This window comes from Pontibacter sp. BAB1700 (assembly GCF_000277005.1).
GTDB classification, from domain to species: Bacteria; Bacteroidota; Bacteroidia; order Cytophagales; family Hymenobacteraceae; genus Pontibacter; species Pontibacter lucknowensis.
This window is the reverse complement of the sequence record NZ_AKIS01000036.1, coordinates 1-57,671: the sequence shown is the minus strand read 5'-3', so window position 1 is coordinate 57,671 and position 57,671 is coordinate 1. Positions and strand designations below refer to the sequence as shown.

43 protein-coding genes and 4 pseudogenes (1 of these 47 running past the window's edge) are annotated in these 57,671 nt (G+C 51.2%); 8 read left to right on the top strand and 39 right to left on the bottom strand.

Translation table 11 applies throughout. The annotated features are described in order from the left end of the window. From O71_RS05065 to O71_RS05015, 13 genes and pseudogenes are all read right to left on the bottom strand, one after another. Positions 1–483 carry the beginning of a sugar MFS transporter gene (locus tag O71_RS05065; RefSeq protein WP_007653936.1) on the bottom strand. The gene continues 816 nt to the left of window position 1, outside the view, so the window shows 483 of its 1,299 coding nt (coding positions 1–483); it begins with the start codon at positions 481–483; its stop codon lies beyond the left edge, outside the window. 125 nt (positions 484–608) lie between these two features. Further along, the gene (locus O71_RS05060; RefSeq protein ID WP_237717714.1) at positions 609–2,912 is read right to left on the bottom strand and encodes a glycoside hydrolase family 20 protein; all 2,304 of its coding nucleotides are present in this window, start codon (positions 2,910–2,912) and stop codon (positions 609–611) included. A gap of 418 nt (positions 2,913–3,330) precedes the next feature. Further along, entirely contained in the window at positions 3,331–4,776 is a 1,446-nt protein-coding gene (locus O71_RS05055; protein WP_369750884.1) for a PIG-L family deacetylase, read from the bottom strand. Next, the gene (locus O71_RS27070; protein WP_369750883.1) at positions 4,725–5,249 is read right to left on the bottom strand and encodes a 6-phosphogluconolactonase; all 525 of its coding nucleotides are present in this window, start codon (positions 5,247–5,249) and stop codon (positions 4,725–4,727) included. Before O71_RS27070 ends, O71_RS05055 begins: the two co-directional genes overlap by 52 nt. A gap of 41 nt (positions 5,250–5,290) precedes the next feature. Further along, positions 5,291–6,544 (bottom strand): ROK family transcriptional regulator, encoded by a 1,254-nt coding sequence (locus tag O71_RS05050; RefSeq protein WP_007653932.1) that lies wholly within the window; start codon positions 6,542–6,544, stop codon positions 5,291–5,293. A 320-nt stretch (positions 6,545–6,864) separates the two neighbouring features. Further along, positions 6,865–7,539 (bottom strand): SH3 domain-containing C40 family peptidase, encoded by a 675-nt coding sequence (locus O71_RS21435; protein ID WP_051017705.1) that lies wholly within the window; start codon positions 7,537–7,539, stop codon positions 6,865–6,867. Then, positions 7,518–7,901: an SH3 domain-containing protein gene (locus O71_RS24540; RefSeq protein WP_051017704.1), complete on the bottom strand. Its 384-nt coding sequence runs from the start codon at positions 7,899–7,901 to the stop codon at positions 7,518–7,520. The genes O71_RS21435 and O71_RS24540 overlap by 22 nt, the downstream gene beginning before the upstream one ends. Before the next feature lie 253 nt (positions 7,902–8,154). After that, on the bottom strand, positions 8,155–9,414 hold the full coding sequence (locus tag O71_RS05040) for a DUF819 domain-containing protein (protein ID WP_007653930.1): 1,260 nt from the start codon (positions 9,412–9,414) through the stop codon (positions 8,155–8,157). A 96-nt stretch (positions 9,415–9,510) separates the two neighbouring features. Beyond that, positions 9,511–10,578, bottom strand: a complete 1,068-nt coding sequence (locus O71_RS05035; protein WP_007653928.1) for an aminotransferase class I/II-fold pyridoxal phosphate-dependent enzyme — start codon at positions 10,576–10,578, stop codon at positions 9,511–9,513. Next, a pseudogene (locus O71_RS05030) lies at positions 10,578–11,596 on the bottom strand (dipeptide epimerase). The gene O71_RS05035 and the pseudogene O71_RS05030 overlap by 1 nt, the downstream one beginning before the upstream one ends. Before the next feature lie 264 nt (positions 11,597–11,860). Continuing rightward, positions 11,861–13,210 (bottom strand): D-alanyl-D-alanine carboxypeptidase/D-alanyl-D-alanine-endopeptidase, encoded by a 1,350-nt coding sequence (locus O71_RS05025; protein ID WP_040573681.1) that lies wholly within the window; start codon positions 13,208–13,210, stop codon positions 11,861–11,863. A gap of 14 nt (positions 13,211–13,224) precedes the next feature. Next, positions 13,225–13,758 (bottom strand): hypothetical protein, encoded by a 534-nt coding sequence (locus O71_RS05020; RefSeq protein ID WP_155800534.1) that lies wholly within the window; start codon positions 13,756–13,758, stop codon positions 13,225–13,227. A gap of 81 nt (positions 13,759–13,839) precedes the next feature. Then, positions 13,840–14,754 (bottom strand): N-acetylmuramoyl-L-alanine amidase, encoded by a 915-nt coding sequence (locus O71_RS05015; RefSeq protein WP_007653923.1) that lies wholly within the window; start codon positions 14,752–14,754, stop codon positions 13,840–13,842. 950 nt (positions 14,755–15,704) lie between these two features. Between O71_RS05015 and O71_RS05010 the strand changes: the two are divergent. The 4 genes and pseudogenes from O71_RS05010 to O71_RS05000 form a co-directional block, all read left to right on the top strand. Beyond that, positions 15,705–18,140, top strand: a pseudogene (locus O71_RS05010) (glycoside hydrolase family 3 N-terminal domain-containing protein); the annotation flags it as partial. A gap of 107 nt (positions 18,141–18,247) precedes the next feature. Next, complete coding sequence (locus O71_RS27065) at positions 18,248–18,559, top strand: serine hydrolase (protein ID WP_369750882.1); 312 nt, start codon at positions 18,248–18,250, stop codon at positions 18,557–18,559. 90 nt (positions 18,560–18,649) lie between these two features. After that, the gene (locus tag O71_RS05005; protein ID WP_007653921.1) at positions 18,650–19,825 is read left to right on the top strand and encodes an acyltransferase family protein; all 1,176 of its coding nucleotides are present in this window, start codon (positions 18,650–18,652) and stop codon (positions 19,823–19,825) included. Between the two features lie 440 nt (positions 19,826–20,265). Continuing rightward, positions 20,266–21,009 carry a DeoR/GlpR family DNA-binding transcription regulator gene (locus O71_RS05000; protein ID WP_007653912.1) on the top strand — a complete coding sequence of 248 codons (744 nt, stop codon included), beginning with the start codon at positions 20,266–20,268 and terminating at the stop codon, positions 21,007–21,009. A 74-nt stretch (positions 21,010–21,083) separates the two neighbouring features. Here the strand turns inward: O71_RS05000 and O71_RS04995 are convergent, their stop codons facing one another. The 18 genes and pseudogenes from O71_RS04995 to O71_RS04925 form a co-directional block, all read right to left on the bottom strand. Beyond that, the gene (locus O71_RS04995) at positions 21,084–23,891 is read right to left on the bottom strand and encodes an FAD-binding and (Fe-S)-binding domain-containing protein (protein ID WP_237717713.1); all 2,808 of its coding nucleotides are present in this window, start codon (positions 23,889–23,891) and stop codon (positions 21,084–21,086) included. A gap of 156 nt (positions 23,892–24,047) precedes the next feature. Continuing rightward, positions 24,048–25,574: a sodium:solute symporter gene (locus O71_RS04990; RefSeq protein WP_007653907.1), complete on the bottom strand. Its 1,527-nt coding sequence runs from the start codon at positions 25,572–25,574 to the stop codon at positions 24,048–24,050. Positions 25,575–25,695: 121 nt separating this feature from the next. Continuing rightward, positions 25,696–26,508: an N-acetylmuramic acid 6-phosphate etherase gene (gene murQ / locus O71_RS04985; RefSeq protein ID WP_007653905.1), complete on the bottom strand. Its 813-nt coding sequence runs from the start codon at positions 26,506–26,508 to the stop codon at positions 25,696–25,698. A 53-nt stretch (positions 26,509–26,561) separates the two neighbouring features. After that, on the bottom strand, positions 26,562–27,788 hold the full coding sequence (locus tag O71_RS25195) for a PQQ-binding-like beta-propeller repeat protein (RefSeq protein ID WP_237717716.1): 1,227 nt from the start codon (positions 27,786–27,788) through the stop codon (positions 26,562–26,564). Between the two features lie 96 nt (positions 27,789–27,884). Beyond that, positions 27,885–28,423: pseudogene (locus tag O71_RS25190) on the bottom strand (metallophosphoesterase); the annotation flags it as partial. 294 nt (positions 28,424–28,717) lie between these two features. Then, complete coding sequence (locus O71_RS04975; RefSeq protein WP_007653901.1) at positions 28,718–29,335, bottom strand: peptidoglycan recognition family protein; 618 nt, start codon at positions 29,333–29,335, stop codon at positions 28,718–28,720. A gap of 34 nt (positions 29,336–29,369) precedes the next feature. Further along, positions 29,370–29,984, bottom strand: a complete 615-nt coding sequence (locus O71_RS25185; RefSeq protein ID WP_237717712.1) for a polysaccharide deacetylase family protein — start codon at positions 29,982–29,984, stop codon at positions 29,370–29,372. A gap of 95 nt (positions 29,985–30,079) precedes the next feature. After that, positions 30,080–31,756, bottom strand: coding sequence for a glycoside hydrolase family 9 protein (locus O71_RS04970; protein ID WP_237717711.1), 1,677 nt, complete (start codon positions 31,754–31,756; stop codon positions 30,080–30,082). A gap of 186 nt (positions 31,757–31,942) precedes the next feature. Then, positions 31,943–32,836: a glycoside hydrolase family 10 protein gene (locus O71_RS26320; RefSeq protein ID WP_202800200.1), complete on the bottom strand. Its 894-nt coding sequence runs from the start codon at positions 32,834–32,836 to the stop codon at positions 31,943–31,945. Then, positions 32,773–33,483 (bottom strand): glycoside hydrolase family 10 protein, encoded by a 711-nt coding sequence (locus tag O71_RS26315; protein ID WP_202800199.1) that lies wholly within the window; start codon positions 33,481–33,483, stop codon positions 32,773–32,775. Before O71_RS26315 ends, O71_RS26320 begins: the two co-directional genes overlap by 64 nt. A gap of 206 nt (positions 33,484–33,689) precedes the next feature. Next, positions 33,690–34,493 carry a DUF4397 domain-containing protein gene (locus O71_RS04960; RefSeq protein WP_007653899.1) on the bottom strand — a complete coding sequence of 268 codons (804 nt, stop codon included), beginning with the start codon at positions 34,491–34,493 and terminating at the stop codon, positions 33,690–33,692. A 12-nt stretch (positions 34,494–34,505) separates the two neighbouring features. Continuing rightward, entirely contained in the window at positions 34,506–36,095 is a 1,590-nt protein-coding gene (locus tag O71_RS04955) for a SusD/RagB family nutrient-binding outer membrane lipoprotein (RefSeq protein ID WP_081490442.1), read from the bottom strand. 11 nt (positions 36,096–36,106) lie between these two features. Continuing rightward, a complete protein-coding gene (locus tag O71_RS25175) occupies positions 36,107–37,273 on the bottom strand; it encodes a TonB-dependent receptor domain-containing protein (protein ID WP_237717710.1) in 1,167 nt (388 codons plus the stop codon). Then, positions 37,270–39,213 (bottom strand): SusC/RagA family TonB-linked outer membrane protein, encoded by a 1,944-nt coding sequence (locus O71_RS25170; RefSeq protein WP_237717709.1) that lies wholly within the window; start codon positions 39,211–39,213, stop codon positions 37,270–37,272. The genes O71_RS25175 and O71_RS25170 overlap by 4 nt, the downstream gene beginning before the upstream one ends. 595 nt (positions 39,214–39,808) lie before the next feature. Next, a complete protein-coding gene (locus O71_RS04940) occupies positions 39,809–41,077 on the bottom strand; it encodes an exo-beta-N-acetylmuramidase NamZ domain-containing protein (protein WP_007653893.1) in 1,269 nt (422 codons plus the stop codon). A 278-nt stretch (positions 41,078–41,355) separates the two neighbouring features. Further along, positions 41,356–42,933 carry a sodium/sugar symporter gene (locus O71_RS04935; protein WP_007653891.1) on the bottom strand — a complete coding sequence of 526 codons (1,578 nt, stop codon included), beginning with the start codon at positions 42,931–42,933 and terminating at the stop codon, positions 41,356–41,358. Between the two features lie 95 nt (positions 42,934–43,028). Continuing rightward, the gene (locus tag O71_RS04930) at positions 43,029–44,063 is read right to left on the bottom strand and encodes a UDP-glucose--hexose-1-phosphate uridylyltransferase (RefSeq protein ID WP_007653889.1); all 1,035 of its coding nucleotides are present in this window, start codon (positions 44,061–44,063) and stop codon (positions 43,029–43,031) included. 136 nt (positions 44,064–44,199) lie between these two features. Beyond that, on the bottom strand, positions 44,200–45,357 hold the full coding sequence (locus O71_RS04925; RefSeq protein ID WP_007653887.1) for a galactokinase: 1,158 nt from the start codon (positions 45,355–45,357) through the stop codon (positions 44,200–44,202). 526 nt (positions 45,358–45,883) lie between these two features. Between O71_RS04925 and O71_RS27060 the strand changes: the two genes are divergently transcribed. Genes O71_RS27060 through O71_RS27050 form a run of 3 tightly spaced genes read left to right on the top strand, consistent with a single transcriptional unit; the run spans position 45,884 to position 47,465 of the window. Next, positions 45,884–46,504 carry a hypothetical protein gene (locus O71_RS27060; RefSeq protein ID WP_369750881.1) on the top strand — a complete coding sequence of 207 codons (621 nt, stop codon included), beginning with the start codon at positions 45,884–45,886 and terminating at the stop codon, positions 46,502–46,504. 53 nt (positions 46,505–46,557) lie between these two features. Beyond that, on the top strand, positions 46,558–46,971 hold the full coding sequence (locus O71_RS27055) for a hypothetical protein (RefSeq protein ID WP_369750880.1): 414 nt from the start codon (positions 46,558–46,560) through the stop codon (positions 46,969–46,971). Continuing rightward, on the top strand, positions 46,953–47,465 hold the full coding sequence (locus O71_RS27050) for a hypothetical protein (protein ID WP_369750879.1): 513 nt from the start codon (positions 46,953–46,955) through the stop codon (positions 47,463–47,465). Before O71_RS27055 ends, O71_RS27050 begins: the two co-directional genes overlap by 19 nt. Positions 47,466–47,570: 105 nt before the next feature. On the opposite strand, the gene O71_RS04915 is transcribed toward O71_RS27050, so the two are convergent. The 3 genes from O71_RS04915 to O71_RS04905 all read right to left on the bottom strand — a co-directional run bounded on the left by O71_RS04915 (position 47,571) and on the right by O71_RS04905 (position 49,800). Then, a complete protein-coding gene (locus O71_RS04915; RefSeq protein WP_007653885.1) occupies positions 47,571–48,164 on the bottom strand; it encodes an alpha/beta hydrolase in 594 nt (197 codons plus the stop codon). A gap of 33 nt (positions 48,165–48,197) precedes the next feature. Then, positions 48,198–49,133: a ring-cleaving dioxygenase gene (locus O71_RS04910; RefSeq protein WP_007653877.1), complete on the bottom strand. Its 936-nt coding sequence runs from the start codon at positions 49,131–49,133 to the stop codon at positions 48,198–48,200. Positions 49,134–49,263: 130 nt separating this feature from the next. Then, a complete protein-coding gene (locus O71_RS04905; RefSeq protein ID WP_007653876.1) occupies positions 49,264–49,800 on the bottom strand; it encodes a YceI family protein in 537 nt (178 codons plus the stop codon). A 709-nt stretch (positions 49,801–50,509) separates the two neighbouring features. Here O71_RS04905 and O71_RS04900 point away from each other — a divergent pair. Continuing rightward, positions 50,510–52,156 carry a UxaA family hydrolase gene (locus O71_RS04900; protein WP_007653875.1) on the top strand — a complete coding sequence of 549 codons (1,647 nt, stop codon included), beginning with the start codon at positions 50,510–50,512 and terminating at the stop codon, positions 52,154–52,156. Between the two features lie 144 nt (positions 52,157–52,300). Here the strand turns inward: O71_RS04900 and O71_RS04895 are convergent, their stop codons facing one another. From O71_RS04895 to O71_RS24220, 5 genes and pseudogenes are all read right to left on the bottom strand, one after another. Then, entirely contained in the window at positions 52,301–53,011 is a 711-nt protein-coding gene (locus tag O71_RS04895; protein WP_007653873.1) for a rhamnogalacturonan acetylesterase, read from the bottom strand. Positions 53,012–53,135: 124 nt separating this feature from the next. Then, positions 53,136–53,549: a VOC family protein gene (locus tag O71_RS04890; RefSeq protein WP_007653871.1), complete on the bottom strand. Its 414-nt coding sequence runs from the start codon at positions 53,547–53,549 to the stop codon at positions 53,136–53,138. A 20-nt stretch (positions 53,550–53,569) separates the two neighbouring features. After that, the gene (locus O71_RS04885; RefSeq protein WP_007653869.1) at positions 53,570–54,802 is read right to left on the bottom strand and encodes a dienelactone hydrolase family protein; all 1,233 of its coding nucleotides are present in this window, start codon (positions 54,800–54,802) and stop codon (positions 53,570–53,572) included. A gap of 47 nt (positions 54,803–54,849) precedes the next feature. Further along, on the bottom strand, positions 54,850–57,333 hold the full coding sequence (locus O71_RS04880) for a glycoside hydrolase N-terminal domain-containing protein (protein ID WP_007653868.1): 2,484 nt from the start codon (positions 57,331–57,333) through the stop codon (positions 54,850–54,852). Between the two features lie 80 nt (positions 57,334–57,413). Then, positions 57,414–57,671, bottom strand: a pseudogene (locus O71_RS24220) (GDSL family lipase); the annotation flags it as partial.

The window sequence follows — 57,671 nt, the reverse complement described above, 5'->3', positions numbered from 1 at the left end:
CATTTTGTTACAAATACCCATGATGCTAATGCGCTTGGCAGCACTTTCGGCCGGACCAAGAATCGTAATGTAAGGGTTGGAAGCCGTCTGCAGGATCGCCAGACCGCAGCCAATGATGAACAGGCCGGCCAGGAACATCAGGTAGATGCGGGTCATGGCGGCAGGTATAAACAGGGCCGCCCCAACCGCCATCACGACCAAAGCCACCGACATACCATTCTTAAAACCAAACTTCGTCAGCACTCTGGTAGACAGCGGCGCCATGACCAGGTAAGCGATGTAGAAAGCAAAAGTCACGAAGAAAGACTGGAACTTGGTAAGTTCACAGGCAATCTCCAGGTAGGGAATCAGCAGGGAGTTCAGCCAGGTAACGAAGCCGAAGATAAAGAACAGCGCACCGATGATGATGATCGAGCGCATGTACCCACCAGAAGCATTCTCCTGCCCGGTTTTGCTGTTTGTGGAAGGGGCTACTTTAGTCATGATAAAAGTTTAGATATAGGTAAGGTGCAAAACTGTTTCCGGAGATTAAGCCCGGGAATAAGGGTACAATATAAAATTTATCTCGTTTATATCAGGTGTTATAACCTTTAAATTTGAACTACAGATTACTCCACCACGATCTCGTCGAGCATCAGCCAGGTTTTCTGTCCGGCTGAAGGGTACTTGTCAGGGCTTACACCCACACTTCTGACCTTCACCTTCACAAAGCGGGCACGGGTAAGTGGCAGCGTGGCAGCTACTTCGTGAGTCGTGATGCCCTCTGCACCCAGTGGGTTTGGATCGTCGATCGTGTCTACGGTCACATATCGGATGCCATCCACTGACAGCGCATACTCTACCTGCACCGGCAGGAAGATGCGATAGCCGATGTTTTGCATAAAGTTGGTGCTTATCCTTTTGATCGGCTGCTCTTTCCCCAGGTCGATGATCGCCTCCACGTCCGTGTCCAGGAAGCCGATCCAGTGACCGTCATACTGGTCGGTCGAACCCTTCAGGCCGTCCACCAATTTTGCTTTCTTAGCGAAGTTCTGATGAGCTGGCGTAGTGAGTGTGATGTTTTTGTTAAAGCCTTTGTGCGCCTCAAACGTACGGGTACTCACCTTGCCCACCAGCTTGCCATTCACAAAAGAACCGGCTTTGATAGTTGAGGTTCTGTTGAGCGAGAACGGTCCTTTGTATACCTGTGATCGGGTGTTTGGCTCCGATCCGTCCAGGGTATAGTGGATGGTCACATCAGCCGCATCCGTATCGAAGGTCACGGTGGCCCGGTTGCTTGTCGAGTCTACCTGCAAGTGCTGGTTCACATTGAAGGCGCTGCGGGCGTAGTTGACTCCCAACGCATCGTAACGCTTGTACTGCTGGGTCATGCGGTTCTGGAAACTTTTCCAGTCTTTCAGTTTCGCAGGTGTCCATAGCACTTCGCTGAGGGCAGCAATGCGTGGGAACACCATGTACTCTAAGTGCTCTTCCGTGGACACGTATTCGGTCCACATGTTGGCTTGCGCGCCCAGTATGTACTTTTTCTCCTCGGCAGACAGTTCGCTTGGCGTTGGATCATAGGCGTATACCTTGGAGAGCGGGTTATATCCATGTATAGTGGTTGGTTCGAGGTCACGCTCGCCCTGGTAGTAGTCAAAGTAAAGAGGCGTACCCGGCGACATCACGACGTAGTGCTTTTCTTTAGCGGCAGCTATACCTCCTTTGGTGCCGCGCCACGACATCACGTAAGCGTTCGGTGCCAGACCACCTTCCAGAATCTCGTCCCAGCCGATGATGGTGCGGCCGTTCTTGTTGGCAAACTTCTCCATGCGCTGCACAAAATAGCTCTGCAGCTCGTGCTCATCTTTCAGGCCTTCGTCCTTAATGCGCTTCTGGCATTTCGGACATACTTTCCAGCGGGTCTTCGGAGCTTCGTCTCCACCTACATGAATCACTTTGCTCGGGAAGAGCTCCATCACTTCCGTGAGCACATCTTCCAGAAACGCAAACGTCTGCTCGTTACCAGCACAGAAAATATCAGGAAAAATCCCCCACTTCGATTCTACTTTGTGCGGACCTCCGGTACACGAAAGCTCCGGATAAGCAGCCAGCGCCGCCAGTGCATGACCTGGCATTTCGATTTCTGGTACTACGTTGATAAAGCGGTCCTGCGCATACTTCACCACCTCTTTGATCTGTTCCTGGGTATAATAGCCACCATGGCGGCGCTTGCGGTAAGTTTGTGGCAGGTCCCAGTAGTGGCCGATCAGGGTGCTGTCGCGCCAGGCGCCAACTTCGGTTAGTTTCGGGTGCTTTTTGATCTCGATGCGCCAGCCCTGGTCATCGGTCAGGTGCCAGTGAAAGCTGTTCAGTTTGTGCATAGCCAGGTAGTCGATGTACTGCTTCACAAACTCCACCGGGAAGAAATGGCGGGTCACATCCAGGTGCATGCCGCGCCAGGTATAGCGGGGCTTGTCCACGATCTGGAGCGCAGGTATAAGCGCCGACTCAGATGTCTTCTGAGCTGGCAGGAGTTGACGCACAGTCTGCATACCCAGAAAAGCACCATGTGCCTCCTTTGCAGCCAGTGTTATACGACCCTGTGCTACGTTCAAGGTATAGCCCTCCGCACCCAGTGTGTCGTTCTCTGTCTTCAGCGTCAGATGAATCAGGTTCGTTTCTTTTTTCTTCGGCTTCTTCTGGATCACTTCCGGCTTGTGGCCGATGGCGGCTTCGATGTGCTGGGCCAAAAACTCGCCTACACGCAGCAGATCCTCATTTTTGGGGTCTACATATACCTTGGTGGAGGGCTGCACCAGGAAGCCTCCTTTCTGAGTGGTCAGTTTCACAGGCTGCGGTATCAGCGATAGCGACTCAGGCTTTACCTGCGCCTGCGAAAGCGTAGCTATACCTGCCGTGCAGAAAAACAAAAGCAAAAGGGTAAGAAAACTTTTCCTGATAATCATGTCAGAAATGCGTGTTATAATGGTGTTGGTAATGCTTAATTGTAATGCAATGGCTGTTTGAATTTTCCTGATCCGACTTCATCCGGCATTGGGAGAAGAGACATTAGCTTGGTTTCGAAACTGATAAGCACCAGTCCTTTTCAGGAAAAAAAATCAAAATCCAGCTTCATTCTCTGAAGATGCATGGTTGAGCAATAAGGCATATTTCCAAAAAATCAAGCCTATGCAACTTGCAAACAAGATCCCTACAGGATGAAAAAATTAGAAAGAGGCAGCCCCTTGTTATAGTAAAGTCGGAAGCAGCTACTCTCGTCCGGATGATAAAAAAACAGCTAAAACAAAGCTAAGCAATTTGCTTCGTTTTAGCTGTCATTGTTCTAAACTAGAATTTCCATTTCACGAAGGCTTCCATGGCTTCGTAGTTGGCAAGGCCCAGGTCGTCGTAGCTCTTGGCAGTTTCGCGGTTGCGCTCTTCGGCACGTACCCAGAACTCGCGGGCATCGTCTCCCGGGAACACCGGACGGTCCTTTTGAGACTGGTGCTTGAAGATGGCATTGCGCTTGCGTTCCACTTCCTGCGGCGACAGCGGCACGGCCATCTCGATCTCGTGGGTAGCGAACTCATGCCAGGCGCCGCGGTACATCCACAGCCAGCAGTCTTTGGCCCAGTCCTCTGTTTCGCGCAGGCGGGCAAGGGCGGCCAGCACAATATTGAAGCAGACAATGTGCGTACCATGCGGATCGGCAAAGTCGCCGGCGGCAAACACCTGGTGTGGTTTCACCTGCTGCAGCAATTCCATGGTCAGTTCCACGTCAATATCTGTCACCGGCTTCTTCACGGTTTTACCTGTTTCATAAAACGGCAGCGCCATGAAGTGGATATGGTCATCATCCAGACCAGCATAACGAGCGCCGGCAATGGCCTCACTCTTCCGGATAAAGCCTTTTACATCACGGATCTCCTGCGTATCGAGCTGGTTCGGCTGCTTGTTTTCAATAAAGCCGCGCATGTCTTCGTAAATGTTTTCCAGGTGATCCGTTTCCTGGCCGATGCTCTTGTTGAAGTCGATGGCAAACTCCATGTAGCGCAGCACATCGTCGTCCCACACGGCGGTGTTACCAGAAGTCTGATAAGCCACGTGCACGTCGTGCCCCTGGTCTACCAATCGGATAAACGTACCGCCCATGGAGATTACGTCATCATCCGGGTGTGGCGAGAAGATCACGACACGCTTGCGGGCAGGCTCGGCACGCTCCGGACGGCGCTTGTCGTCAGCGTTCGGCTTACCACCCGGCCAGCCAGTGATGGTGCTTTGCAGCTTGTTGAAGATATCGATGTTGATCTCGTATGCAGTGCCTTTCTCGGTGATCAACTGCGCCATGCCGTGGTTGTTGTAATCCTCCTCGGTCAGCTTCAGGATCGGCTTTTTCACTGTCTGTGACAGCCAGATTACCGCCTTTTTTATCAGGGCATCATCCCAAACGCAGTCTTTCACCAGCCATGGCGTGTTGAAGCGAGTCAGATCCGAAGCGGCGTCCATATCCAGCACAAACTCCACATTGTCAGACAGCTGCAGGTAGGTAGCCGGCACGTCGCTTGACATCTCGCCTTCCACGGCTTTCTTGATGATCGGCGCTTTCTTTCCGCTCCAGGCCATCAGGATGATCTCGCGGGCTTTGAAGATGGTACCGATGCCCATGGTGATGGCTTTGCGCGGCACGTTCTCCTTGCCACCAAAGTCACGGGAAGCATCGCGACGGGTCAGGTCGTCGAGCGTCACCAGGCGTGTACCTGAGTTTGGCGCAGAACCCGGCTCGTTGAAACCGATGTGACCTGTACGGCTATACCCAACAGCTGCAGATCCAGTCCGCCTACGGCTTCGATCTTGCGCTCGTACTCCAGGCAGTAGTCATGGATTCTTTCCTGCGGCAGGGTGCCATCCGGTATGTGTACATTGTTTTTGTTGATGTCAATGTGGTCGAAGAGGTTCTCATTCATGAACGTCACATAGCTCTGCACCGCAGTCGGCTGCATCGGGTAGTACTCGTCCAGGTTGAAGGTGATCACATTGCGGAAACTCAGACCTTCTTCGCGGTGCAGGCGCACCAGTTCGGCGTATACCTTCACCGGCGTGGCACCAGTGGCCAGACCGAGCACAGCCTTCTCGTTGCGCCCCTGCTTGTATCGGATCAACTCCGCAATACGCTGAGCCACTTTTACGGAAGCGACATATTCATCGGAGTAAACAGTAACCGGAAGCTTCTCAAATCGGGTTTCTTCCAGAAGATTTAATCGTGCCATTTTATTTGTGCTATAATGTGATGTTGTGTTTCGTTGTTCTGTTATTTAGTTGATTCAATGCGGTGATCAAAAATTCGCTCCATCACCGTGGCCACCGGCCCCAGTATACCTGCCTGTGCCCCCAATTTGGAGAGTGCAATTTCAGTGCGTTCGCGCAGCTGCGTCATGCAGTACGTGTTGATCGATTGCTGTATCGGTGTGGTGAGGTACTGCCTCGCTTCGGCCATTTTGCCACCAATGATGATCAGTTCCGGGTTAAACAGCTGGATCAGCATGGCAATGCCTTTGCCCAGGTTGCGGCCTGTTTCGGCCAATATGTTGATGGCGTATTGGTCCCCTTCGTGTGCAGCCTGGATGATGGCCTGCGGTTCAATTTTCCCCGGTTCGTGGTCAGACAGCGCTTTAAGCAAAGTATCCTGCCCCGCCTGAAGCCCTTCGCGGGCCATGCGTGCCAGCGCACTTCCCGAGGCCACCGTTTCCAGACACCCCCGCTTGCCGCAGTGGCACAGCACGCCATTGTCAATGAATGGGATGTGGCCGAACTCGCCCGCAAAACCGGAGGTGCCTACACGCAGCTTGCCGTCCATGATGATGCCCAGACCGATACCCCAGTCCAGTGTGAGCACCAGCACATCGCGTTTGCTCTGCGCAGCCCCAAAGCGGTACTCCGCCAAAGTGATGCTTTTTACGTCGTTTTGGATGTAAACCGGCTTGCTGAACTTGAGGGCCAGCAGATCCTGCAACGGCGTTTTGTTCTGCCCCGTGAGCAAATAGGTATAGCTGTCACCTTCACGTGACGACACAAGTCCCGGCATGCTCAAGCCTATGCCCATCAGTCTATCTGTGTCTATACCTGCCGAGAGCACCAGGCTGTTGGCATGCTGGTACAACTCCTCAATAGCACTGAGATCTTTTGAGAGATTTAGTGGAAAGGTATGGATACCGGTGATGTTGTTATTATTCCCATCGAAAATGGCCATGCGGGTGCTGAACTTTTCCATTTCAATGCTCAGCACGAAAAGAGAATTATTGCGCAGTCCATACAGCTCCGGCTTTCGCCCACCTACTGATTCGCCACGCCCCTGCTTCTCCACCAGCCCTTCAGCCATCAATTCGTTTAGCAAAGCCATGGAGGTCGGTGAACTGATATTGAAGCGGTTACAGATATCAGCGTTAGAGCGAGCGCCCTTTACATACAAGTGCCGCACGATCTTGATCTTCTGCAGATGCTTTTTCCGTTCCACGTGGTTCAGCTTCTCCAGATATCCTTCTTCCAGTGCCAGGAATGCGCTCATGCTATCAGTTTTGGTGTTATAATATAAAGTACGAGGATTAAGAGATTATATCCAAAAACTTTTATTAAATTTTTATTAAAGTATAAGCCAATCAAATAAAAAATAATTTAACAGCATACATTCATATCAATTTTTATCAAAACTAGATGTATTGCTAAGGGTTAAAACATCTCTTACCTATGTTGAATCCATATCCTGAGACAGTCCTCCCCCATCCGCATACAGGAGCCTCACAACACTGTGAAACCCTCACTACTCAGCAGCTACAAAAAAAGGCAGTAGCTCTCGCTACTGCCTTTCCACTAACCTCTTGCTATACCTTATTCATACAGCGGCTTCTGACGCAAATCTACCAGCGTTGCTTCCGGGGATATGCGCTTGGCACGCAGGAAGCGGGCCAGTTCGGAGGCATCATGGTTTTCAGCTGACGGATTCATGCTGTTGATACGCACACGTCCGGCGGAGTGAATGAATTCCTGATTCCCACCAATCCACATACCTACGTGCACCACACGCTCCGGCTTACCATCTTTGGCAGGTACGCCAAAAAACAACAGGTCACCCGGACGCAATTCGTCCCAACCCTTGTCAGTAGGCACCAACTCTCCAATGTGAATTTGCTGCGAAGCATCACGGGGCAATACCAGGCCGTTCATAAAGAAGATGGTTTTGGTAAAGCCGCTGCAGTCCATCCCTTTCACGGAAGTGCCGCCCCAAAGGTATGGCATACCCAACATTTCTTTGCTGGAAGCCACCAGGTTCTCCTCAGTCGGTTTACGGGTGGCTACCCACTCCTTGAAGTCCATGGCTTCGGCAGCAGACACAAATCCGGTTCGGCCATCCGGGAAAGCCACTTCATAGAAATCTTTCGTTTTGTTCTTCAACACCATCACGTCGCCATACACCATATCCGATACAATCGTAGCGTTCTTGTCTCCCGTGGCGTGCGCAAAACCATAGGTTTTGGTGTAAATCAGCTTTTTGCCTGTTGCCACTTGTTAAAGGCGGTCTGATCCATCAGGGCTACGCCACCGTAATCTACCCAGGCCAGGTACTGGTCAGGCGTCTGCACCAGGTACCAGCCGTTTTGCTTTTTCCATACCTTGAGCGGCGTGCCCATTGTTGCCTGTGTGGCTAGTTCGGCTGAGTGCTTTGGCTGTGAGCGCAGGTTGGCAACCGAGATCGTTACGATAGCTTGGTGCTTACCTTCCAGTTCTGCTTCCGGCAGCACCTGTATACTGTCTACGAACGACACATTGGCCGCCTGCAGACGCTTGAGCAGATCCGCTTTGGCTTCCGGCATGTTGGTTTCGCCACGTAGCACGTTGCCATTAGGCTCCACATCAAACAGCGCCACACGCTTATCAGGGCGAACTGCTGACGCACTGCATCAATGTGCACCTTTGCAGGAGAAACAGCGATAGCAGCGCTTGCGGTAGTTGCAGTTTCAGATGTCGTGGTTTGTGTGCCCGCACAGGCCGAAAGCACCAGTGGGAGCAACAACGCAAAAAGACTCTTTCTAATCATAGTATAGGTTTTAAAATGTGGGCAGGCGCCAGGGCCTGACAACAGCATTACATACTGAACATTAATACATTAACAATAATTCGCTACTCCGCCACGAGCTGCATGAGTATACCTGAGATATAAGCCCCATAGGTACCCACGGCATAACCCAATATAGAAAGCAGTACTCCAACAGGAGCCAGCGCCGGATGGAAGGCCGCCGCCACAATAGGAGCCGAAGCCGCACCTCCTACATTCGCCTGACTACCTACAGCCAGGAAGAAGAACGGCGCCTTTATCAGCTTACCCACAATGAACAGCAGCAACATGTGCATCGAGATCCAGATAATGCCCACCAGGAAAAGTCCCGGCTGACTCACGATGGCCGTCACATCCATCTGCATACCGATAGTCGCCACCAGAATGTATAGGAATATACTGGCAACACGCGAAGCACCCGCCCCTTCCAGATTACGGGCTTTGGTAGTAGACAAAAGCATCCCGAACGTAGTGGCCAGCACCACAAGCCAGAAGAAGCCGGATGTCAAGCTGAAACGAGCCAACTCTGGTGCATTCGCCTCAATCCAGGGAGCGATAATATCCGCAAAGAAGTGCGCGAGCCCCGTCAGACCAAATCCTATACCTGCTATCAGCATCAGATCAGGCATGGAAGGCACCCGCATGATACTCTTGCGGTATTGCTCAATCTTATTCTTCAGGTTAGTTACAGCCGAACTGTCGGCCTTAAAGAAAGCGTCTATCTTTTCTGATCTTCCTGATCCGTACAGCAATACTGCCATCCAGATGTTCGCCACGATCACATCTACGGCAATCACGGCAGAGAACAGGTTCGGGCTAGGCTGGAAGATCTCGTACATTGCCAATTGGTTGGCACCACCGCCAATCCAGCTGCCTGCAATGGTCGTCAGTCCGCGCCACACAGCGTCAGGCCCCGCTCCTCCCACTACATCGGGTGCAAAAGTGGAGACAATCAGAATCGCCAATGGACCACCGATCACAATGCCGACGGTACCGGTAATGAACATGAGTCCCGCTTTGTGGCGCAGCTTCCATATCTCTTTCAGGTCGAGGCTGATGGTAAAGAGCACCAAACTCGCTGGCAACAAGTAGCGCGACGCCATCCCGTACAGGGCTGAGGTTTCTCCGGAGATGATGTTCAGGGAGTTCAGCAAACTCGGAATAAGGTAACACAGCAAGAGTGAGGGCACCACCGAGTAAAATTTCTTGAAGACAGTGCGTTCGCTGGATGATGTCTTAAATATGATCGCTAATATGACGACGAGAATGCCCAGCACAACGGCATCGTTGGTGATCAGAGGTGCTGCGGCGTTAGTTTCTTCCATGAAGTGGTGTAGTAGTCGTAAATAAATTTCTTTTTGTTAAAGTAGCTGCTCTTACTGGTTCTAAACATAGCACATGGCCCTGCTAACCAAGCAACATCATACCTGAGCAAACTGATTAATCAACCCCGTTAATCGTTGTATATCCTCCTCCCGATGCGCGCTGCTCAGGATCACCCGCGTGATCGGATCATCAGCTGGTGTCGGATACCGGAAGCTGGAGATGATCACTCCCTGCTCCTGCAGGTATGCCGCCATGCGATGGTCATGCACCCCGAATACCGGGTATCTTTCAAAGTAACTGAATTGATCCGGTCGCTCCAAATGCTGCAGGAAAAGGACAATGTTTGAAAACAGCTTTTGACGCGCTTCCTTAAACAAGGACTCGCATCGCAAAAAGGCATACAGGTAGGCAGGTATGGCCGGAGATGCGCCACCGAAATAATGGCTGTGCCGCAGCTTATCCACCAGCTCTTTATCCCCTAGCACCACACCGGCAGGTATACCCAAGGCCTTCCCCATCGAACTCGCCACCACCAGTTGCACATTAGCCTGCAGACGGGCTTTCAGCTGCGCGAACACACCAGCTCCGTCCTCTCCCGTCACTCCAAATCCATGCGAATCGTCCACGATCAGCGTGATCTGCTTGTCTGTGGGCAAAGCACTTAGCCAGCTGAAACCGTGGTTGCGGGCTTTGAGCGAATCGAGGGAGTTGCAGACCAGGATAATGTGCTCGTACTTTGACTCCCTCACTTGCTCCAGCATAGGGCCTACCCAAGCATCGTAATCGCCCGTGACTTCGTCGGAAGTGCTGCGCCAGAGGGCCGGGTGCGTGTTGGGGGCGTAAATGAAGTGTCCGCTTCCCTGCAAAGTCTGCACCAGCGCCTGCCCGGCAAGATAGCCCGACGACATCGTGAAAGCAGCTTCGGCTCCGGTATACCTGGCCAGATACTCCTCCGCCTCCTCAAAAACCCGCAACTGTAGATTCGAGTTGCGAGAGCTGGAGTAGTTGGTACCGTAGCGGGCCATCCCTTCCAGCACGCAGTTCCTGAATTGCTCGTTCACAGGTATACCAAGGTAGGAGGTCCCGCTGAAAAACAGGAACTCCTCTCCGTCTACCACCAGGGTGCGGCCCGGCAGTTGGTTTGTGTATACCTTGTTGGCCATTATGCTATAAGAGCGGCGCCGGTACCGTTCACATTTTCGCTATAACTTACCTTGCCTTGCTCGATGGTCACGCCAGTGGCGATGTCTTTGCTCAGCAACAGGGCGCCGTCCATGTCCACGTAATCGAGCATCGGCAACAACTGCGCAATGGCCGATATACCCACGCTGGACTCAGTCATGCAGCCCACCATCACTTTCATACCCAGGCTCTTGGCCTCGGCAATCATACGACGGGCAGGCGTCAGTCCACCGCATTTCACCAGCTTGATGTTCACGCCATGGAACAGGCCGTGGCACTTGGATACGTCAGACTCAGTAATGCAGCTTTCGTCGGCGATCAGGGCAGTTCGGAGCGCTCGTATACCTGCTTCATGCCTTCCAGATCATCGGCCTTCATGGGCTGTTCGATGAACTGCACGCCTAGTTCCTTCAGCTGCTTTGAGTTCTCAATGGTTTCTTCCATACCCCAGGCGCAGTTGGCGTCCACACGGAAAATGGCGTCGGTGTGCTTGCGCAGTTCCTTGATGATGGCCACGTCTTCTTTCGTACCCAGCTTGATCTTGTAAAGCGGCCACGGCATTTCCTGCAGCTTCTTCACCATATTCTCCACTGTATCGATACCGATGGTGTAGTTGGTGAGCGGCATGTTCTTCGCCTCCAAGCCCCAGATCTTGTAGAGCGGCTGGCCCTTCATTTTGCCGAACAGGTCATTGGCAGCCAGGTCCAGTGCGCAGAGAGCAAAGGGATTGTCGGTCAGGTGTGGCTGCATTTGTGCCCAGAACTCCTCCGGCGAAGTCAGCTCCGTAGATTCGATTTGCTCGCGGATATTCTCCAGCGCTGCGGTCATGCTCTCGATGGTGAAGCCGTAGTACGGGTTGCTGGTCGCCTCACCGTAACCTTTGTGCTCACCGTGCTGCAGCTCCACGATCATGGTCGGCTGCACATCGCGTGAGTCGTAGGAAATGGTGAAGGTATGCCGTAGCGGCAGGTCAAAAGAGCGTATCGTTAGTTTCAACATAGTATTGGTTTGTTTGTGTGGTACAGGTTGTTAATTGTTGGTTGTTGTTTTTGTTAAAAAAGTCTCAATTGCCTTCGCTCGCGTCCCGCGAGTGTGAGCTATCAGGTGGACTATGCCGCTTTAATTTCTACGCATGGCGCGAGCGTCCTCGCTCGTGACGACTATTGCGGGGCCTCTGGCCCCATTTTATTCAAAGCGGCCAGAGGCCCCTCTATAATAAACACGAGCGAGGACGCTCGCGCTATAAAGGACTTCCTATTTATACTAATACTTCTCGTGCACCTCCGTCATAATCCGCTCCATGGCGTTTCGTATTTCAGATGAAGATGTTTTAAAGTTGTTATTCATAAAGCTGTACATCAACAGTTTGCCGCTCTTCGTGATGATATAACCGCTTTGGTTGTGTACGTGCGAGAGCGTGCCGGATTTGCCAAACACGAAAGGCACTTCTGCTTTGTAGATGTTCCGGAACGTGCCTGGTCTGCCTCCGACGGCCAGCATAGGCAGCAACTTTTCTCTTGGACGCTCAGCATGCAGTTTCTGCAACAGCGCAATGATGCTTCGTGGCGTGAACATGTTCATGGAAGACAGGCCTGATCCATCAATCCATACCGGCGCATCCTGCAAATCGGACAAGTAAGTTTTCACCGCATACTTGATAGCCCGCTCCACCGACAGGGTATCCGAAAAAGTACCGGAGCTCAGCATCATCAATTGCTCAGCCATCAGGTTATCGCTCACCTGCAGCATGCGCTTAAATACGGTATCGGCGGGCAAACCGTACAAGATCTGGCCACCAGCAGGTATAGGACGCTTTACCAGTTTTACAGGGCGTTTCAGGGTGTCCGCCAGTAGCTGCACCGTCAATTCAGGCGAGGTAATGAAAGGCACTTCCTGTGAAAAGGCAATGGCAGCACGCTTCGGGTTGTAGGCGATATCATTGGTACGCCATGCCCTGCGGAAGGTGTCGCGGTGGGCGTTTTTGGAGGTGTCAGGTTTAACGTGCTTCTGGAAAAAAGCCGGTGTGGTGGTATAGGCCGAGGTGCTGTCTTTTTTAAACTTCACGATGTTGCCGTGAATCGGGAAAGGGCTGCGCTCGGGCTGGTAATAGTAGTTGTAATCGTCCCAGCCCCAGTTGGTGGCGAAGGGCGTACTGGTCATGGGCGCTTCGATGTAGTAGAGTTTCTCTTTGCGGTTTTTCAGGAAATCGTAGGCGATGTTGTTCTGCAGGTCCATGTGCGTGTAGGTTGGATCGCCGGTACCCCAGAAAATCAAAGAGTCGCCTTTAGCTACATACTTGAGGGCAGGTATAGAATCGCCCAGCATTTTGGAGGCCGCATAAAACGTGAACAGCTTGGTGTTAGAGGCCGGCACAAAATACTTGTCGGCATTGTGCTCCACCACCGCCTTGCCCAGCTCCGGGTCGTACAGCACAAAGCCCACAAAGCTCTGTTGCAAGGCCGCCACCTCCATCACCTGCCGCTGAATCTCCGCTGGTCCATAAGGCGCAGGCATTTCCGCCACAGGTTTGGCTGCGCTACAGCCGAGCAGGTAGAGCAAGCTGAGACAAGGTATAAGGCGTAAGGTATAGCGGGTGAGTAGGGGTCTGGTCATGGGTGGTGTCTGGTTTATTTACACAGATTCTCTAAAGGGAGCTTTGCCATTATAATTCTGTCGGGAGCATACTTATTCGTATCCTCAAAATCCAGACAAAACTCAATAGTGTAGCCAAGTGTTTTATCAGCAAAAAGAGAGGTTCCTCCATATGTCTCAAATTTATCCGGGTCCAGATTAAGCGTGAATAAATACTCAAGTTCTCTATGGACCTTAGGCAGATCATCGGCTGAAACGTAAAAACCGAAGCCTCCTGATGGCATCTCTCCGCCTAGTAACTTATCAATAATTTTGGGCTCTCTTGAGTAGTAATTGATAGCAAGTGTGCCTATAGAAGAGTCAGAAATGCTTTCCGGGGAAGTGATCGCAATTGGAATTAATTCTATTGCCCCATCCTGATCAGTACCTGATACTAATAGCAGATAGTCTTTCCCGTCTTCTCGATAAAGAAAGCAATCGCCAAACTGATAATCGCCAGCAAAGTCTCTGTACGAAACCTGAACATTGCCACTACTCTCCTCAAATTCTGATAGACTTTTTCGGGACATGCAACTAGTAGTTAAGCTTAGTATTAGGATTAAGAGCAAGTATCTGTTCATCTTTTGTCAGGCGGTTATCCCCTCCCCAATTTACAAATACTTCTGATACAGGTTATACAGAATCAGCTTCTCGTCCTCAGTTAGTGGGCTGTTTACATCATTCTGGATAAAGTGAATCTTGAAGGCACGTACGGCAGCTTCGGGATTGCGCACGTCATAGCCGATGATGCGCAGGGCGTCGAGTGGGTTGAAGTGCTCGGGCAGCGTATACTTTGGTACCGTCTCCATCACCAGCAAAGGACTTTGATCGCCTTCACCACCTACAGGAACTTCGCGCAACACTTGTTCTTTCTCCAGCACATCTTCGTCAAACCATAGTCCAAAGCCGTTGTCGGCCAATGTCTTCCAAGGGAATAGCGGACTCGGGTCTACCTTACGCACCGGGGCGATGTCGGCGTGACCGATGAAGTTTTCGGCAGGTATACTGTGCTCTTTTTTGAGCTTGCCCAGCACGGCGATCAGGCTGTTGATCATCTCCTCCGGGAAGGGTTCAGAGCCGTTGTTATCAAGCTCTATACCTATCGAAGACGAGTTAAGGTCGGTATTGCTGCCCCACCTGCTGTTGCCGCCATGCCAGGCACGCATGTGGTCGTGTAACATCTGGTATACCTTGCCATCACGACCGATCACATAGTGCGAACTCACCTTTGTAGAAGGCATCGTGAAAGTTTTCAGGGTATGCTCCGTGGAGTTCTGCGCCGTATGGTGGATGATCACGAAATTCGGCTTGCGCAGGTTAAAGTTTGTGGTGCCTACCCAGTAGTCTCCCTGCGGATAGGTATGCTCGCCGGCCGGTGCCGCAGGTATAGCTCGCAGCGACTTAGCGTAAGCTTTGGCCTGCTTTTTATAGGACTTATTAGTTGCGGCGTAAGGGTTTGTGGCGCAGCTTGCCAGTAGGCCGCAGCCTAGTATCAGACTCAGTGCTTGCGTTAAAATGCGTTTCATGTTGTGTTTACTTGTTCAGTAAATGTATAAAATCAATTTGGCTATACCTGTCGGTGCTGTTTATACCTATTCATACCGCCAGTTTAGCAAAGCGTAACTTGTGGTAGCACATAGGGCCAGTTTATAGCTGGCGTAGCGGCGGCTGTAGGTATAGCGACTTGTGTTGTTTCATTGCTTCGCCTGTGCGGCGGGCACTCACTTTTTGTCTTGACACAAAAATCGAGGCCCCCTACCCCCAGTAAGCAAAAAAGTCAAGACGCTCCAAATCGAGGGCCCCTTCCCCCACTCGCTGAACGCTCTCGAAAGGGGGTCCCCTTCACCCCCAACAGTGGAGCGTCAAAAAGTGCACCTGGCTAATGCTGACTGTTTCATTGCTCAAGTGCGAGTTACCTTTTCAATGCGTACCTGAGGTCTATAATAGAAACTACAGCGCTTTTAAATTCCACAACTGCAATACCCAAAGTCCCCCTTAGAAGGGGGCAGGGGGATGACAATCGTGCACAAATTCCATTCGAGCGCACAGAGGTTTCCCTCTCGAGAGGGGCAAGACTGTGTTAATTATGCACCTCCATCATACCCAAGCCCATACCTATAGGTATACCCGCCGCAACATCGTATATTTGACAATAATCCTTTGCTTGACGCCTCTAATATTGCTTTTATTTGCAGGAATTTAAAAAATTACCGCAAATAAAAATACATATACCTGAAAACTGTTAAATTGCAGTATATCTGATATTACAAAAACCTATATCACCTTGAAACCATCCTATTACTTCTCGTTGGCCTTTGTTCTGGTGCTGATTTTCGGCACAAACAACCTGCAAGGCCAGACCAACAAAGCAAAAACAAGCAAGGCTGCCGCTAAGAAAGCAACTGCTACCAGCTATACACCGGGCCGTGATGCTGAATTCCTGCAGTACGTGAACAGCCGCTGGGTTGACTCTGTCATGAAAACCCTAACACCCGAAGAGCGCATCGCTCAACTGATCTCGATTCCGGTGTACTCCAACAAGAACCAGGCGCACATCGACTCGATCAGCAACATCGTGAAGACCTATAAAGTTGGCGGCATGATCTTCTTCCAGGGAGGTCCGGTGCGTCAGGCTAAAATGACCAACCGCTACCAGCAGGAAAGCAAGGTGCCGTTGATGATATCCATTGACGGTGAGTGGGGTTTGGCCATGCGCCTTGACAGCACCATCCGTTTCCCATACCAAATGGCTTTGGGCGGCATCGACAACGAGCGCCTGATCTATGAGATGGGTGCCGAGATCGCCCGTCAGTGCCAGCGACTGGGCGTGCACGTGAACTTTGCGCCTACTGTTGATATTAACAATAACGCCAACAACCCCGTGATTGGCTTCCGCTCTTTCGGAGAAGAGAAGCATAATGTAGCCAGCAAGTCACTGGCTTACATGAAAGGCATGCAGGACAACCGCGTGCTGGCCAGTGCAAAGCACTTCCCAGGCCACGGTGACACCAATGTCGATTCGCACTACGGTCTACCGCTGATCAACTTCTCCCGCATCCGTCTCGACTCGATCGAGCTGCACCCATTCCGTGCCCTTATGGACAAAGGACTGGGTAGCGTGATGGTCGCGCACATGAACATCCCGGTGCTGGATAACACGCCAAACCTGGCCTCTACCCTGTCGAAGCCGATCGTGACGGACTTGCTCAAGAATGAGCTCAATTACAACGGACTGGTGTTTACTGATGCCCTCAACATGCAGGGTGTAGCCAAGTTCTATCCTCCGGGAGTTGTAGATGTGAAAGCTCTGATAGCTGGCAACGACGTGATGCTGAACACGATGGATGTGAAAACAACCATTCAGGAAGTAAAAAAGGCCATTGCCAACAAAGAAATCACGCAAGATGAGATTGACTTCCGCGTGCGCAAAGTGCTTGCCGCCAAACAATGGGTGGGCCTCGACAAGTGGAAACCGATCGAGACGAAGAACCTGATCGCTGACCTTAACAACCCGCATGCGCAATACCTGAACCGTCAGCTGACTGAAGCGTCGCTTACGCTGTTGCGCAACAAGAACCACATCCTGCCGATCCAGACGCTGGACACCTTAAAGGTAGCGGCACTGGCTATTGGCACGAAGAAAGAAACTGCTTTCCAGCGCGACCTTGCCCGCTATACCCAAGTGGACACCTTCTTCCTGCAGCCAACCAACTCTATCGAAGAACTGTTGGCTATGAAGGAGAAGCTGAAAGACTACGACCTGATCATCGCGGGTGTACACTCGCTTCAACTGAAGGCGGGCAGTAGCAATTTCGGTATCACCGCCGAGATGAACCTGTTCCTGAAAGAACTTATCCGTAACAAGAAAACCATCGTGAGCGTGTTTGGCAACGTTTACAGCCTCGCCGAAATGGAGAGTCTCGACAAAGCCGACGCCGTGATTGCCGCTTACCAGGAAAATGCCACCACGCAGGACCTTGTTTCACAGCTGATATTTGGAGGTATAGGCGCTACAGGCAAACTGCCGGTTACAGTGAGCAATGCCTTCAAGATCGACGACGGTTTGCTGACCAGAGGCGGCTGGCGTATGGCTTACTCCATGCCGGAGGCCGTAGGTCTAAAGTCACAGGACCTGGCAGGTATAGACTCGCTTGTGCATCAGGCTATCCGTGAAGAGGCTGCCCCAGGTGCCCAGGTACTCGTGGCCAAAGACGGCAAAGTGATCTATCACAAAGCTTTCGGATACCATACCTACGACAAGGAGCAACCGGTTCGTGTTGACGATATCTACGATCTTGCATCTGTGACTAAGATCAGTACCTCCATGGCCGCGCTGATGCGCCTGAAAGGAGAAGGCCGCTTCGACGAAAACCAAACACTGGGCACTTACCTGCCAATGGCTGCCGGCACGAACAAAGCCGACCTGAACTACCGCGACATCCTCACGCACCAAGCCCGCCTGAAGTCCTGGATTCCGTTCTGGAAAGAGACCGTGAGGAAAAACGGTAACTTCAAGTGGCGTACGTTTAAGGCGGATTCTACAAGAAGATTCCCCATCAAGGTAGCCAACAACCTGTACATCCACCGCAAGTACGCCGAAAAGATTTACAAGGAGATCATGGAGTCGCCGCTAAACGAAAAACCAGGCTATGTATACAGCGACCTCTCGTTTATCCTGGCTCCGAAAGTAGTAGAGAACATCACAGGCGTGGGCTTTGAGACATACCTGCAGAACATGATCTACAAGCCGATCGGTGCGACAACTTTGACCTTCAACCCATACAAACATTATCCGGCCTCCCGTGTAGTACCAACCGAGTTTGAGCCGCACTTCCGCAAGCAGCTTCTGCATGCCACTGTGCACGACGAAGGCGCTGCCATGCTGGGCGGTGTGAGTGGTCACGCTGGTCTGTTCGGTAACTCCAACGACGTAGCTAAGCTGATGCATTTATACCTGAACGACGGCCTGTATGCCAACAAGCGCTACATCGGCGAGAACGTGGTGAAGGAGTATAGCAAGTGCCAGTTCTGCGATCAGGCAACTACCGCGCCCTCGGCTTCGACCGTCCGGCCAAACCGGGTGCTCAGAATAGCAACGCCGCTCCGAGTGCTCCGGTGGAGAGCTTCGGTCACTCAGGTTTCACGGGCACCTATACCTGGGTTGACCCGGTGAACAACCTGGTGTATGTGTTCCTGAGCAACCGTGTGAACCCGACCCGCGAGAACAACAAGCTGAGCAAACTCAATACCCGCACCGGTGTGCTGCAAGTGGTGTACGACGCCATGGGCAAGAGCAAAGAGAAACAGCCTGCAGAAGCTTCTGTGAATTAAAATATAAGGTATAGCCGTCCCGGGTAAAAACGGGGCGGCTATCTTTTTATACCTCCCCGAAACACGCTATACCTTAACCGCCTTATACCCATGACTAAACTCTCGACAGCCCCTCCCCTGACAGACGCTGGTTTACTCAGACCGCAAACGTATGAGCGTTACCTTTCACTCGACGTGCTCCGTGGCCTCACCATTGCATTGATGGTGGTGGTAAATAACCCCGGCAGTTGGGGCAGCATTTACGCCCCTTTCAAGCATGCTGCCTGGCACGGCTTTACGGTCACCGACCTGGTGTTTCCGTCCTTCCTGTTTGTGGTAGGCAATGCCATGAGCTTCAGTATGCGCAAATTCGAGACGCAGCCAGACAGTGTTTTCCTGCGCAAGGTGCTCAAGCGTACGGCCCTTATCTTTCTGATCGGTTTGTTCCTGAATTTGTTTCCATTCGTAATGCGCAATCCGGAAGGGGCAATCGTGATGAAAGATTTCACGGCGGTTCGTATTATGGGCGTACTGCAGCGTATAGCGCTTTGCTATTTCATTGCATCACTGGCGGTGCACTATTTAAAATTCAAGGGAGCTGCCATTTTCAGTTTGGTAGTACTGTTGGGATACTGGGCTGTGATGTACTTCTTCGGTGATGCTGCTGATCCGTACAGTCTTGCTGGCAATGCCGCCCGCAAGTTCGACGACCTGATCATACCTGAAACCAACCTCTACAAAGGCTTCGGCATACCTTTCGACCCGGAAGGATTGCTGAGCACACTGCCAGCCACTGTGAATGTGATCGCCGGTTACTTTGCAGGTCTGTTTATCCAGAAAAACGGCAACAACCTGAGCACCGTCTTCAAGCTGATGGTGGCTGGCGCCATACTAGTAGCTATGGCACTGGTTTGGGATATTTACTTCCCGATCAACAAGCCGATCTGGACAAGCTCTTACGTACTGCACTCGGTTGGCTTGAGCGTGATGTTGATCGCTGGGCTGATGCTGGTGATCGAAGTGTTGGGCTTTGTAAAGTGGTCCTACTTCTTTGAAGCCTTCGGCAAAAATCCGCTCTTCATCTTCGCTTTTGCCACACTGGTCATTAAGCTGCTTAACTTCATCCGAATAGATGACATGAGCTTGCAGAAGTGGCTTTATACCCATCTTTTCCTGAGTTGGTCCGAAGGGAAAACAGCTTCACTCCTGTTCGCACTAGGCTATATGCTAACCATGTGGGTAATCGGCTTCTGGATGGATAAGAAGAAGATTTATGTGAAGGTGTAACAATTTACAATTCCTGACTTTGAAAGCCTGTCCCTTAAGTGGGGCAGGCTTTTTTTGTCTGAATCAGGATTTTCAGGATTTAAAGATTAACAGGATTTCGACAGGGACAGGTCGCGACCGACTACTGCATACTTAAGAAACGTTGAACACAAACTGTCATTTCGAATGTAATGAGAAACCTGAATTCTTTGAGATTAGTGGTAATTCTTCAGATTTCTCCCTAGGGTCGAAATGACAGTAAAAACGCTTTAGTTGACGAAATTGGATCGTGGCCTGTCCCTACATATTAAACATTCAATTCCAGAAATCCTGCCAATCCATGGGTAGAAGCATTCTTAAATACCAAAAATCCTTGGGGTTGGGGCCCTATTTAAAGATCCCGACTACATATTTTCAGAAAAAAATCTATATTTGATTTTTACAGATTAAACACGACCAGAATGCTTAAGGAAGAACGGCAGGCTTTTATCATAAAGCAGATCAATCTGCACAACAAGGTGCTTTCATCAGATTTGAGTTTGAAGCTCAATGTATCGGAAGATACGGTTAGAAGAGACTTGAACGAACTGGCAGAAAGCGGCCAGATTCTGAAGGTACATGGTGGCGCTCTGTCGAAATCCTTCCATTACCCATTCAGTCAGTCGGAGGTATACGCCAAAGAGTCGAAAAAGGAAATTGCCCGCAAGGTAATTGACCTGCTAAAAGACGGCATGAGCATACTGGTAGGCGGCGGCACCACTATGATCGAAGTAGCCCGTATGATTCCGGATACCCTGCGCTGCACCTTCTTTACGGTGAGTCCATTGGTAGCATTGGAGTTGGCAGAGCGTCCGAATATCAACGTGATCCTGTTGGGCGGACAGCTTTCAAAGAACTCCCACATCATGATCGGTGCCCAGGTGGTAAACCAGCTTTCTGAGATCAAAGTGGATCTCTGTATACTCGGCACCAACTCCCTCTCCGTAGAAGACGGCCTCACTGATTCTGACTGGGAAGTAGTGCAGGTAAAGAAAGCAATGATTCGATCTGCTAAGAAAACCGCTATCATGAGTATAGCCGAAAAACTCGGCTCCGACCAGAACATGAAAGTATGCGATCTCAACTCAATTCACTACCTGGTAACGGATCTGAATCCTGAGGACGCAAGTCTGAGAGAGTATGCAGCAGTAGTCGAAACAGTCTAAGAAACCATACACAGCATAAACAAAGAGGCCCGTCACTTTAACGGGCCTCTTTGTTTTGTGATGAAATAGACTTTTTACAAACACTCATCCAGCAGATAAACAATTGACTCGTAGTTACGACCAACCGCCTCCGTCATGGCCATTTCGCAGGTCTTACCGGAAGAGTAATACCCATCATACTCCCCTTGCTTCACCTCCGCCGCTTCTGGCGCAGTGGCAGATGCTGTTAGCTCCGGCACCAGGAATCCACGGTCGCCGGCCATACCGCAGCAACCGGCGTGCATCGGTACCGTTACTTCTTCGGCCAGCTGTCTGGCTATACTTACAAAGCATCCTTCCAATCCCATCTTCTGCAGGGAGCAAACCGGGTGTAGTACTACGTTTGCCTTCTTACGCTGCACAGTGGCTTTCGGGAGGATGAAATCGGCAATGTAGTCAATGCTGTCGATGATCTTGATGCTATCGAACTTCTGCTTGTTCTCGGCGGTGAGCACCGGACGGCAGTTCTGCAAAGTTTGGGTGCAGGAAGTAATGTCGAGTACCAGCGGCAGACGGCCTTTATCTGTCCATTGCCATACCTTCTCTATTGTTTCGTTGGCGGTGTAGGCGAATGCCTTGCTGTATCCTTTCGAAGAAAAGATCTGTCCGCAGCAGGCGCCTTGTACATCCTGCGGAATTGTAAACTTCAGCCCTACCTTATCTGATACACTTTTGAACGTGTCAATGATGTTTTTCTTACCCGACTCAGCGGCACCCATGGTACGCGAGATACAGGTCGGGAAGTAAACCACAGCGGCTTCTGCTACAGGAGCTATCGCATAGGCAATGGATTTGGCTATACCTGGGGCGGGCGCCAGTTGCTTTGTCCAGAGCGGGAAAGATGGGATCATGTCTTTCACCTCCTCTGTCAGCCTTGCGACAGTATTGGCTCCCAGGAGTTTGTTCACACCCGCACCTGCCTGCAGACCGAATTTAACAGTCGCGGCAACGGGTTTAAAGTTCTTGGCTACCATCAGTGCCACCTGATTTGCCAGTTCGCTGTGATTCTCGCGGCGGAGGCGTTTCACCAAGTCGCCGGTGTTGATGTCAACCGGGCAGGCAGTGGCGCAGAGACCGTCAACGGCGCAGGTATCCAACCCGTCGTACTGGTACTGGTTCAGCAGTTCTTTGTGCTCTTTCTTCTTGCCTCTGCGTTGCAGGTTTAACAATTCCCGGCGCACGACAATGCGCTGCCGGGGTGTCAGCGTGAGGTTGCGGCTCGGACACTTGTGCTCGCAGAAGCCACACTCCATGCAGCGGTCCACTTCCTCTTCCACCTTCGGCAGATCCTTTAGGTTTTGGATGTGCGCATTCTGGTCGTGATTGATGATCACGCCGGGGTTTAGCAGGTTCTCCGGATCCACCACCTGTTTCAGCGCCTTCATAATACGGTATACCTCCGGTCCCCATTCGGTCTCCACAAACGGCGCCATGTTGCGGCCCGTGCCGTGTTCGGCTTTCAGGGCGCCTTCGTATTTCTTCACCACCAGCTTCACCACTTCTTTCAGGAAGCGGTCGTAGCGGGTGACTTCGGCAGGTGTGTCAAAAGCCTGTGTGACAACAAAGTGAATGTTGCCGTCCTTGGCGTGACCGAAGATGATGGCGTTGAGATAGCCGTGTTTACGGAAGAGCTCCTGCAGGTCGAGTATGGCATCACCAAGTTGTGCAACCGGTACAGCTATGTCTTCGAGCAACACGGTGCTACCGCTGGCCCGCACAGCCCCTACGGCCGGGAACATCCCTTTGCGTACCTTCCACAGCAAGCCCTGTTCGATCGGGTCGGTTGTGAAAACAGGTTGCTCCAGCAAAGCCAGCTCCGGCGACAGCGCCATAAATTTCAGAATCTTCTCCTGCACCTCTTCGTGCGTGTTCGCCTGGAACTCTACCAGCAAAGCTGCCGCGGTGTCGGGTAACGTCTTGATAACGGCCGGAACGCCTGCCATGTGCTCGATGGAGCGCAGCGAAGCACGGTCCATCAACTCGACGGCCTCGGCACCTGCCTCCGTCAGCGGCACAATGGCCTGACAGGCGGCATAGATATCGGGAAAGTATAGTAGCGCTGTTGACTTTGCCGGATAATCAGGCACGGTTTGCAATACGGCCTCAGCAATGAAGCCGAGCGTACCTTCTGCCCCGATCAGCAAATGCGCCATGATATCGAGCGGGTGCTCGTAATCGATGAACGCGTTGACGGAGTAGCCGACCGTATTTTTGGTCTTATACTTGTGCCGGATCAGGTAGTGCAGCTCCGGGTTGTTTCGAATCTGCTGCTTGATCTTTTGAAGTGTCAGGTATAGCTCAGGACATTCCTCGCTGAAGCGCAGGTAGTCGATCTGTTTTTCGGTGGTGAAGCATTGGCCGCTGGGCAGCACAAAGCTGATGTACTTCGTGGTATGGTAGGAGTTCTTACTCACGCCACAGCACATCCCGCTGGCGTTATTCGAGAGAATGCCGCCCATCATGGCTGAGTTGATACTGGCCGGGTCCGGACCGATCTTGCGCTTAAACGGACGTAGATGCGCATTCACGATGGCACCAATCACGCCGGGCTGCACACGTACATGAGCCCCCTCGTTTTCTACCTGCACTTTGTTCCAGTACTGACTCAGGTCAACCAGTACACCATCGGTAATGGACTGACCCGACAAACTGGTACCAGCTGTACGGAACGTGAGGGGCACCTTGTGCTGGTGCGAAAAAGCAAATAACTGTTTAACCTCCTCCTCCGACACCGGCTGCACCACAGCCTTCGGCCTAAGGTAGTAAAAGCCTGCGTCAGAAGCGTAGGACACGACATCGATCAGGCGTGCCCGAATGCGCGCTTTTGGCAAAACACTCTCCAAAAGCAATGCTATATTCATAAGCATGAGTACAAAAGAACTTTAGATAAAGGACAAAAGACTGTCCCACTCAATGTTTTCTTAGTTAAGAAAACACTTACGATGTTTCAATTTCGCACTTACCTGAGGTATGACCGTTCACACATTACAGGTATAAGCTTAATAAGTTGTCTGTTTTACTTTAGGGCCACGTTCGGCTTCCTCCAGGGCGTCCATCATCATGCCGCCACCTGGTTTGCTTGTTACCAGCAACAGGATGAATGTGATGGCAGCATTCACCACAATCAGTTCAAAACCCATGGCATAACCAGTCCACTCCACAGAGTTGCTATCCAGAATATAAGTCAGCACAGGTGAAATCACGCAGACGTACGGCACCAGTTTGTCAGCCACGGCACGTTTGTTAGCCATGCCGAAAGCAAACAAGCCCAGCAACGGACCATAGGTATAGCCGGCCGCTTTGAAAATCGCGTTCACCACTGAGTCATCGTTGATGATCTTGAACACGAGGATAACCAGCAGCATGACTACTGAGAAACCAATGTGCACCATGTGGCGGGTGCGGATCAGTTTGATGTCGTCGTGGTTGGCTTTTTTGGTGAAGTTCAGAAAGTCCACGCAGAAAGACGTGGTAAGTGCTGTCAGCGCTGAGTCAGTGGTGGCAAACGTAGCTGCCGTAAGGCCGAGCATGAAGATGATGGCCGGGATCATGGCCATGTGGTTCAGGGCGATTTCTGGGAACAGGTGGTCAGGCGTAGCAAGCGCCGTTACGTCTATGCCATTGGCTTCTGCATAGATGTACAGCAAAGCACCTACACTCAGGAAGAAGATGTTGATCGATACGAAAACACCCGTAAACGTCAGCATATTCTTCTGCGCTTCGCCGATGTTTTTGCAGCTCAGGTTCTTCTGCATCAGGTCCTGATCCAGGCCTGTCATGGCAATGGTCACAAAAATACCGCCGATAAAGTGCTTCAGGAAGTGGCTCTTCGTACCCAGGAAATCCTCCCAGAAGAACATCTTGGAGTAAGAGCTGTTTTTCACCGCCTCAAAGGTCTGCACCACGTTCAGGTCGAGGCTACTGGCGATAAAGATGATGGAGAAAATTACCGAAGACACAATGAAGAGCGTCTGCAGGGTATCGGTGATTACGATCGTTTTAAGACCACCCTTGTGGGTATAGAGCCAGATCAGAATCAAGCAAATGGCCACAGTCGCCACAAAAGGGACGTTCCAGGCATCGAAGATAAAACGCTGCAGCACAATAGCCACCAGGTATAGACGGAAAGCTGAGCCAATGGTACGCGACACCAGGAAGATCATGGCACCCGATTTATAACTCCAGTAGCCGAAGCGCTTCTCCAGGTAGGTATAAATGGAGATCAGGTTCATGCGGTAGTAGAGCGGCAGAAGCACAAAAGCGATCAGCACAAAGCCGACCGTGTTGCCAAGCACAAACTGGAAATAGCCGAAACTACTATTGACCACCGCCCCCGGCACCGAGATGAAAGTCACACCCGACAGAGCGGTACCGATCATACCAAATGCCACGAAGTACCACTTCGAATTGCGGTTGGCGATAAAGAAACTGGAGTTGTCTGATGATCCTTTCGAAGTAAAGTAGGATATACCTATCAGCACCGCAAAATAGCCGATCAGAAAAGATAAAAGAACGATTGGAGACATAATAAGTTAATTAACCACCAGAGGGTTAGAAAGAAAAGCAGCTATCACTTTCCTTTCTTAACCACATAGGATGGTAAGTTACACAGATTTGCCGAATTGGCGGCAATATTGGCCAGCGTTACTACTTCGAAACCAGCACGCTGGCTACGGCCTTGCGCACACTGCCATGTTTCTCCAGCAATGCAGCCGCTGTTGCTTCGTCAGCACCCGTCTCCGACATGACCATGCGCACGCCACGGTGGTAAAGCTTGTGGTTCGTCAGCTGCATGTCCACCATCTTGTTGCCGCGCACGCGACCCAGTTGGATCATCACGGTGGTGCTGAGCATGTTGAGCACCAGTTTCTGAGCCGTACCGGCTTTCATGCGGGTGCTGCCTGTCACAAACTCCGGGCCTACGACCACCTCTACCGGGTACTGCGCCTCGGCTGCTACCGGACTGCCGGTGTTACACACGATACAGCCGGTTGCCAGACCATACTCATTGGCCATTCGCAAACCGCCGATCACGTATGGTGTCGTGCCCGATGCGGCTATACCTACGATCACATCATTTTCATCGAGAGCGTATTCTTTCAGGTCTTCCCAAGCTTGCTCCATGTCGTCTTCGGCAAACTCCACCGCTTTGCGGATAGCCGTGTCACCACCGGCGATCAGGCCTACTACCATGTCAAAGGGCACACCAAAGGTCGGTGGGCACTCAGAAGCATCCACTACGCCCAGACGGCCGCTGGTGCCGGCACCGATGTAGAACAGTCTGCCGCCTTTTTTCATGCGGTCCGCTACTACTTCAGCCAGTTTTTCTATTTGAGGAATTGCCTTTTCAACGGCAAGGGGTACGCTTTTGTCTTCACGGTTGATGTTCTCCAGCACTTCCCTCACCGACATCTTTTCCAGGTTGTTATAGTTCGAGTCTTTCTCGGTTGTAATCTCCATGTTGTGTTTTAAATAATTCCTTCTAAATCAATCGCTATACCTGTTGCTATACCTTATTTGGCAGGTACATACTCCAGGCAGGCGATCTTCCCATCCATTGTGCTCACGACTACCCTGTTTTTGCCCATCGGCATTACCAGATTCATGAGACTGTTTGAACTCTTGTATTTCCAAAGCACTTCTCCACTCTGGCGGTCCAGTGCGCTTACCAAGCCCGAGTGCGAAGGCACCAATACCACATTGTTGTGTTCGACAATAGCCGAAGGGGCCAGCTCGTAAGGCAGCTGCAACGTCGACTTCCAGTCCACCTGCAGGGTATTGGCGGAAGTGGAAATGCCGTATACCTGCCCGTCCATGGTCTTCACGTATACCAGCTTGCCATCATTTGAAATACCCATCGACTCGCGCACGCGACCTTCTTTCATTTGCTCACGCCACACCACTTCCCCTGTGTTAGCGTCCAGTGAAGTCATAAAGCGATCAGGAGCCACGATAAAGATGCGCCCGTTAGCGGCTACCGGGTAGCAGGCAGCCGGTGAAAACATCCGGTTGCTGGAGCCATTGCTCCATTTCCAGGCTAGCTGACCAGTTTTGGCGTCAAGGGCATAAAACTCGTTGCCCCAGCTACCGAAGTATACCTTGCCCTGGTAGAGCAGCGGCTTGGTCACAACAAAGTTATTGACCTGATCGAAATCCCACATCAACTTGCCAGTTTTCAATTGCAAGGCACGAAAATGCCCATCTGAAGCGCCGATGTAGACGATGCCTTTCTCGATAAGCGGCGATCCCAGCACAGGTCTGTTGGCTTTAAATTTCCAGGCTAACTTGCCTGTAGCGGCAGAGAGGCAGTAAATATGGTCATCCGAAGAACCTACCACCACATAGCCATTCGCCACAGCCGGAGTAGAGTAGATTTTGCCATTAGTGCGGTAAGTCCACCTGCGCTTTCCGGATTTACTATCCAGTGCGAATACCTCGCCCGTGGTGTTTGTGGCAATGATCAGATCTTTATAAACAGCCGTACCCGCTCCTACATCGCTATCATCCTGGTATTCCCATACCAGTTTTACATTTGGGTATAACTTGTTTACGGCAAAAGACGGACGGTGGTGCTTAGTCGGGTCGTTGGCGAAATCATGCTTTACCAACGGCACCTCTATCCATTTTGGCAAGGATGCTATACCTGGCTTCCGGATTTCAAAACTGGCTTTTCCATCGGCGAAGGTCACGATATTATACCCTCCCACTTCTTCTTTTGCACGCAGATTAGAGCGACCCATCACGGCAGGTATACCGTCGTAGCGGTATTCGCGGTTGTTATGGCCATGGCCGTGCAGGATCAGCTGAGTGTTGTAAGAGCGCAGCTTGTCCGTTACGTCGTACCAGTTGTTCAGCGAGGAGTCCTGTGGGTAGTGGTTGAGGAAAATGACCGGCATTTCCGGATCGGGCATGTGAGTCAGTACCGAGTCCAGCCACACGATATTCTCGCGCGGAATCTGCCCCGGCCCCATTCGCATGTTTGGCCCTGAACCAGTGCCTGCAAAGAGGTAACCTTTGTGGGTAAATGCAAAGGTCTCTGCCCCGAAAACAACCCGAAAGCTGTTGCTGCCGCTCTCTGACCAGTTGGTGTCGTGATTGCCAGGCACAATGTACCAGGCTTTTGGAGAGTATCGAATAGCTGTTTAGCCAGTTTCAGTTCTTCATCAGAACCAAACTCGGTGATATCGCCGGTGATGACTACAAACTCAAGATTGGGGTTAGCATTAATGTCGGCGATGGTGCGCTCAAGGTCTTCCTGTGCAGTGGGATTGCCGATGTGGGTATCGGATACAAAAGCAAATTGGAAAGACTGACTATAGCCAAGATTGGCGATTAGAAACAGTGCTAACAAAGCGGCATACTTCCGTAAATTCATCTGTTTATTTCCTCTTGAAGCAAAAAGACCGATGGCAGCACTTAGAGTAGTTGTACCCATTCTGCTCATGCTGCCTTTTGTTTGGTAAACTAGCGCAGAAACCGCACAAAAGCGCACGAGCAAAACGAATACTGTCCCTTTATTTTGTATAAAACTAAGCACTTGTTCGTAAAGTTCAAACTATTTCGCAAGATTTTTTCTAAAACCGGCAAAAACACGCAAAAAACCTCTTTTTAATAATCTATATATTCCGGCACTTACCTCAGGCTGTGGTTCAGCTATTGATGCCGGCACTTAATGGCCTTTCACTAATTGCCTGAATCGTGGCAGCTCCCCATACAAACCAGTACCCGGACAGCTGGTTTCAGCAAAATCCTTGTGTGCCCCCAGGCTGTCGGCAGGTATGCCGAAGCGCTTCGCCAGGGCCGGCACCAGTTTTTCGAGCGTCTTTAGCTGCGCCTCTGTGATAGCCTCTTTTTCGAAGTTGCCCTCTACGACCACCAGCAGATGGCCGGCCGGATCGTAACTGGTGTTGGAATCACCTGCATAGTTGAGATCCCGCGCCTCTCCAACAGCTCCATGCACATCCACATAAAGGTGATAGGGCACATCTGCCCAGGCCGGTTTCATGCGACCATCCGCCAGGGGGCTGTCTTCCTGTGAGAACTTCTGCAGATTGCGCAGCTTATCAGTCAGGCTACGGTCAAACAACTGCGGCACACCGGTATGATGGATGGTCAGCCTTGTCAGCTTATGCGGTCGCATCGGCAGCACTGGCGCGTTAGCTCCCCACTCCTCCCTCGACAGGTAGCTTATACCTTCCGGTATCAGCGGCGCATCGGAAGTGGCAGCAGGTTGTTGGCAACCAACAAAGCCGGCAAGGGCGCACACCAGTATCAGAACTTTTTTCATTTGTCTCTAATTTTTAAAGCGCAGGTATAGCGCGCTACTTTTCTTGTTCCAACAACTCATCCAGCCGCACAAACCGATAGTTTTTCTCTTTCAGCTTCGTGAGCATTTCGTCGAGCCGGTGGTAAAACTTATCCGTCCGCCTCGGGTCTGTGCCAATGTGCAGGAGCAGCATAAAGCCGTTCAGTCCGTTTCTGTCCTTCGCCTCATAGCCCATGATCGACTGCAGCACCGTTTCCGAGCCCACATACCGGTTTCCCATTTCGGGGTAGGTATAGTCGGCGGCAGAACGGGTGCCGGGCGAAAAATTAACCAATTGCAGCCCTTCCTCCGATGTCCAGTTGCTGATGCTGCGGTTATACCATTCGTATGGCGGCAGAAAGTAAGGCGCGTCTTTCTTCTTCACACCATAGGCTTCCATGCGCTGGTAATTTTTCCGCAGGTCTTCCCTGAACTGTTCCCGCGTTACCAACAGACTATCGCGTTTTGTCCAGTCGCAGTAAAGCAGGTGCTCGTCGGAGTGCGCTCCCAGGTAATGGCCCTCTTTCTTCAGCCCCCTGATCAAGGCCCTGAAAGCGGGATTCCGGTAAAAGCGCCCCGTGAGAAAAAAGGAGGCTTTGACCTGGTGCTTTTTCAGCACATGGCTGATCACTTCTCCACCGTCCGCAAACTCATCCCCGGTGAAGATCAGCGCGATCTGCCGGACCGTCGTGTCACCCCGGATGATCGCTCCGTGGCTGTCTACTATTACTTTTTTGGCTGCCTCCCCTCCTGCGAGCTATGTTCTTTGGCTGCCAGCAGGTAGATCAGAGAAGCTGTACCGTCCATGGTTGGCTCGTTGGTGCTGTAGTCGCCGAAGTCGTCGTGATATACTGCCAGGTCAGACTGAAACTCGGCATAGGCATCCTCACTGTATAGCTTCAGATGTTGCAGGTTGTTGAAGATGCTGCCATACACCGGACCATCCACCAGCCCTCCGTCAATCGGGTACTTATTCAGTCGGGTAAAGGCGGAGTGTGGGTCTGTTGGCGTATCGCCGTGTGCTGGCAAGCCATACACCATGCTTGTCCCCCAAGGGTTCACACCGAACAGCCAGTCTATGTTCGCCTGCTCCAGCTCAGCGTACGTCTGGTCGCCGGATAACTGGCGGTACAGGAAGCTTTGGATGGCAAAAGAGGTAGTCAGGTTATTAGAGCACCAGATAAATGGCACACCACGGTAAAAGGCATTCTTCTTTGCCTTGGCGTATACCTTTTCTATACCTTCCTTGTAGAATCCGATCAACTCTGCCTTCGTCTTGTCGTCAGATTTCTTGGCCAGCTCAAAGTGACCGAAGTTGTGGAACGGGTACCACTGGTAATGACGGGCTGTATCGGCCCCCATCCAAGGGGTTACCTTTTCCTGAAGCCCATAGGTGTAGGCTTGCTTGAAGAATTCCTGCTTGCCGGTCAGCTGGTAAAGCGCCGCTGCACCCAGCTGCATGTCGTCTACCCAGTTGTCTTCCTCATAGAAATAAGGCGCCCTGTTGGGAGCGGTCTGTGCAACGCCTGGTTTGGCCAGGCCCAGTTTGTAGGCAGACTGTGCCTTCTGACCAAAGAGATTAGAAAGTCTCTGATCTTTGGTGCTGTAAATCTGAGCGGCCAGTCCGAAGGCACTTGTGAACTTCCCGGCAATAGAGGCAACGCCGGTCGCCCGGTTCTGGTACTTGCCCAGGCCTTGCGGCTCCCCGGAGGCAAAGTATACCGGACGCGGACCTCCATTGCCCATGCCATAGTCAACGGGGTCATTCGTTGGAAGCCGCATGCCTTGATGGTCGCGGTCGTCAGCTAGTTGGTTGAAGAGCCAGTCTTCACGCGGGTGCATCTTCACGAGCCAGTCCAGCCCCCACTTTGCCTCGTCAAGTACGTCGGCTACACCGTTCGTTCCCTCGAGTCCGTTGGCCTGGTGCTTGTCAGTGAACACGTCCGGAAAGTCACGGTAGGCAGCCAGCAGGTGGTAAGTGGCGTTGGCCGAAGTAGTGGCATACTGCAGGTAATCTGAGGCATCGTGCCAGCCACCCGACACGTCGATGATGGTGCTGTCGGGCATCGGGCCATACATGGTATAGCCGTCCTGGGTATGACAGGAGTCTTGCAGGTAAGGGTTGAAGCCGCTGCGTTGCTGGCGCATGTAGCGCAGCGCAAAGTCTGCGGTACCTTTGTACACGTCGGCGCCAATCCGGAACTCGGGCGACTTAGCACTACCGGCCTGCAGGTAGTAAGTACCCGGCTTGTTATACTCGGTGAAGTTCAGGCGGTAAGATTCCTCAAACGGTCCGTAAGCACCAAAAGCATTACCAGCTCTGCCTTTGAATACTACTTTGCCAGTGCTAGCGTCTACCAGCTGAAAGCGGCGAAGCTTTTCTTTCGATTTACTTCCCCACACCGCTACTTTTATACCTTGAGGAGTATAGCCTAACTGGTTAATGCGGATCCAGGCAGGACCTTTGGCGGCTATACTTGCCTCCTCTATAGCAGGGGTAGCTTTGTTCGAGAAAGCAATGGCATTGCTGCCACGATCATCGTCGTCAGCACCAGCGCCAATATGGTCTTTTTCCTGTTCTTCATAAGGCTAGCGTAGCTTTTTTAGGTAAACATTAGAAGGCTTACTCTCATTTTTCAATCTGTCGATGGATGTTACCACATATTTGTAGGTCTTCCCGCGTTCGGCTGTCTCGTCGTGGAAACCCAGTTCGTAATCGTTGAATTGGATGTGGCGAATGTTGCGGGCATGTTCCAGGTTGATCGGCTCGTTTTCGTCGAAGCGGTATACTACAAAACCATACACATCCTCTTCCTGATCCGGGTAATCCCATTTGATAATCGCCTTGCGAAGTCGCGGTAAGAAGAGCAGGAACTTGTCTTCTCGCAGACTAACAGGCTTGGCAGGTTTGGCCATACCTAACCATGGCATAATTGGCTGCAGGGCCGGATAGCGGTACAGGTCGTGTTGCAGGGAATCGCGAAAACCAGCCAGGTTGTTGGTGAGCGAACGTGAACTGAAATACACACTGCCCTGCACCCGTGGGTTCTCACGCAGGTAGCGCACCTGGTTTGGCAACTGCTGCCGGTCGCGCCAGCCTTCACGGTCTTCCATGGCACGGTAGGCTCCCTGGCCTATATACACATGCTTACCATTGGAATTGGCAGCCCACCAGTCCAGCAGTTTTTCGTAAGGTGCCGGTGTATAGCCGAAGGGGAAGTACAGCTGCGGGTTGATGTAGTCGATCCAGCCTTCCTGCACCCACTTGCGGGCATCGGCATATAAGGCACTATACCCTGACAGGCCATTGCTCTCTGAACCCTGCGGGTCCTGTGACTTGTTGCGCCAGATACCAAATGGGCTGATACCGAACTTCACATGCTTTTTCTCTTTCTTGATTGCCTCTGACAGGTCTTTGATCAGCTGGTCCACATTGTTGCGGCGCCAGTCTTCAATGTTCTTAATGCCTTGCTCATGCAACATATAAGTGATGGAGTCTGGCAGGGCTGTTTGCCCGGATAAGGGTAAAAGTAATCGTCGAAGTGGATGCCGTCGATGTCGTAGTTGCGCACCACGTCCATGATCACATCCACGAGGTAGTGGCGCACCTCAGGTATGCCGGGGTTAAAGTATTTTTTGTCGCCGTAGGTAAAGAACCAGTCCGGCTGAATGCGGGAGATGTGCTCGCTGCTCACCAGCGAATCGACCAGGCTGGTTGAGGCACGGTAAGGGTTAATCCACGCATGCAGTTCCATGCCACGCTTGTGGGCTTCTTCGATGGCAAACTCCAGCGGATCGTAGAACGGCTCCGGCAGCGTGCCTTGCTTGCCGGTCAGGAACATACTCCACTGCTCACGCCCTTTGGCATAGAAAGCGTCGGCTGAGGGACGAACCTGCAGCATCACAGCATTTATACCTGTTTTCTGATGGGTGTCGAAGATGTCAACCAGTTCCTGCATCTGCTGCTGGGAATCTACACCCTGCTTTGGTTTGGAAGGCCAGTCGATGTTCTGTACTGTGGCAATCCATACGCCTCTGAACTCACGTTTAGGAGGATCTTTTGAAACCTGTGCAAACAGGCTGACTGAACTGAGTAGCAAGGCGGCTAAAAGTGTAAAGTTTCTAATCATTGTTCCGGTTGGGTATAGGGTGGCTAAAAAAAAGCCCTCCAATAGGTTTAGTAAAGGAGGGGCTCTTTCATGTTGATAAAACTATTCGTAAGCTAATCTATTACTATTTGTACTAGGATGCAAGCCAGGTCTGAAACCGACTTACCTTGTGCAGAAAGTAAAAGCGGGAAATAACCCGGGACCAGCGCTGCCCCGGGTTTACCACCTTATCTCTCTCTCCAGTAATCTATCTGGGCAGCCTTTGGCTTTTCAGCGTAAGTGCCACGAATCTGCGTAGTGTACACACGACCCAATGACGCTATTGCGAATGACTGCTGGATATAAGAAGTTGAAGTAGCAGGATCGTACTCCGTACCGGAGGCAAAAACCTTGTAGGTATAGGTTCCTGGCTTCAGCTCTACGTATGGGCCGTGCTCTTTAAAGTCAAGACCTTTGCCCAGTTCATACACCTCAACTGGCTCAGCTGGCTTTGTGTCAGTTGCTGGTACAGCAGAACGCACTGCGTAAGCATCCACAGCAAACGGCATGTTCGCCATTGTGTTCATAAAGCGCCACCAGATTTTGGTGTAATCTGCTGGAGGCAGGTTATCCTCTACCATGAACACTTCGTAGCTTTCCGGAGTACCCGCCAGGTAAGCTGAGTAGTGTTTGTTGTTAGCCAGGCTTACAGAAGTACTTGCCAGCACATCGGCCGTGCCGGCTCCTGCCACTGTGTCGATCGCACTCATATTAAAGCTACCAGCCGGCACCAATGCGTAGGCATTGCTAGGGTATACTGAACCATAAAGGTTGCCCAGCACAATGTCAGTCGTGGTAGGCGCTACACCAGTCACTTTCTTGCTGTCCAGGTAAAAATTGGCGCGGGGTGCTCCTTCCACCTGGAAGAAGAACTTCACGTAAGCGCCATCTTGCACTGGCTCTGTTACTTCAGGGATGGCGTTCTTTTCGCAGGCTCCTAGCAGGAAGCCTGCTGCCAAAAACAGGAATGCTCTTTTAAATATCTTCATCATCTCTTTTTCGGATTATTCGTGTTTGCTGAACCAAGTTTCATAAGTGTGGTAGTTCTCATCGAAGCCGCCCATAGCACGTAGCGCCTCCTGATTCCACATATACTCTGAGTTGTATCTCGGACGTGCTCTGTAAGCCGGCACTCCCTGGTTAGACACGTGCAGTTGCTCAGGCAGTACGAAGCCTGTATACACTTCACCATCCTGGTTGTAGTGGTATCTTCTCATGTCAGACCAAGTCTCGATGAAGCCCCATCCCCATGTAGCGATGTACTTCTGCAGCATGATCTTAGAAAGTGTCAGGCCGGCAGGAGAAGTTGGCATCATTTCCTCGCTGGCCAGGTAAGCGGCCTTGCGCTGATCAAACATAGCTGGATCTGGTGCATAAGTACGGGCAAAGTCAATATGTGCTGTCACCCCTTTTCTGTAAGCATCCAGGGCTACATCCATCTTACCTGCGATCCAGGCTGCTTCTGCTTTGATGAACTGCAGCTGCGAGTAAGTCATCAGTGGGAAAAGAGCCGAGTTACCAAAAATGTAGATCTGGCGAGGCTGTACAGTTGACACACCTACAGAACCCCACAGGTTGTTTGGAACCTCCGCGGTAGGTATACCTGTGATACCTTTTCCTGAACGAAGACCTCTGTACTGACCGTCCGGCGACGGTGCCAGCATAGCCGTCAAACGTGGGTCTTTCAGGTGCTGTCCTTCAAACACAGGATCAGTTCCTGCCAGGTCCTCGTCACGCAGCGATGGGTTAGTACCATCCAGCAAACCAACGATGTAATCTGTCTGACGATTAGAAGCGATGTTGTTACGGATCGGCCCGAAGAAGTTTGTGTTAGCACTTACTTCTCCCTGAAAGCGGATCATAGCGTTGTCGGCATTGCTGGCAAGCGACTGATCCACGTACTCGATCACTTTGTTCGGGTCATAAGAAGACTTGTTTGTCAGGCGGTGTGCGTTGATCGCCAGCATACCGTAGGCAAACTTCTTCCAGCGCTCACGATTACCTGCGTAAATCAGGTCACCTTTGCTCAGACCAGAGCTAGCAGCATCCAGTCCGTCAGTTCTCTCCAGGCTTTTGATACCTTCTTCTAACAGACGCTTGATCTCAGGGTAAACAGCCTGCTGCTCATCGTAGTTGAACACACGTCTGTCTGGATCAAAGGCCTCCGTCATGATCACCGGACCATGATAGTCGGTCAGCGCCTGCCAGCCGTAAGCACGCATGATGTGGCCAACGCCTACAAAGTCGTACTTTTTGCTGCGCTCGCCGCTCTCGATCATATCCGACAGGTTGTAGCCCATGCTCCAGTACACGGCTCTCCAAAGCTGCGCATAGGAGTCAGAAAGTGGATTGGCGTGTAAGTCAAGTGCGTTGTCTGCAGCTGTAGAAGCCCAGTTCTGCACGTACTGACCTGCAAAACGACCATCCCACTGCATCGCTACTGCCATTTCAGACTGTATCTGCGGCAGGAACAGTTCCGGCTGCAACAGAGAGTCCGGACCGTTCGGGTTTGTGTTTACGTCTAGGTAATCTTTACAGCCAGATGCCGAAAACACGCTGGCCGCTATAAGAGAAGCTACTAATATCTTTCTCATTTTCATTTCAATTAAAATCCTGCTCTAATTCCAAAGTTAATTCCTCTTGGCAACGGGAAGTTACCATAGTCGAGGCCACCACCACCGGCGCCACCTACTGCGGCAGAGTTACCGTTTGCTACCGGATCCAGACCAGAGTAGTTCGTGATCAGGAACAGGTCTGTACCTGTTACAAACACGTTCAGGTCTTCGATGAACTTCACACGCTGCATGATGCTCGTCGGCATGCGGTAGTTCAATGTCACGTCACGCAGACGTACCCAGTTCACGTCTTTCTCAATGAAGCTCTGGTGCGGGTAGATAGAAGCCCAGTAAGAAGAGTTTCTGTAAAGGTCGATCGGAATGTTGTTCTGTGTTGGGTTGGCCGTGTTCTCCAGACCGTCTTTCAGCACACCTGTTACAATGCGTGGCTCTTCTCTGTTCAACGTACGCTTGCTCAGACCATTTACCGTCAGGTAGTGCTCTGTTGCATTGTACACGTCACCGCCTTTGCGGATGTCAAGCAGGAAGTTAAGCGACAGATTCTTGTAAGTGAAAGTGTTTGTCAGGCCGATGTTGAAGTCAGGGTTACGGTCACCTACTATAGCCCACTCGCTGGTGTTCAGGATAGGAAGACCGGTAGATGGGTTGATCAACACATCACCGTTGTCGTTGCGCTGGTAGTCATAACCCGTGAAGGTTGTAAGCGGACCATCCACACGTGAACCTACACGCACGTTGCCATACAGCCAGGTGTCAGAGTTGTAGAACTCCTGCACGTCGCCAGGCAGCTTCGTCAGTTTGCTGTTGTTCTTCGTGTAGTTCAACAACACGTCCCATCTGAAATTGCTGTTCTCTACAGGCGTGCCGTTCAGTTGAAGTTCTATACCTGAGTTCTCCATCTCACCGGCATTGAAGGTCATCAATACGAAACCAGTAGCATAGCTCAGACGCAGGTTCTGCACAATCTGGTCAACAGACTTCTTCTTGAAGTATGTCGCGTCGATGCCGAAGCGGTCGTTGAAGAACTTCAACTCTGTACCAAACTCGTAAGAGGTTGTCATTTCCGGACGCAGGTTCAGGCTTGGGCCTGTGAAACCGTAGCGGAAGCCACCACCTGTCGTTTGAGCCGATTCGTAGAACGGACGGATGCTGTAAGGGCGGGCATCTTTACCTACCTGGGCAATTGAGCCTCTCAACTTACCATAAGACAGTACATTTTTGAACCCTGGAATGGCTCCAACTCGGTGAACACAAAGCTCAGACCGGCAGATGGATAGAAGAAAGAGTTGTTCTGCACTGGCAGTGTAGAGCTCCAGTCATTACGACCTGTCAAAGTCAGGAAGAGGATGTCGTTGTAGCTGGCGTTGAAGCTACCCCATGCGCCTACCAGACGACGCTGCGTCAGGTTATTGTAGGCGCGCTGTGTTGTAAGTGCCGTGTTGTTGATCGAGTACAGATCAGGCGCCATGAACTGCTCACCTGTAGCGGCTGCACTGAACGTGTTCCAGTCATATACTGTGCTACCCACTTTCAGGTCAGTGCGCAGTTTGTCGTTGAACAAAGTAGGCGCTGTAAACTGTGCGTAGTACTGGAAAGTAAGGTTACGGTTCGTGATAAGCGCCTGGTCAAAGATACCACCGTAAGAGCGGCCTGCATTAGACTCAGGATGACGCACGATTGTATTTTTCTCAGTATAGTAGTCAACACCTGCCTGGCCTACCAGTTTCATCCAGTCTGTCACGTCAGTTGTTAAGCTGGCGTTCAGTCTGTAACGGTCTGTCAGGGAGTTAAAGATGTTCTTGTTTACGTTAAAGAACGGGTTCTCAATAGCAGTTGAGTAAGCACCGAAGTCTCTTCTGTTTCCGCTCGGCGTCAGGTAGTTGCTTGCGTCGTCGTTAGATGGCCAGCGCAACAACTGCAGCAAAGGACCACCAGCACCTCTGAATGCCTGGTCGTTGTCAGAACGGGTATAGTCGAATGTCACGTCTGTTGACATGAACTTATTCAGCTTTGCTGTGATAGCAGAAGAAAGCGTGATACGCTCCAGACCTGTGTTCGGGATGAAGCCCTGCGCATCGGTGAAGGAACCCGAAATGCGGTACTGTGCAGATTCGTTACCACCAGTAAAGGCCAGGTTGTGCTTCTGAGTGAAAGCATCCTGGAAGAAGTTCTTTACATTGTCATAGAACTGTACTTCAGATGGATAAGGCGCACCGAAGTAAGAAAGGCTTTCATCACCTTCCGTTGTGTAGCCATTAATACCTCTGTCGTACTTCTGCTGAATTTCAGGGTAGCGCACGATGCGGTCGATACGGAAGCTGTTGCTGTAGTTGATACGGGCTTTGCCAGCCTGACCACGCTTGGTGGTAATTACGATCGCACCAGAAGCAGCCTCAATACCATAAAGAGCGGCCGCTTCAGGGCCTTTCAGTACGGTGATGCTTTCAATGTCCTCCGGATTGATGTCGGCAGCACGGTTGGTAAAGTCAACACCTCTGTTTTCGAAGGACTTAGCGCCAGCACCGATAGAAGAAGCAAACACCCCTGTAGAAGTTGTGTTGTTGCTGATCGGAAGACCGTCTACCACGAACAGTGGCTGGTTGTTACCGCTCAGGGAGCTGATACCACGGATTACGATAGAAGAAGAAGAACCTGGCAGACCAGAAGAAGCATTTACTTCCACACCAGCCACACGACCGGCAAGGCCGTTCACGAAGTTCTCGCGCTGTGTCTGGGCAATGGTAGCACCTTTAACCTCTGTTACGGCGTAACCAAGCGCTTTCTTTTCCTGCTTGATACCAAGGGCTGTTACTACCACTTCGCTCAGGCTTTCGGCATTTGCTTGCAGTGCAACATTGATTACTGTGTTAGTACCCACAGGTCTTTCAGCAGGTTTCATCCCGATAAAGCTGAACACCAGCACATCAGAAGGCGCTACTGAAATCGAGAATTTACCATCCACGTCGGTATTCGTACCACGCGGCTGGCCTTTAACGGCTACCGTCACACCAGGTAGCGGAGAATTGTCGGAGGCGGCAGTTACCGTGCCGGTCACAGTCGTGCTCTGGGCATTGGCTGTAAAGTGAAACAGGAGGAAACATATCCCCCATAGGTAACATTGTAATTTTTTCATCATAACTACGTGGCTATTGGTTAAGATTATTGTGGGTAGATTGATTATTGGTTATAGGTAAAACATAGAATAAACTCTCTCCGACTCTCCGGCTAAGCATTGCAGCAAATCATATAAACAAAATACAATTCAGCCAGCTACATTAATGTTACTGTATATCAGTATATATTAAACTCACATTAAAGCTACTAAAAAAGGAACACAGCGCACAGGTTACTGCAATGATTTTAGCTAAAAAAGAAAGAAGCAGCAACATGATGCTATACGCAAAAACGCAAATTCATGCATATAAAATTATAATTATTTAATATAATTTTTAACAATAAATCTAATTATACCTTATGCGTAACAAAAACCTGCTTAATTAGCTTTTAAAACAGCATCCCCACTGATACCGCGAACTAGGCCTTTTGAACAAACATGCAAACTTCGGCAAACCTGTCACAAACAAAACCTTCATAACATAAGACCTCAAACCGTGTTATCACAACTGATTCCGGCAAACTATTAACCCATAACATATTACACGTGTCTCCAATCAGGTTAACAGCATCAGTTATCGTGTCCCGAAATTTTTCAATCCGGCCGGTTTCTTGTATCAAGGGTATAGCAGATACTTTTTGCGCTTCTCCTTGTACTGGCTCAGCCCAGGTTCCCAGCTCTGCCGGATCTCTTCTTCCGAGACACCTGCGATGATCTGTTCTCTAAACTTTTTAGTCCCTGCCAGCCGGTCAATATTACCGATCTGATTGCTCTGTGATTGATCAAAGAACCGCCCCTTATCCGGATAGGCCTGGTAAAGCTCGATCATCCAACTCAGGTTGATTCTACCTGTTTCCCGGAAGGTATTCACATCATAGTTGCGCAGGTCCAACCCGTAACATACCTTGTCCTGGTGCAAAGGCGTTTCAGCCATGCCCTTTATACCTGTAGGGGTATAGCTGAAGGAGTATTTATCTTTCATGACCGGATGCCCCAGCACTGTAAAAGGATACATCGTGCCACGTCCATGGTTGAAAATCGTGCCTTCAAATAGGCAGGTAGAGGGGTATAGCAGAATAGACTGTTGTGTGTTAAGATTTGGGGAAGGCCATACGGGTAAGTCATAAGGCATATCGTGGTCATAGTTTTTGACCTTCACAACTTTGAGTTTGCACTGCACGCCATTTGCCAGCCACTTTTCACCGTTGATCATCTGGGCAAACTCGCCCACCGTCAGGCCATGCGCAATAGGTATAGGATGTATGCCAATCCCTGATTTGTTCTCTGGCTCCAGAATCGGACCATCTATCAGGAAACCATTGGGGTTAGGTCTGTCCAGCACCATCAGCTCTACGCCGTTTTCGGCGCAGGCTTCCATCACACGGTGCAGCGTAATGGTATAGGTATAGAAGCGGGTGCCTACATCCTGTATGTCAAAGATCATCAGGTCTACATCGGCCAGATCTTCTTTTGTAGGCTTATTGCGCTTACCATAAAGCGACACTACCGGTATACCTGTTCTGGGGTCCACACTATCCTCCACCTTAATGCCAGCACTGGCATCACCTCTGAAGCCGTGCTCAGGACCGAACACTTTCACAATGTTCACTCCGAGCGCGTGCAAACTGTCAACACTCAGTTTATTGCCGATAATGGAAGTCGGGTTCACCACCATTCCAATGCGCTTACCCTTGAGGTAAGGCAGATAGGCTTCGGTTTGGTCAGCACCGGTCACAATCGGAGCCTGCTTGGCTTCAGGGGCTGTCGCAGTGCTTTGCGCAGCTGGCGTGGTTTCGCTCTGTTGCGGCGCTTTGCAGGATGCGGCCGCCAGCACTAAAGCTAGCGCGCTGTTTACCAGCACTTTTACTTTGAAGGAAGTATACATAGTTAGTTAATTACTCCGGCAACCTGACCCGCTATAAAGGCCCGGCAAGAAGCGAAATACGCAGCTTTATGCAAGCTCTTTTGCTATTCCTGCTTTTTCCTTCACTAATTAACTCATTTATATTTATATATACCAAATTTTATGCTGACTATTTTATCAAATCCGCAAAAACATGCACAAAACACGGGGCTATATTAGCAATTTGATAATTGATAATAACAAAGGGCAGGTATAGTCTCGCTATACCTGCCCTTTGTTACTGCTGGTTCTATATTAGTTTACCAGAAGATTATGTAGATCGCAGCCAGAGTCAATACGATAGCAAAAGATGCCACATTAAAGATCATGTCTGTCCGGAACAACGACCTGTCATACTGGATTGGATTGGCTGGCACGATGCCGCGCGATTTGTTCTCATAAAGTGAGTACACAATCATCAGCGTAGACAGAAGCAGGAATACCAGTCCCATCTGGTCCAGGAACGGCATGGTCGGAAATAGCTGGTCGATGATGATACTGAAAGGCACCGAAGCGATAGCCGTAGCAAGCGCTGCATTGGAAGTCGCCTTTTTCCAGAACAGACCGAATACGAACAGCACCACGATACCCGGACTCACGTAGCCCGTGTATTTCTGGATGAACTGGAAGATCTGCTCCTCCCCTCCCAGCAGCGGCTCCGCTACCAGCACCGCAATAATAATGGCTGTCAAACTCACCAGTCGACCGATGATCACCAACTGCTTTTCGTTCGCATCTGGCTTCAGGTGGGCTTTGTAGATATCCATGGTAAAGATCGTGGCCGTGGAGTTCATCATGGAGCTGAGCGAAGAAAGGGCTGCCGCCATCAGGGCCGCAAAAGCCAGGCCTTTCAGCCCGGTCGGCACCAGGTTGCTCAGGAGCCATGGGTAAGCCTCGTCGTAGCGACTGATATCGGCGTTGAGCGCAAAGGCCGCTATACCCGGGATCACCACGACCAGCGGAATAAGTAGCTTCAGGAAGGCGGCAAACACCAGACCCCACTGCACTTCTTTGAGGCTTTTGGCGGCCAGGGCACGCTGCACAATGTACTGGTTAAAGCCCCAGTAGCTGATGTTGGCGATCCACATACCACCGAAGAGCACGGTCATACCCGGCAGGTCTTTGTAGAAAGGGTTCTCCTCTGACAGGATCATGTCGAACTTCTCCGGCGCCTGCTCAAACAGCATGGCCATGCCGCGCATCGGGCCTTCGCCACCACTCACGGCATCGAGTGCCAGAAAAGTAGTCACCAAACCACCCAATATCAGGAACACCACCTGGATTACGTCAGTCCAGGCTACCGCCTTAAGACCACCGTAAATCGAGTACGAAACGGCCACTGCGGCAAGGCCGACGATTGCCCACATCGTGCTAACGCCAAACACCACGCTCAGGGCCAGCGCCGACAGGTATAGCACCGTGGTCAGGTTCACGAAGATATAGAGCATGATCCAGAATATGGCAAGGCTGGTGCGGATGCGGTCGTCGTAGCGCAACTTCAGGAACTGCGGCATGGTGAAGATACCTTCTTTTATATAGATGGGCAGGAAAAACTTGGCTACAATGATAAGCGTAGCTGCCGCCATAAACTCGTAGCTGGCTATACCTAGACCAATGGCAAAACCGGAGCCCGACATCCCGATGAACTGCTCGGCCGAGATGTTTGAGGCGATGAGCGAGGCTCCGATCGCCCACCAGGGCAGGGACTTACTGGCCAGGAAGTAGTCCGTTGAGTTTTTGATGTGGCCTTTCTTTTCGCGGGACACCCAAATGCCGACCGCTATAATAAGCACACAGTAGCCAATGAAAATGGCAAAATCCAGTGTAGAAAAATTCATTGCATGGTTATTTAGAATAGCTAATATAGAATATTAGATTTAATAAATAGTACAGGCATAAGCAGTTATTTTCGATCGGCCCCGCTGTCTGACTATCAGGCCAGATTCACGAGACTGCGCAACAGCCTGGCAGCAGCTTCCGGAGTAATGTCGCGCTGCGGATTTCCCATCATCTCGTAGCCTACCATGAATTTCTTGACAGTGGCCGAGCGCAGCAGTGGCGGGTAGAAATGCATGTGAAAGTGCCAGCCAAGGTGTTCCTGTCCGTCGGTTGGGCTCTGGTGGATGCCCGAAGAGTAAGGAAATGACACCCCAAACACCCGATCGTACGTGGCCGTGAGCGACTGAATGATTTGACTGAAGCCGTCTTTCTCCTTATCGCTCATCTGCCCGATGTGCTGAAAATGGCGTTTGCTGATGATGATGGTTTCAAAAGGCCACACTGCCCAAAAGGGCACCAGCGCTGCGAAGTGTTCGTTCTGCACTACGATGCGCTCTCCTTGCTCCAGCTCCAGTTGCAGGTAATCAGCCAACAGACTGCGGCCGTGCTTTTCAAAGTATTGGGTTTGTTGAGCGGTTTCCTTAGCGGGCTCTACTGGCACGGTGCTCTGCGCCCAGATCTGCCCGTGCGGATGCGGGTTGCTGCAGCCCATGATACTCCCTTTGTTCTCGAATATCTGCACGTAGTTGATGAAGTCCAGTCCTCCGAGTTCGGCATACTCCTTCTGCCAGAGGTCTACTACCTGTCGGATGTCGACAGCTTCCATGTCCGCCAATGTCAGGTCGTGCCTTGGCGAGAAACAGATGACCCGGCAAATGCCACGCTCGCTCTCTGCCCGAATCAGGTCGCCCACCACATAGGCCCCTTGGGGCGCATCGGCCTGCAAGGCACCGAAGTCGTTGTCGAACACATAAGTGGAGGTATAAGCAGGATTCTGCTCGCCGTTGGCGCGGGTATTGGTGGGGCACAGATAGCAGCTGGGATCATATTCGGGGCGTGTCTCGCAGCTCTCCTCTTCCTGCTGTCCCTGCCAGGGGCGTTTGGAACGGTGCGGCGACACCAGCACCCACTCACCGGTGAGCGGATTGTAGCGACGATGCGGATGTTCTGCCAGATCAAAAGTAGCCATGGTATATTTAGTTAGATTGCTGCTTCGAAAGCAAGTCCATTTTATCTCTTTGTCATTCTAAAAGAATCCTGGTGGCAGACAGTAAGAGAATAAGCCCGCTGCCTACTGGTTATTCATTTCACCAGGGTTCTAATACTTATGCTTGTACCAGGCTTGTCCCATCCACAATCTCGGCCACATAGGTTCTCAGGCTAATGCCGAACCGCAGCTTGTAAGCTTCCTCCATATTTTGAGTAAAGGCCTGTAGTGCATCCAGCTTCACAAGGTTGATGGTACAGCCGCCAAACCCACCGCCCATCATGCGGGCTCCCATCACTTCCTCCATATCGCTTGTCTGGTCTACCAGAAAATCCAGTTCCGGGCAGCTTACTTCGTAGTCGTGCTGCAGACCGTGATGCGAGGCGTACATCTTTTCGCCAAAGGCATGCATATCGCCCTGCTCCAGAGCCTGACAGGATTCCTCTAAACGGATGTTCTCGTGCACGACATAAGAGCATCGCCTGTACACTACCGGATTAAACTCTTCCTGGTGCTGCTCCAGCATAGCCACGGTAACGTCACGCAAACTGTGCACCTGCGGGTAGTGGCGCTGCAGCAGAGTTACACCGGCTTCGCACTCCTGTCGGCGGGTGTTGTACTCCGACGAGGCCAGGCTATGCTTTACCTGCGTATCACAAAGCACGATGCGGTAGTCCGCCATGTCCAGCGGGTAGTAGTCGAACTCCAGAGAGCGGCAGTCGAGCTTAACGGCGTGCTGCTGACGGCCGTACATGCTGGCAAACTGGTCCATGATGCCGCAGCGCACCCCGGCATAGGTATGCTCAGCCATCTGCGCCATCTTCACCAGGTCAAACTTAGGTATAGCATAGCCGAAGACATGGTTCAGCCCAAAAGCCAGTCCGCACTCCACGGCCGCTGAAGACGACAGCCCGGCCCCTATCGGAATATTGCCGCCGTATACCAGGTCGAATCCTTTCACTTCATATCCGGCCTGCTGCAGCTGCGCGATCACACCCAGCAGGTAATTCGCCCAACTTAGCTCAGACCGCTGCACCTGGCGCAGATCAAACTCCGCTGCCTGCTGCAGGTCGTAAGCGTATACCCGAAACATGTTGGATTGATTCGGAGCCAAGGCAAAGTAAATCTCCTTGTTAATAGCAGCCGGCAGCACAAAGCCCTCGTTGTAGTCCGTGTGCTCGCCGATCAGGTTTACACGGCCGGGTGAGCGGACTACCACTGGCTCTTGTTTAAAGCGTGCTCTAAATTGAATAATAATTTCCTGCACCATATTCATGTGTGGTTAAGTTCAGGTATACATCGGCCACCTGCATAGCTGCCTCGAAACGCAGCGCAATATACCTGTATGCACATCAGCTTTACAGGCCTGACTTCAAACGAAGAAATCCCTCAGGTGTTTAGCATGGCCGATGCTAACAGGCTCCTAAATATACAAACTCTCAGGACACACTTCATTACGACATAGACTTATACCGCACATCTTAACACCTGGTATATTACAATTATGTATCCTATTTTTCCCTATCACTATTCAGAACAAGGCTGCCTGAAATTTTAGAAGAGGGCCTGCTTTGATAAACGCAGAAGTCTTTGCTAACTTAGAGGCTTCTAAAAGAGCATGTTCAAACTTTATCTTTCATATAGCACCCACTTTGCAGCGGAAGCCACGATTCGCTATCTCAGGACGCGCTGCTCAGCCATGCGGCTTTAGTACCATTCTGAAGCCTTGCTCTTACCCGCTCCCAAGGGCCGAATAAAAGTTTAAGCATTCTCTACGCACCTTATTGCACAATTCACCTTATATGAAAAAGAGTCTACTTCTTTTTTCTCTCCTGATACTCCTTATCAGCCAAGCAATTGCCCAGGACACACCCTCCGGCAAATCTTCCAGGTCATCGCCTATCAAGCTACAGTTCCCCACTGATCCCGGCTGGAACGTGCTTAAAGAGGGACAGAAACTCGAATTCGACGTGCAGGCCAGCGGTGGCACGGGCACCGATTTCAGGTATAGCATCAAGCAAGGCAAAGTCGATGGCATGATCTTCGACTCAACCGGCTATTTCTCCTGGACGCCCAGCTACGATTTTGTGGACCGCCTGAGCGGAGGTCGTGTGCTGCAGGTGATTTTTGAAGTCCGCAACGAGAAAGACGAGAGCGCCAGCCAGGTCGTTGACTTTAAAGTAGAGCATGTAAACCGTCCGCCGGTGGTGGGCGAACTGAAGCCGCTCTATGTACGCTACAATACCCAGAATACTTATACCATTGAGTCAGCGGCGGTGCAGGACGAAGACGAGGACCCGATCGTGTTTGTAGCCATTGCGGACGGTATGCCGGAAGGTGCCAAGCTTTCGGCGCAGGCGAGTTTACCTGGAAGCCTTCTCTTACGCAGTTCAATCGCCTCCGTAACAACCCGATCAAAGTAGAGTTTTATGTAGAAGACCAGCCAGCCAAGGCCCGAACCCGCGGCTCTTTCAAAGTGGAGGTAACGCAGCAGGACCTGCCGCCTACCCTGCAGATGATCCCGTCTCAGAAGCGTTTTGTTTACAAGGAAGACGCCACACTTAATATCAAGTTCCAGATCTATGACCCGAACGGGGAGGCCGATATCGCTTCTTTCAGCTTTATTTCCACTGACCCCAAAGTCCCGGCTACTGCCCTCGTGAAGAACACAGCCTCGCAGTACGAATTCATCTGGCGACCGGGCTACGACTTTGTGCGCGACCCGCTCGACTCTGTGGCTTTTGAGATGACCTTTTTTGTGCTGGACAAATCCAACAAGCGCGATGAGCGCACCGTGTCTATCACCATTATCAATGCCGTAAACGAAGGTGAAAAAGATCAGAAGCTTTATAACGAGTACCGTGCTGCCTGGTGCGTGCCTGGGACCTGATGGAGCAGCTTAAGGAGACTGAAAAAGACCTGAAGAAGAAATATAACCGCGCCCGCAAAGGCAAGAAAGGTCGCTCCCTGGCCAATGCCTCGATGGGTGCTGTAACGGGTGTGGCCCCTGTCATCATAGACGAGCCAGCTACCAGCAAAAAGATCACCACCATCGGCGGTACAACTGTCATGACCATCGGCACGCTGGAGGCGACGGAGGTGATCGGCCGCTCCACCAAAGACCTGGTAGAGCGACTGAATTACATCATCGAGAAGCGCAACGAACTGCAGACCAAAGGCGATGTCTTCGCCCGTAAGTATGCCCTCAAGTCATCCCGCCGCAGGCCGGATTTCCTCAAAGATGTGGATGACTTTGTAGCAGTGATGAATCTGAAAGGCATGGTCGCCCTGGAGCTGGATGCCAGCTGGAAGAACAAGAGCAAAGCCAGCGATGAGAACATCGCCAAGACCTTTAAGGATTTTGGATACGAAAGTCAGAATTAGTACGTCTTATAAAACGATAGAGCCGGAGGCTGACGCCTCCGGCTCTATCGTTTACAGCTAAACAATTAAACTATTCTTTAGAAGCCAGTATCATTCTGGCTAGTTCTAACTCTTCCTGCAGGATGGTGTGCGGGCGTCCCGGGTATACCTTGCGGGATACTTTCGCGCCATCCCTTCCATTTGCTTCACGGTTTCATCTACCCTGCTTACCGGCACATGCGGATCCGGGTCTCCTGTAGAAATGAACACCGGTGTACCTTCGAAATCGCCTTTGTAGTTGCTCGTGTTCAGTTCCTGACCGATCAGTCCGCCCGTGAAGATCAGCAGACCACCGAAGCGCTGTGCGTGCCGGGTAGCGTACTCTGCCGTTAAGCAGGCGCCCTGCGAGAAGCCGAGCAAGTAAATGTCCTTACTGGCTATACCTTGCGCTTTTATACTTTGCACGGTTTCGTTGATCAGTTCCAGGGCCGAGTCCAAAGCAGGCTGGTTCTGATCGGCCGGCGCCATGAAGCTGTAAGGGTACCAGGTATTATTGGTAGCCTGCGGTGCGAACAGCGTGAAATCATCCGCTCCCAGTTCCTGCGCCAAGGGCAATATGCTCGCCGCCGTGGCACCTCTCCCATGGATCAGGATCAGCGCCTTGCCAGTTTCAGACAAGGGTTTGCCCTGCGTGCGTACTTGCTTTTCGTGTGTGTACATGCTATATCTTTCGTTCAGTTTAAGATGACTGCCTTAGTCCAGACTTGGCAGAACGGCTTCGATTTTGGCTCTGTGGGGTTCGTACTGCGGTGGCAGCAGTAGTTTCTGACCCAGTTCTTCCACCGGCTCGTCTATCGCAAAGCCCGGGTTGTCGGTTGCGATCTCGAATAGCACACCGCCCGGCTCACGGAAGTAAAGCGAGTAGAAGTAATTGCGGTCAATCTTCTCAGTAATATTGAAGCCTTTGCTAGCCACTTTTTCACGGAATCGCATCAGCACCTCCTCATCTTTCACCCGGAAAGCAATGTGATGGTTTGTACCTGCTCCGCCTTCTCCACGACTGACATTCGGGTTTTCCACGATGTCAATGTTGTTGGCGCCTTCCACCGCATCGGTGCTATACCTGTAGCTGTTTCCTGTCTGGTCCTGCAAGGTATAGCCAAAGATGTCGGTCAGGATAGCCGCCGTCTTTTCAGCTTTACCCAATGTCAGCGTCACACTATGGAAACCTTTGGTCGCCACGTCTGCTTTCACTTCGCCGGTTTCCCAGGGCTTGCGGTTGTCAGTATTTTTAGGGATCACCAGCTCCAGCAACAACCCATCCGGGTCCTGGAAAGGCAGGTACTGCTCCCCGAATTTCTCCGCAGGGCGACCGTAACTTACTCCGTGTTCCTCGAAGCGTTTCATCCAGAAATCAAAGCTGCCCTCAGGCACAGCGTAGCCAATGTGCGTGGCCATACCTGTACCAGCCTTGCCACGACGTGCACCTGCGTAAGGGAAGAAGGTCAGGATGGTTCCCGGGCTGCCCGCCTCATCGCCATAATAGAGGTGATAGGTGCCGGGATCATCAAAGTTAACCGTCTTTTTGAGCAGCCTTAAGCCCAGCACTTTGGTATAAAAGTCCAGGTTGCTTTTGGCCGAATCAGCAATGGCTGTGATATGGTGAAGTCCTAAGATTCTGTCTTCCATGGTAATATTGTTTAGCTGTTAAAATGTATACGCGAGGAGGGAGTTAAGATGTCATTTTGGATGTAATGAGGAATCTGAAGGCATTTATTATCCGGATTTCTCATTGCATCTGAAATGACAATTTGCAAACTTAGCCCTGCTTCACCAGCTGCACTTCAGCCTGCAGCTTGATCTCGTCGCTCACTACGACGCTACCGGCTTCCGTTACCGCGTTCCAGGTCAGGCCAAACTCTTTACGGCTGATCTTTCCAGTCACCGTGAAGCCTGCCTTGTGCTGCCCATAAGGGTCTACTACCGTGCCGCCAAACTCCACGTCCACAGTTACAGGTTTGGTCACGTCACGGATGGTCAGGTCGCCGTGCAGTTTGTACTCATTGCCGCCTACGTTCTCGTAGTTCTTGCCAACAAAGCGAATCTCGTCGTGCTTCTCTACATCAAAGAAATCGCCTGACTTCAGGTGCGTATCACGCTGCTCGTTGTTGGTGCTGATCGAGTTCACATAGGCCGTGAACACAATGTTGCTGGCACCATTGAAGTTCTCGTCTTCACTCTCGGCCTCTACCGTGAATTTTTCGAAATAACCTGTCACAGTCGTGATCATCAGGTGCTTTACTTTGAACTGTACTTCGCTGTGCGTTGGGTCTACTGACCATTTTACGTTTGCCATAATCTTATCTTTTATTTGGGTTAAAATGTTTTCTGCTACAAACTTACAATAAATGTATAGACTTTAAATGTATATACATCAATTATTTTAAAAAGGTTTCCTCTCTTTGAGATTTGGGTTTTACAAGACGTTCAATTTAGTACTTGGGAGCAGTATATATATGCTGCAAAAGCAATCGGGAAATACCGCATTTAAAGAGCAATTAAGGATAACTCGAGATAGTTGATGCCTGCATACCCCAACTGGCAAGGTATAAGGCTGAAATGCCTATTTGAGCAAACCAGGGCTGTCCCCTTGAGGACAAGTGAGAACGGGAGTTCGAAACTTGCGAGCGCAGCTCAACAGGGGCGTCCAGTTGGCCAGCTTCCCCCGATATAGCCCTACATGGCAGAGGCCATGTCATCTACACCCCTGTGGTCCCTTCAAGGGGACAATTCTCTTACTGTATAATTAGCCTTTTTCGTGCAGGAACGTTTAGTCAGCAGGTTCCGAACAGTAGTGGCCCCTACCCCCAGGTCGAAATGACATAAAGATGCCTGTGCAGTGACTTAAGCTTCCTGCTCCTGGAAAAGGAACACCCATTTGTGAAGCCTAAACACCTACTCCCAATTTTCAGCGAAACTTCTACCTTAAAATTTTCATTTTCCGAAAAACTTCTGTATACTTGTCTTAGTGCGCAATCGATTGCACAAAAGAGCATTTTAGAAGCATGGCAAATAATACTTTAAAGATTCACCCGGAAGATAATGTGCTGGTCGCCTTGACGGACTTGCAGGCAGGTGATGTGGTAGAATTCAATGGCAGACAGATCGGAATCGTGGCGAACATTCCTGCCAAGCATAAGTTTGCCGAACAGCAGCTCAACCCGGGCCAGGAGATCATCATGTATGGTTCTCTGGTAGGAAAGGCCGTGGAGGCTATACCTGCCGGCGGCATCCTGACCACCGGTAATGTGAAGCACCAGGTATCGGGTTTTACGGGCAAGACGAAGACCATTAGCTGGCAGGCACCTGATGTGTCGAAGTGGGTGGACAAAACTTTCCTGGGTTACCACCGCGAAGACGGGCAGGTAGGCACAGGCAATTACTGGCTGGTAATTCCGCTGGTATTCTGCGAAAACCGCAATGTGGAAACCATCAAGCAGGCTTTTATGGAGAACCTGGGCTTTGGCCAACAGGACCTGTACAAGAGCTATGTACAGCAGATGGTGGAGCTCTACCAGGCGGGCAAGACAGAGGAAATTGCCCAGTTGCCACTCAACTCGGTCACGTCTAACGGACAGCAACGCATTTTTGAAAATATCGACGGCATTAAGTTTCTGACACACGAGGGCGGCTGCGGCGGCATTCGCCAGGACTCGGATATGCTGTGCGCACTTTTGGCTGGCTACATTCACAACCCCAATGTGGCGGGTGCCACTATTTTGAGTCTGGGCTGCCAGAATGCGCAGGTGCCTATTTTGGAAGAGCGCATCAAGGCGCTGAATCCGAACTTTTCAAAGCCGCTTATCATACTGGAGCAACAGAAAGAGGGCACAGAGCAGGAGTTGCTAACGCTGGCCATCCGACGCACCTTCCTGGGGCTGGTAGAGGCCAATAAACAAAAACGTGAGCCTGCACCGCTGAGCAAGCTGGTGATCGGCCTGGAGTGTGGGGGTTCTGATGGCTTCTCAGGTATTTCGGCCAACCCGGCCGTAGGCCATGTGTCGGACCTGGTGGTAGCACTGGGCGGCAAGTCTATGCTGTCGGAGTTTCCGGAGCTGTGCGGTGTGGAGCAAGAACTCATCAACCGCTGCGTAAGCGACGAAACCGCCGACCGCTTTGTGCACCTGATGCGAGCTTATGCCCGTGCAGCAGAAGCGGTAGGTTCCGGGTTCGACATGAATCCAAGTCCGGGCAATATCAAGGACGGCCTGATCACCGACGCGATCAAGTCGGCGGGAGCGGCCAAAAAAGGCGGCACCTCCCCTGTAGTAGATGTGCTGGACTATGGCGAATATGCTACCCGTCCGGGTTTGAACCTGCTCTGCACACCGGGCAACGACGTGGAAAGCACGACCGCTATGGCCGGTTCAGGCGCGAATATCATCCTTTTCACGACAGGTCTCGGTACCCCAACCGGCAACCCGATTGCGCCGGTCATTAAGGTATCGTCTAACACCAAACTGGCTCAACGTATGCCGGATATTATTGATGTGGACACAGGCCCGGTGATCGCAGGAGAGAAGACCATCGAAGAGATGGGCGAGGCAATGCTAGACTACATTATTGAGGTCGCCAGTGGCAACATCCAGTCCAAAGCTCAAGTGCTGGGGCAGGATGACTTTATACCTTGGAAACGTGGCGTATCACTGTAATACGCCTGCTTAATAGATTATAGTTAGATTGTTGTTGCGTTTGTTAAATGGGTGAAAGCCGGCTCTTCATTAGAGAAGCCGGCTTTCTTTTTATGGTTATACCTGCTGGTCGTCTTTACTTCTTCACCAACCTTTCAGCCAGGCTCAGCTTCTGGGCTTTGATTTCGGCCAGCACCAGCTGCGCCACCAGGCGGGCACCATATTCGTTAAAGTGGGTGTTATCTTCTTTGCCGTCCGGGTAGTTGGGGTGCTGGCCCGGCTCCATATGCAGGAACAGATGCTTCGAGCCTTCCACACCGAATTGCTGCAACAGGTCCTGGCTTTTTCGGTCCAGTCAATCAGGGCTACTTTCCGCTGGCTGGCCACATCACGTACAATGGCTGCATACTCCTCGTGCGTTCCCACTATTTTACCGGCCTCGTCAAACTGACGGCGGGCAGCAGGCGTGAGCAGCACAGGTGTAGCTTTTTTCTTTTGAGCCTCTGTGATGAAGCGATCCAGATTGGCCCGGTACTGATCCTTTGGGGTATAGCTTTTCTTGGTTTCAACCTCATCGTTGTGACCGAACTGGATGAACACATAGTCACCGGCCTGCAGCTGATCTGACACAGGCTGCCAGAGCCCCTCCTCAATAAATGTGCGGGTGCTGCGGCCGTTTTTGGCACGGTTGTCTACCGTCACACTGGAGTCAAAGAAGTATACAAAGGGCATTCCCCAACCTGTCTCTGGATAGGCTTTCGTTTCCTTGATGGAGATGGTGGAGTCGCCGATCAGGTATACCTTGATGGGCTTCTGCTGCTGGGCAGGAAAAAAGGACATCAGAAATGTGGCAGCTAAAAGAAGAAATATTTTCATAAGAACTCTCTTTGTTGTTTTACATCTATCACTAAAAACAAGCCAGCTATTCAGGTTGATGCGCTGCATTGATTCTTACGCTAGATTCAAAAGCAGCTGCACTCTAAAACCTGAACCTCTTTGCCTATACCCTCGCCTCTGATTTCTCTATCTCAGTCAGCATTGGAACACCTCTTTTACAAAGCTGCAGCGCCAGGCCCCAAGGGTCGCGCAGCATCACCAGATGTGAACCATCCTCCAGATGCTGCTCCGATTCCAGTGTTCCGCCCGCTGCTATCAGTCGGTCTTTATCTTCTGTTGGATTTTCAGAGACAAAGGCCAGGTGCACCAGAAGCGGGTTCATGTCACGGTAAGGTGGCACTTCATCAGCCGGGTTCAGGTATACCTCGATCATGACCCGGCCACTGTCATCGGCCAGAAAAGTCATAAAAGGTGCCTGCTCCATTTGCCGCACCACCTGCATGCCTAGGTGCTCGACATACCAGGCCGTCATGGCTACCGGGTCTTCTACATTCAGCGCAAAGTGTTCTAATTTCATAAAGATATTCTTGTTCGTAATTATTTCAGCCACTTCTCCAGCCATTCAAAAGCATCATCCTGCATGGCAATAGGCATGGAGTGTGGCACATCGTAGTAATTGGCCTTAAATTTATCAGCAGCCTTCATTTTGCTATAGATGCCTGCCAGCTTTGTTTCTGCTGCTTTCATGCCGGCCGGGTTGAACAGCTTGTCCTGCTGGCAGTTTAGCACCAGCAATGGACGAGGTGCATTCAGCGAAGCCACATCCGGCAAATCCAGGTACTGGTACTGCCTTGGCACGTACATCATCCAGGTATGGCGCGTGTGGTTTTGCAGCATGTGCTCGTAGGTAGTCGAAAAGGCGGCCACTACGCCTGTCTTAATTCGGGAGTCTATTCCAAACAAATAAGTGCTGCGCAGTCCGCCCAGTGAAAGTCCGATACAGCCAATCCTGTTTGGATCCACCTCGGGCCGCGACAGTAAATAGTCGATCGCTACCCTATCGCTCTGCACAATCATGCCCAGCCAGGTAGTGCCTGCAGCCAGTATTGTTTTGTTAACAGCCACTTCATGCCCGTTGGCGAATTTGTTGTATAGCTTGATACCAGCGTCTTGGTCTCCCGTGAGTTGCTTGCGGTAGTTCTTGGTGAGGTCATCGCTCACCTGGTCAGGGTCCAGCTTTTGAGAGCCAAAGTAAGGGGCATCCGGCGACAGCACGACAAAGCCTCTTTTGGCCAGCTCGTTGGCATAGGCTCTGCCTTCGTACAAGTTCTGGATGTATTCTTTCAGCACCTCCGGCTGGTCGTCAATCAAGGTATGCTTTTCTTTCCCGAAAAAGTAAAAACCACCATGGTCATGCAGGGCGATCACGGCCGGGGCAGGTTTGGTCAGGTTGTCAGGTATAAGCAGAAAGGCCTCCGTATGCTGATGCGCATTTACGTTGTAGCGCACCAGGTATTGGGTATAGCCATCACGTTTGGTCGTGCTGATGACCTCACTCTGCAGCGGCACAGGCTCCGGATTATAAGCCAGCAGTTCCTGCAGTTTTCCCTTCGCCTCCTTGCGCCACTTTTCTGCATTGCGGTGTTTGCTGTTCAGGAAAGAGAGACTACTATTATTTTTACTGGCGTGCGACTGGAGCAGCGGATAAAAATTTCCCACATCAGATTTCTGTGCATCGACAGTGGCAGCAAGCAGCATCAGCCATACCCATAAGTATACCTTGGCTGCTGATTGGCACCTCTTGCTCCATACCTGTTTGATCACCTTCACAGTTTATACTTAAGCTGGTATAAGTATCCCATTGATGGGGCTATACCTTAGTTTAACTTCAATAAATAAGTTTGGCCTTTTTCAGTTGCCAGATCGAACTCCAGCACATCGGCTATACCTGTCGCCTGTACTTGTGCTTTTTCTGACACCAATGGCTCTTTGATGGCTGCTTCCTGATAAAAGAAGTTCGTGTTTTCACCAGTAGCTTCTTTCAGGTTACCCTTGCCTGCTAGCTGCAAGAGGTCGCTTGTTCTGATGCGGCAGTTGCCGCCCAGCTTGGAGTGGATTTTCAGCGTTTTGATTTTACCACCTTCCCAGGCCATGTCAATCACAAAGCCGCCTCTGGCTACCAATCCTTTTACCTCGCCGATTTGCCACACATCAGGCAGCGCCGGGAGCATATGCAGCGCTCCGTCGTGGCTCTGCAGCAACATCTCGGCTATACCTGCCGTGCAACCAAAATTACCATCGATCTGGAACGGCGGGTGCGCGTCGAACAGGTTCGGATAGGTGCCGCCGCTCTCGCCTTTGCCTTCCGTTCCGGCAGGTGTCAGCTGGTCCTGTATCAGTTTGTAAGCCCGGTTACCATCCAGTAGCCTTGCCCACAGGTTCACTTTCCAGCCCATCGACCAGCCCGTAGATTTGTCGCCGCGGTAAACGAGTGAGTTTTTGGCGGCTTCGAATAGTAGGGGATGGCGGTAAGGCGATACTTGGTTGCTCGGGAACAGGCCGTAAAGATGGGAAACGTGACGGTGCTTGTCATCTTTTCTGTCCAGGTCCCGCAGCCACTCCTGCAGTTGGTTGTGCTGCCCGATCTGCATCGGCGGCAGCCTGTCGCGCATGGTGCGCAGCGAGTCGGCAAACGCCTGGTCTGTGTTCAGTACTTCGGCTGTTCTGATCACATTGCTGAAAAGGTCAAAAATAAGCTGATTGTCCATGGTGGTGCCCGCGGAGATGGAGACACCGCTCTGGTGTTTGTTCTCCGGCGACATGGACGGACTCACCACCAGCCATTTGTTTGTGGGCTCTTCCTGCAGCACATCGGCATAAAACATGGCTGATCCTTTCAACACCGGGTATACCACTTTCAAAAATTTCTGATCGCCGGTGTAGAGGTAGTGCTGCCACAAATGCTGCGTCAGCCAGGCGCCTCCCATCGGCCACATGCCATAAAAGGCACCGTCTATCGGGCCGGTTATCCGCCAGATGTCCGTGTTATGGTGCATCATCCAGCCTCGGGCGCCATACATTTTAGAAGCGCTCTCCCTACCCGATTCCGACAGGTCTTTTAGCATGCTGAACAAGGGGCCGTGCATTTCCGAAAGGTTGGTTACCTCTGCGGGCCAGTAGTTCATTTCGGTGTTGATGTTGACGGTATACTTGCTGTCCCAGGGCGGTGCGATTTTGTCGTTCCAGATACCCTGCAGGTTGGCAGGCTGTGTACCCGGCTGTGAACTGGAGATAAGCAGGTAGCGCCCAAACTGAAAATACAGTGCTGCCAGATGCGGGTCGTTCGAGCGGGCAAAGGCAGCCAGCCGTTCATCAGTTGGTTTCTGCAGATCCGCTGTCGTACCCAGGTTAAGGGAAGCACGGTCGTAGTAATTTCTGTAGAAGGCCGTGTGCTCCGCCTTTGCTTTCTTATACTTCTTTTTGACTGCGCTGGATAGTAGCTTGGCAGCTTTTGCCTCGCCGTCGCCACTCAGGTCCCTGTAGCTTTTGAAGTTCGTCCCGATGGAAATGTAAAGCGTTGCGGCATTGGCGCCGCTTACCTGTACCCCCTCCGGTGTGCTTGTGATCTTGCCTCCCTCCGTTTCAGGCTCCACAAGCGTTTGGAATTTCACCTTACCTTTCTTGTTATCCACATCACCGGAAACACCACTCAATATCAGTTGGTTACCTCGTGTTCTGACCGTATAATTTTTGTGGGGACTATCAGCCGACAGAGTAAAGTTTATACTCTTAGGCTTATCGGCTGACAGGCGCACGATTACAACATCATCGGTAAAGGACGAGAACATTTCGCGCTTGAACGTAACGCCGTTTACTTTATAGTAAACCGTGCTTATTGCCTGTTGAATGTCCAGGTCGCGGTAATAGTCTGTGGCTTGCTCGTGGCCCGGAAAAGAAATAAACAGATTGCCGACAGGCTGATATGGCATGCCATAATTGTTGTCGGCCGCCGGTTGCCGCGGCAGTTTTTCCATGGCCAGGTCCTGCGCTTCTTTATGCTTTCCTGCAGCAATAAGCTGCCTGATTTCGGGCAATGCGCTGTTCAGGGCTGGCAACACATTGTTACCCGGCTCTCCGGCCCAAACCGTTTCCTCATTTAGCTGCAGCTGTTCCCGTGCCGGCTGGCTGAACACCATGGCACCCAGGCGACCGTTCCCAAGTGGCAGTGCTTCGTTCCAGTTGGCGGCAGGCTGTTTATACCAAAGTTTATGGTACATGCTGGCTTCATTCTGGGCTGAAGCACTGCCTACACTAAACCAAAAAGTAAGAAAAAGCCACAGGAAATATCGTCTGATGTTCATGTCATCCGGTAATTTTATAAGTGAATATTCCCATGCCGTCTGCCACGGGAATTTTATCTTAGAGCAACTTTGAAGTTATATTACTTCTTGGCTGCAGCTTTCCTCTCTTTCAAGTCCTGCATCCCGTTAAAAACAAGCTGCGCCACCACTGTAGCCCCTTCTGGCTGGAAGTGCGTGTTGTCTTTCTGACCTTCCGGGTAGGCGGTATACTTGCCCGCGGGCAGGTTCATGAAATAATGGTTCGTTACATAGTCCTGCCCTTTAGCGGTAAAGGCGTCAATGGAGAGCTGGGTTAGGTCGATCAGCTGCACGTTCAGCTCCCTGGCAACATCCTTCAC

Bases quoted from the DNA above. Each gene is read 5' to 3' on its own strand.
- O71_RS27070 (WP_369750883.1), bottom strand. From the start codon at position 5,249: ATGGCACGATTAAATCTTCTGGAAGAAACCCGATTTGAGAAGCTTCCG.
- O71_RS05050 (WP_007653932.1), bottom strand. From the start codon at position 6,544: ATGAGCGCATTCCTGGCACTGGAAGAAGGATATCTGGAGAAGCTGAAC.
- O71_RS05040 (WP_007653930.1), bottom strand. From the start codon at position 9,414: ATGGAAGAAACTAACGCCGCAGCACCTCTGATCACCAACGATGCCGTT.
- O71_RS05035 (WP_007653928.1), bottom strand. From the start codon at position 10,578: ATGGCCAACAAGGTATACACAAACCAACTGCCGGGCCGCACCCTGGTG.
- O71_RS05025 (WP_040573681.1), bottom strand. From the start codon at position 13,210: ATGACCAGACCCCTACTCACCCGCTATACCTTACGCCTTATACCTTGT.
- O71_RS05020 (WP_155800534.1), bottom strand. From the start codon at position 13,758: ATGTCCCGAAAAAGTCTATCAGAATTTGAGGAGAGTAGTGGCAATGTT.
- O71_RS05015 (WP_007653923.1), bottom strand. From the start codon at position 14,754: ATGAAACGCATTTTAACGCAAGCACTGAGTCTGATACTAGGCTGCGGC.
- O71_RS05005 (WP_007653921.1), top strand. From the start codon at position 18,650: ATGACTAAACTCTCGACAGCCCCTCCCCTGACAGACGCTGGTTTACTC.
- O71_RS05000 (WP_007653912.1), top strand. From the start codon at position 20,266: ATGCTTAAGGAAGAACGGCAGGCTTTTATCATAAAGCAGATCAATCTG.
- O71_RS04990 (WP_007653907.1), bottom strand. From the start codon at position 25,574: ATGTCTCCAATCGTTCTTTTATCTTTTCTGATCGGCTATTTTGCGGTG.
- murQ (WP_007653905.1), bottom strand. From the start codon at position 26,508: ATGGAGATTACAACCGAGAAAGACTCGAACTATAACAACCTGGAAAAG.
- O71_RS25195 (WP_237717716.1), bottom strand. From the start codon at position 27,788: ATGGGTCGCTCTAATCTGCGTGCAAAAGAAGAAGTGGGAGGGTATAAT.
- O71_RS04975 (WP_007653901.1), bottom strand. From the start codon at position 29,335: ATGAAAAAAGTTCTGATACTGGTGTGCGCCCTTGCCGGCTTTGTTGGT.
- O71_RS26320 (WP_202800200.1), bottom strand. From the start codon at position 32,836: ATGTTGCATGAGCAAGGCATTAAGAACATTGAAGACTGGCGCCGCAAC.
- O71_RS26315 (WP_202800199.1), bottom strand. From the start codon at position 33,483: ATGATTAGAAACTTTACACTTTTAGCCGCCTTGCTACTCAGTTCAGTC.
- O71_RS04960 (WP_007653899.1), bottom strand. From the start codon at position 34,493: ATGATGAAGATATTTAAAAGAGCATTCCTGTTTTTGGCAGCAGGCTTC.
- O71_RS04955 (WP_081490442.1), bottom strand. From the start codon at position 36,095: ATGAGAAAGATATTAGTAGCTTCTCTTATAGCGGCCAGCGTGTTTTCG.
- O71_RS25170 (WP_237717709.1), bottom strand. From the start codon at position 39,213: ATGATGAAAAAATTACAATGTTACCTATGGGGGATATGTTTCCTCCTG.
- O71_RS04940 (WP_007653893.1), bottom strand. From the start codon at position 41,077: ATGTATACTTCCTTCAAAGTAAAAGTGCTGGTAAACAGCGCGCTAGCT.
- O71_RS04935 (WP_007653891.1), bottom strand. From the start codon at position 42,933: ATGAATTTTTCTACACTGGATTTTGCCATTTTCATTGGCTACTGTGTG.
- O71_RS04930 (WP_007653889.1), bottom strand. From the start codon at position 44,063: ATGGCTACTTTTGATCTGGCAGAACATCCGCATCGTCGCTACAATCCG.
- O71_RS04925 (WP_007653887.1), bottom strand. From the start codon at position 45,357: ATGAATATGGTGCAGGAAATTATTATTCAATTTAGAGCACGCTTTAAA.
- O71_RS27060 (WP_369750881.1), top strand. From the start codon at position 45,884: ATGAAAAAGAGTCTACTTCTTTTTTCTCTCCTGATACTCCTTATCAGC.
- O71_RS04915 (WP_007653885.1), bottom strand. From the start codon at position 48,164: ATGTACACACACGAAAAGCAAGTACGCACGCAGGGCAAACCCTTGTCT.
- O71_RS04910 (WP_007653877.1), bottom strand. From the start codon at position 49,133: ATGGAAGACAGAATCTTAGGACTTCACCATATCACAGCCATTGCTGAT.
- O71_RS04905 (WP_007653876.1), bottom strand. From the start codon at position 49,800: ATGGCAAACGTAAAATGGTCAGTAGACCCAACGCACAGCGAAGTACAG.
- O71_RS04900 (WP_007653875.1), top strand. From the start codon at position 50,510: ATGGCAAATAATACTTTAAAGATTCACCCGGAAGATAATGTGCTGGTC.
- O71_RS04895 (WP_007653873.1), bottom strand. From the start codon at position 53,011: ATGAAAATATTTCTTCTTTTAGCTGCCACATTTCTGATGTCCTTTTTT.
- O71_RS04890 (WP_007653871.1), bottom strand. From the start codon at position 53,549: ATGAAATTAGAACACTTTGCGCTGAATGTAGAAGACCCGGTAGCCATG.
- O71_RS04880 (WP_007653868.1), bottom strand. From the start codon at position 57,333: ATGAACATCAGACGATATTTCCTGTGGCTTTTTCTTACTTTTTGGTTT.